Here is a 57,179-nt window from a genome sequence, read left to right on the forward strand (position 1 = left end):
GGCCCGGCGGGCGCCGGCCGACACCGCCGCGGTCGACGTGGACGAGGAGACGGCGGACGCGGCCCGGCTGATCGAGGCGGTCGCGGCCGGCCGGGTCGCCGAGGTCCGCGGCCTGGTCGCGGCCACCGCCGACACCACCTTCCTGCTCGGCGGCCTGCTCCAGGGCGTCGCCATGATGCTGCCGTTCCTGCCCGACGGCGAGGTGGCCGAGATCACCGCCGAGCTGCGCCGCCGGCACTCCGGCGCGGGCCCCGAGATCCCCGAGGCCCGCGCCGGAGGCTGAACACGCCTCCGGTGTCTGGGGGCGTGTCAGACACGCCCTACGGCATGGCGTGCAGGTGCGCGCCGACGGTGCCGGCGATCCCGCCGCCCGCCTTGGCGTCCCAGTTGGTCGACCAGGTCATCGCCCCGCCGATCCCGGGCCACTTGGTGTCGGGCCTGAAGCTCCCGCAGTTGGTCCCGGCGGCCAGGCAGTCCAGCGCGTTGTTCACCACGGCCGGGCTGACGTACCCGCCGCCCGCCGCGCTGGTGGAGGCCGGCACGCCGAGGCCGACCTGATCGGGCCGCAGCCCGCCCTTGAGCTGGATGCAGGCCAGCGCGGTGAGGAAGTTGACGGTGCCCTGGGCGTAGACCTGGCCGTCGCAGCCCAGCATGGTGCCGGAGTTGTAGTACTGCATGTTGACGATGGTGAGGATGTCCTTCACGTTCAGCGCCAGCTTGAAGTACTCCATGCCGGTCGACTGCATGTCGATCGTCTGAGGTGCCATGGTGAGCACGAAGCCGCGGCCCGCCTTCGCCGCGAGGTTGTGCAGCGCCTGCCCCAGGTAGGTGGCGTTGACGCCGTTCTCCAGGTCGATGTCGATCCCGTCGAAGCCGTAGGCCTGCATCAGCGCCCAGGCGGTGTCGGTGAAGTTGGCGGCCGAGGCGGAGCTGTTCACCGCGACCGTGCCGTTCTGCCCGCCGACCGAGAGGACGACCTTCTTCCCGGCGGCCTTCTTGGCCGCGATGTCGGCCTTGAACCGGGCCTCGGTGTAGCCGCCGAGCCGGGAGGAGAGCGTCGGGTCCAGGGTGAAGCCCAGGCCCCCGGGCGTGGCGGTGGCGTCCGCGAAGGAGACCGCGATGATGTCGTACGCGGCCGGGACGTCGCTGATCCGTTGCACCGTCGCGCCGTTGTCGAAGTTCTGCCAGTAGCCGGTGAGCAGGTGCGCGGGCAGCCCGGGGCGGTCGGTCGGGGTGGCGGTGGGCGTGGGCGTGGGCGTGGTCGTGCCGCTGTCCGTCGGGGTGGGGGAGGCTGTGGCGGTCGGCGTCGGGGTGGTGGCGGTCGGCGAGGGCTTCGGGTCGCCCGGCCCGATCAGCGAGACGTCGTCGGCCAGGAAGGCCGGCTGCCCGTACCAGCCGTGCAGGTAGACGGTGACGCTGGTGGTGGCGGGCCCGGTGGTGAAGGTGGTGCTCAGCTTCGACCAGCTTGCCGAGGTGGTCCAGGTGCTGGGATCGGTCCCGCCGGTGCCGCGGGCGCCCAGGTAGACGTACGAGCCCTGGACCCAGCCGCCGAGCGCGTAGGTCGAGGACGGCTTCACCGTCACGGTCTGGACGCACTCGCCGGTGTCGCCGGCGCCCGGGGTGGAGCGCAGCGCGAACGCGCCGGAGTGCACGGTGGCGGTCTCCGGCGCGCCCGCGGAACAGGTCCAGCCGGTGAGGTGGTTGCCGGACTCGAAGCCGCCGTTGGTGATCAGGTCGATGTCGGCGGCCTGGGCGCCGGTGCCGGTCGCCAGGGCGAGTCCGCTCAGGCCGAGGGCGATCGTCGTGGCCCCGGCGAGCAGGCTGTGGACGGCGCGCGGGCGCCGGTGTCGGGCAGGTGGCATGACTCCATCTCCTGTGGGGGAGGCCGGCGGCCCGCGTGGGGGTGGGCCGTCCGGGTGTCGATGGGTGCACGTGGGGGAGCTACCGACAACTCAAGTCCCTGTCGGGGTAGGAGACTTGCCTCACAAGGTGGAGTAGACCAATCCGGCTGTCAAGAGGACCGGCGGCCGGGGCGCCGGCACCGGGCACCGGTCGCAGGCATCGGCCCCGGCCCCGGCCGCCGGCCGCTACGCCGCGGCCAGGGCGGCGGCGGGCCGCCCGGCCAGCTGCGCGGTCAGCCGGGCGATCCGGGCCGAGGCCAGCCCGTCCCCGTACGGGCTCGGGGTGGCGGCCAGCCGGGCGAGCCGCTCGGTGCGGTCGGCGAGCCAGGCGCGGGCGAGGTCGCCGAGCTCGGCGCCGGGCCGCACCAGCGCGGCGAAGCCGGCGTCCACGGCCTCCGGGCGCTCGGTGGAGCGGCGCACCACCAGCAGTGGGCGGCCGAGCACGGTGCACTCCTCCTGCACCCCGCCGGAGTCGGAGACCAGCAGTGAGGCGTGCCGGGCGAGGCCCAGGAACTCGGCGTACCCGACGGGATCGGTGACGGCGAGTCGGTCCAGCAGGCCGTCCAGCGCGAACCGCTCGACGGCGGCCCGGGTGCGCGGGTGCATCGGGAACAGCACCGGGGTGCCGGCCCGGGCGATCCGGTCCAGCTCGGCGAGGACGGCGCCGAGCGCCTCGGCGGTGTCGGTGTTCTCCGGGCGGTGCACGGTGGCCAGCACGTAGCCGTCCGGCGTGACCGAGTGCCGGGCGAGCAGCGCAGCCCGGGCGGGCGCGTCCGGCAGCCGGCGCCGGACCACCTCGACCACGGTGTTGCCGGTGACGGCGATCCGCTGTTCGTCCAGCGACTCGGCGCGCAGGTTGGCGGCGTTCTCGGCGGTGGCGGCGCAGAGCAGGTCGGAGACGTGGTCGACCATCACCCGGTTGTGCTCCTCGGGCATCGCCCGGTCGAAGCTGCGCAGCCCGGCCTCGACGTGCACCAGCGGGATCCTGCGGGCGTTGGCGGCGAGCGCGCCGGCCAGGGTGGCGTTGGTGTCGCCCTGGACGACGACGGCGGCGGGCCGGTCCTCGGCGAAGGCGGCGTCGAGCTGGCCGAGGGACTGGGCGATCTGGCCGGCCCGCGGGCGGCCGCCGACGCCGGTCAGCAGTTCGGGGCGGGGGAGGCCGAGGTCGCGCAGGAAGCGGCCGGACATCGCCTCGTCCCAGTGCTGACCGGTGTGCACCAGCCGGGTGGCCTCGCCGAGTTCGTGGATCAGCGGGGCCAGCTTGACCAGCTCGGGGCGGGTGCCGAGGACGACGGCGACGCTGGCGGGGGGAAGGCAGGGGCTCATGGTGGCGTCTCTCCGGGGACGGGGACGGGGACGGGGACGGGGACGGGGCGGGGGCGGATCGGCGCTCGGCGGCGGCGCGAGCGGGCCGGGGCTCGACGGCGGGTCGGGCTCACCGCAGGGTGGGGCTCGACGGCGGGTGGCGGCGGCTCAGGCTTCGAGGGCGGTGGGGGCGCCGGCGGCGACCGCCTCGGCGTTGCGCCGGGTCTTTGCCCAGCCGTTGCGGCCGAGCAGCAGCCGGACGGCGGCCCGCACGGCGACCACGAACAGGTGATAGGCGTAGAGCCAGACCAGGACTCCCCAGAGCAGGCCGGTGAGCCGGCCGCGGGCGGGGTGGACGAGGCGGCGGTAGGCCGGGCCCCAGAACACCATCGGCAAAGCGGCCAGCACGAAGGCGAGCAGCATGTAGGGCCCGTACCTGAGCTGGAACGCGGCGGTCTCCGCGGGGAAGAGCACCAGTCCGGCCGCCGTGATCGCGAGCGAGAGCGGGGTCAGCAGGACGAGCAGCACGCAGACCACCGGCTGCAGGAAGGTGTACATCACCTCGGCCTTGCCGGCCGCGGTGTAGTGCGGGGAGCGCAGGACGCGGCCGGTGTAGCGCAGGCACTGCATGTTGCCCTGGGCCCAGCGGGTGCGCTGGGTGAGGAAGCGGCGCAGCGAGACCAGGCCCTCCTGGGAGACCTGACGCTCGGTGACGTGGGTGAGCCGCCAGCCGGCGAGCCGCAGGTCCAGGCCGGACTCGTAGTCCTCCAGCAGGGCGCGCTCGGGCCAGGGGCGGCCGGCCCGGCCCTCCTCGGCGGTGAGCGAGTCGAGGGCGGTGAGGCGGACGAACTGGCCGTTGCCGCCGAGTCCGACGCTGCCGGTGCGGCGGCGCAGCAGTTGCATGCCGGCGTTGTTGGCCTGGAACTCGACGTCCTGCATCCGGACCAGGGCGCGGGCGAGTGCGTTGGCGGTGCGGCCGCGGCCGGGCAGCGGGAGTTCGTCGTCGGCGTTGCGCATCCGGACGCCGATCTGGACGGCGCCGGTGTCGGGGCGGCCGAGGGCGTGGTCGCTGCAGACCTGGGCGAGGGTGCCGGGGTCGAGCTGTCCGTCGGCGTCGACGACGCCGATCACCACCCGGGAGCGGTCGGCGTCCTCGGGCAGTCGTGCGGAGATCTCGCGGTAGGCGGCGTTCAGTGCGGCGCCCTTGCCGATCCGGGCGTGCGGGCGGCGGCGCTGGACGAGGTGGATCCGGGCGTCCTGTTCGGCGGCGGCGAGGACCAGTTCGCGGGTGGCGTCCTCGCTGTCGTCGTCGATCACCCACAGGTGTGCCTCGGGGGCCGTGGCCCGGAGTCCGGCGAGGGTCTGGGAGACCACCGCCTCCTCGTCGCGGCAGGGGATCACCAGGTGCCACGTGAAGGCGGCCGGGTCGCCGGGCGCGGCGGGCCGGTCGTGGCGGAAGGCGTGCCGGGAGCCGGCCCAGTACACGAGGAATCGCCCGAAGACGAGGGCCATGTAGCCGACGAGTGCCGACGAGACGAGCCCGGCTAACTGGACGAGGGTCTCCTGGCGGGTCGTGATCCAGTCGTGCAGGGCGTCGGGCATGGCGCGGTTCTCCTCGTGATCGAAGGTCGGGCGGCTCCTGTGGGGTGCGAATCGATGCTTCGTCGCGGTTCAAACTCGCAAAATCAATAGTAAACCGGGCAAACTGGGAACACCGGGCGAAGTGGTGGTTCTCACCCCGTGGGGAGCGCCCGGCGCCGCTCCGTAGACTGTGGTCGTGAGCGACAAGGCCGATCCGAACCCGTACACCCTCCGCCCCGCCGACGGCACCGCCGACGGCAGCACCGGCGACGCCCTGCGCGACGTCGAGCTGGAGCTCTCCAAGCGCTGGCCGGAGAACAAACTGGAGCCCTCGCTCGACCGGATCGAGGCGCTGATGGACATCCTGGGCCAGCCCCAGCGGTCCTTCCCCTCCATCCACATCACCGGCACCAACGGCAAGACCTCCACCGCCCGGATGATCGAGCAGCTGCTCAACGCCTTCGAGCTGCGCACCGGCCGCTACACCAGCCCGCACGTGGAGACCGTCACCGAGCGGATCACCCTGGACGGCGCCCCGATCACCCCCGAGCGGTTCGTCGAGGTCTACCGCGACATCGAGCCGTACGTGCAGATGGTCGACGCCCAGCAGCCCGTCCCGATGTCCTTCTTCGAGGTGCTGACCGGCATGGCCTACGCCGCCTTCGCCGACGCCCCGGTGGACGTCGCGGTGGTCGAGGTCGGCATGGGCGGCTCCTGGGACGCCACCAACGTGATCGACGCGGCCGTCGCCGTGCTCACCCCGATCGGCCTGGACCACACCGACAAGCTGGGGGAGACCACCGGCGAGATCGCGGTCGAGAAGTCCGGGATCATCAAGTCCGGCGCCGTCGCGGTCGTCGCCCAGCAGCAGCTGGACGCGGCCGAGGTCGTCCTGCGGCGCGCCGTCGAGGTGGACGCCACGGTGGCCCGCGAGGGCATGGAGTTCGGCGTGATCCGCCGTGAGCTGGCCGTCGGCGGACAGCTGGTGACGCTGCGTGGGCTCGGCGGCGAGGAGTACGAGGACGTCTTCATCCCGCTGCACGGCGAGCACCAGGCGCACAACGCCGCCCTGGCGCTGGCCGCGGTCGAGGCCTTCTTCGGCGTCGGCGGCGCCCGCGGCGGGCAGCTCGACCAGGACAAGATCCGCCAGGCCTTCTCCGGCGTCTCCTCCCCGGGCCGTCTGGAGGTCGTCCGGCGCAGCCCCACGATCATCCTGGACGCCGCCCACAACCCGCACGGCGCCCGCGCCACCGTCGCCGCGATCACCGAGTCCTTCGGCTTCACCCGGCTGGTCGGCGTGATCGGCACCAGCGGCGACAAGGACGTGGCCGGCCTGCTGGAGGCCTTCGAGCCGGTCCTGGCCGAGGTCGTGATCAGTCAGAACTCCACCCACCGCGCGATGGACGTGGACGCCCTGGCCGCGCTCGCGGTCGAGATCTTCGGCGAGGACCGCGTCCAGGTCGAGCCCCGGCTCGACGACGCCATCGCCGCGGCCGTCACCCTCGCCGAGGAGGAGGGCGACCTCGGCGGCGCCGGCGTGCTGGTCACCGGTTCGGTCATCACGGTGGGCGAGGCCCGCCTGCTCCTCGGGAGGAAGTGACGATGAGGACGCTCTGCTCCTCCACCCTGATCGGCGAGGCGCTGCTGATCCTGTTCGCGGCGCTGGTCGCGACGCAGCTCTCCGACGTCTCCCCGGCCACGGTCTGGACCGTCAGCGGCATCGCGATGGTCCTCTGCATCGCGCTCTGCGGCATGATCAACCGCCCGGGCGCGGTGCCGGTCGGCTGGGCGCTGCAGATCGGCCTGATCGCCAGCGGCTTCATCCTGCCGACCATGTTCGCGCTCGGTGTGGTCTTCGCCGGCCTCTGGTGGTGCTCGGTCCACTACGGCCGCAAGGTGGACGAGTTCAAGGCCGCCCGCGCCGCCGCCGAGGCCGCCGCCCCGACGGCCTAGAGACGGTCCCGACGAGGGCCGGGACCGGGGGGCCGGGGGGTCGCTCACGCAAGGTAACCTCTGCGGGTAGCCGCACTCCGCACGCCCGAGCGCGTGCATGCCGAACCGATTCCCCAGGAGACGCACCGTGTCCCAGCGCACTCTCGTCCTGCTCAAGCCCGACGCCGTCAAGCGAGGCCTGGCCGGCGAGATCATCAGCCGCATCGAGCGCAAGGCCGGCTGGAAGCTCACCGCCCTGGAGCTGCGCACCTTCGACCGGGAGACGCTGGAGCACCACTACGCGGAGCACGTCGGCCGCCCGTTCTACGAGCCGCTGCTGGAGTTCATGACCTCCGGCCCGTCCATCGCCATGATCGTCGAGGGCGAGGAGGTCGTCCCCGGCATCCGCATGCTGGCCGGCGCCACCAACCCGCTGGAGGCCGGTGCCGGCACCATCCGCGGCGACTACGCGACCATCACCCGCGAGAACCTGATCCACGCCTCCGACTCGCCCGAGTCCGCCGAGCGCGAGATCAAGATCTTCTTCCCCGCGCACGCCTGATCCCGGCCCTCGCGACACGCCCGAGAGACGCCCGGGTGCCCCGGTCGGGACCATTGGCCCGGCCGGGGCATTCTTATCGTGAAATAGGGAACTGAGGACGCCGACACGGCGTCCCAATGCCCGGAGAAGCGATCACGCCCCGGACAATGGACGGCATGCCCCACGTCGACGTCCGTACCGGCCGGCGTGACTACGATGGACGCACTTGAGGGCCCGTTACGGCCGGTCGGCTGGTTTCCGCCCAAGCCGTGGGCGCACGTTCGTCGTCCACCCCCCGCAATGACTCCGAGCCCGGGAAGGCACCCACACCCCATGGCAACCAACCTGTCGTTCATCGGCCGCGACCTGGCGATCGACCTCGGAACCGCCAACACGCTGGTGTACGTCAGGGGCAAGGGGATCGTCCTCAACGAGCCGTCCGTGGTCGCGGTGAACACCAACACCGGCGGCATCCTGGCGGTCGGCGCCGAGGCCAAGAAGATGATCGGCCGCACCCCCGGCAACATCGTCGCCATCCGCCCGCTCAAGGACGGCGTGATCGCCGACTTCGAGATCACCGAGCGGATGCTCCGCTACTTCATCCTCAAGATCCACCGCCGCCGCTACCTGGCCCGCCCGCGGGTCGTGGTCTGCGTGCCCTCCGGCATCACCGGGGTCGAGCGCCGCGCCGTGATCGAGGCCTCCTCGCAGGCCGGCGCGCGCCAGGTGCACATCATCGAGGAGCCGATGGCCGCCGCGATCGGCGCCGGCCTGCCGGTCCACGAGGCCACCGGCAACATGGTCGTCGACATCGGCGGCGGCACCACCGAGGTCGCCGTGATCTCCCTCGGCGGCATCGTCACCGCGCAGTCCATCCGGGTCGCCGGCGACGAGCTGGACAACGCGATCGTCCAGCACATCAAGAAGGAGTACTCGCTGCTCCTCGGCGAGCGCAGCGCCGAGCAGATCAAGATGAGCATCGGCTCCGCCTTCGCCCTGGAGGGCGAGAAGGACGAGCACGCCGAGATCCGCGGCCGCGACCTGGTCAGCGGCCTGCCCAAGACCGTCGTGATCTCCGCCGCCGAGGTCCGCGAGGCCATCGACGAGCCGGTCAACTCGATCATCGACGCCGTCAAGACCACCCTCGACCAGTGCCCGCCCGAGCTCGCCGGCGACGTCATGGACCGCGGCATCGTCCTCACCGGCGGCGGCGCCCTGCTCCGCGGCCTGGACGAGCGGCTGCGCCGCGAGACCGGCATGCCGATCCACATCGCCGAGAACCCGCTCGACTCGGTGGCCCTCGGCTCCGGCAAGTGCGTCGAGGAGTTCGAGGCACTGCAGCAGGTACTCGACGCCCAGCCGCGCCGTTAGCACAACCGACAGACCGGACAGTCAAACTGAAACGGCCCCCGCCCGGGCCCCGCGGCCCGGGCGGTCGGCCAGGTACGAAGGGGCAGTACCAGCACCGTGAGGGACACACGAGAGAGCCGGCTGCTGCTCATCCTGCTGGTGGCCGTCGCCTTCGCACTGATCACCGTCGACATCAAGGGCGGTGAGGACTCCCCGCTCGGCGGCGCCCGGCGCGCCGCCGCCGGCGTCCTCGGCCCGGTCGAGCGCGGCGCCGCCACCGCCGTCGACCCGGTCGCCGACACCGTCCGGGCCTTCCGCGACGCCGCCACCCACAGCGGCCGCACCGACCAGCTGGCCCGCGAGAACACCGAGCTGCGCCAGAAGCTCGCCTCCTCCGACGCGGCCGGCGGCCGCACCAAGCAGCTCGACGACCTGCTGCGCACCGCCGGCGCCGGCGGATACACCGTCAAGGCCGCCCAGGTCATCGCGATCGGCCCGGCCCAGGGCTTCTCCTGGACCATCACCATCGACGCCGGCAGCGACGACGGCCTCACCCGCGACATGACCGTCATCAACGGCCAGGGCCTGGTCGGCCGGATCACCACCGTCGCCCCGACCACCGCCACCGTGCTGCTCGCCTCCGACCCCGGCTTCAGCGCCGGCGCCCGGCTGGAGGGCAGCGGCGAGATCGGCTTCGCCTCCGGCGGCGGCACCAGCGCCATGAAGGTCTCGCTCCTCAACGGCAAGGCCCAGGTCAAGGAGGGCGACCGGCTGGTCACCTTCGGCTCGCAGAGCGGCCGCCCGTTCGTGCCCGGCGTCCCGGTCGGCAAGGTGGTCCAGGTCGAGGCCAACCCCGGCCAGCTCACCAAGACGATCCTGGTCGAGCCCTTCGTGCAGTTCACCCGGCTCGACCTGATCGGCGTCGTCGTCGTGCCGCCGCGCACCGACCCGCGCGACGCCGTCCTGCCGCCCGCGCCCGCCGCCCAGGGCCAGGCCCCCGCCGCCCCCGCGGCACCGGCCGCCGCCGCACCGCCCGCCAAGCCCTCCGGGGGGAACTGAGCCATGCGCCTCGCCCGCGTCCCCGTCACCGCCGTGCTGATCCTGCTCGGCCTGATCCTCCAGGTCAGCGTCTTCGGCCGGCTCCAACTCCCGGGCGCCACCCCGGACATACTGCTGCTCGTGGTGGTCGGCCTGGCCATGGTCTACGGACCGACCGGCGGCTGCCTGGTCGGTTTCGCGGCCGGACTGCTGGCCGACCTCGCACCGCCGTCCGACCACGCCATCGGACGCTACGCCCTGGTGCTCTGCCTGATGGGCTACGCCGCCGGGCTGCTCCGCCCCGACCACGGCCGGCAGCGCTCGGTCTCCAGCGCGCTGCTGGTGGTGGCCGGCGCGGCGATCGCCTCCACGCTGCTGTACGCGATGGTCGGCGCCCTGGTCGGCGACACCGCCGCCCGGCACGTCGGCCTCGGCAGCCTGGTGCTCACCGCCCTGCTGTACGACCTGCTGCTGGCGCCGTTCGTGGTGCCCGTGGTGATGCTGATCGGACGCCGCTTCGGCAAGGACCCGGTCGCCGCCGCGGCCGGCGACGACGAGGGCGGCCCGGGGCTGGGCACGCTGGCCCGCTACCGCACCACCCGTGAGGCGTCGGCCGGGCCGGGCTACAAGAAGAAGCGCTCGCTCGGCTTCGCCAAGCGGCCGTAGCACCGGCCCGTTGACGCCCGTGATCCCCGTGATCGCCGTGATCCCCGTGATTCCCGGAACCCCGCACCCTGGAGCGCACGCGACGTGAGCAACATCCCCGAGACCGGCCGTACCCGGCGGGTGACGATCCGTCTGGTGGTGCTGCAGATCCTGGTGCTGTCGCTGCTCGCCACGCTCGGCGGGCGGCTCTGGTACCTGCAGATCCGCAACGCCAAGGAGTACACCGCCAAGGCGACCGGCAACCACATCCGCGAGGTGGTCGAGCCGGCCGTGCGCGGCGAGATCCTGGACGCCTCCGGGCGGATCCTGGCCGGCAACGAGACCAAGCTGGTCGTCTCGGTCAGCCGTACCTCCCTGCTGCAGCAGAAGGACGCCGGCAAGGCGGTCCTCGGCCGCCTCGCCGAGGTGCTCGGCATGCCGGCCAAGGACGTCCAGGAGAAGGTCCGGCTCTGCGACGCCAAGACCTCGCAGCCCTGCTGGAACGGCTCGCCCTACCAGCCGATCCCGGTCACCAAGGAGGCGACCACCCAGCAGGCGATGCAGATAATGGAGCGCCGCGAGGACTTCCCCGGCGTCACCGCGCAGCCCACCGCCGTGCGGCACTACACCGGCGCCGAGGGCGCCAACATGGCCCAGGTGCTCGGCTACCTCTCGCCGGTGACCGACGAGGAGGTCTCCAAGACCGCCGGCAAGGCCGGCCTGGACCGCTACCTGCCGGCCGACCAGATCGGCCGGGCCGGCCTGGAGTCGGTCTACGACCGCGACCTGCGCGGCACCGCCGGCATCACCAAGCTGGAGGTCGACAACCTCGGACGGGTGATCGGCACCGCCGGCACCGTCGCCCCGCAGACCGGCAACAACCTGGTGACCAGCATCGACGCCCGGGTGCAGAAGGCCGTCGAGGACAACCTGGCGCAGGCGATGAACGACGCCCGCAAGACCTTCGACAAGGTGACCAACCGCAACTACGAGGCCGACTCCGGCGCCGCCGTCGTGATGGACGTGCACACCGGGCGGATCGTGGCGATGGCCAGCGCCCCGACGTACGACCCGAACCTCTGGCAGGGCGGCATCGCCGGCAAGGACTACCAGGCGCTGACCAGCAAGGAATCCAACTTCCCGCTGCTGAACCGGGCCATACAGGGTCAGTCCGCCCCCGGCTCGACCTTCAAGGTCATCTCCACCACCGCCGCCGTGCAGGCCGGCTACTCGCTGGACGGCACCTACCCCTGCCCGAAGAGCCTGACCATCGGCGGCCGCGAGTTCAAGAACTTCGAGAGCGAGAACTTCGGCTCGATCACGCTGGAGAAGGCGCTGGAGGTCTCCTGCGACACCGTCTTCTACGGCCTGGCGTACGACCAGTGGATGAAGGACGGCGGCATCAAGCCGAAGAAGGACCCGGGCGACTGGTTCTACAAGACCGCCCACCAGTTCGGCCTCGGTGCCAAGACCGGGATCGACCTGCCCAGCGAGGTCACCGGCCGGGTGCCGGACCGGCAGTGGAAGCAGTCCTACTACGACAGCAACAAGGACGCCTGGTGCAAGCAGGCGGAGAAGGGCGGCACCAGCTACTCCGACCTGATCGCCAAGGAGAACTGCATCGACGGCTACCAGATGCGGGCCGGTGACTCGGTCAACTTCGCGATCGGCCAGGGCGACACGCTGGTCACCCCGATCCAGATGGCCCGGATCTACTCGGCGCTCGCCAACGGCGGCACCTTCTACCGGCCGACCATCGGCAAGGCGGTGATAAGCCCGAGCGGGGAGCTCGTCCGCGAGATCGCCCCGCACGAGGACGCCAAGTTCCCCGGCGACCAGAAGCTGCTCGGCTACATCGACCAGGCCACCGCGGGCGTCATCACCAGCGGTACCGCGGCCTGGAAGTTCGCCGGCGCCGGCTGGCCCCAGGGCAAGATCGAGCTGCACGCCAAGACCGGCACCGCCGAGGTCGAGGGCAAGCAGACCACCTCGTGGCTGACCACCTACAGCGACGACTACGCGGTCGTGATGACGATAAGCCAGGGCGGCACCGGCTCCGGCGGCTCGGGTGACGCGATCCGCCGGATCTACCAGGCGCTCTACGGCGTGGACGACAAGGGCAACGTCGACAACGGCAAGGCGCTGCTGCCCAAGCCGCAGACCGAGCTGCCGAAGTTCAACCCGGACGGCACCGCGATCATCAAGCCGGTCGCCCACCAGGGCTCCGCCGCCGGCGACCCGGGCGTGACCGGCGGCTCGCCGCTGGTCTTCCTGGACCCGGCGCAGCCGTCCGGCCCGGCGGTCCTGCTGACCGCGGCCGACGCCGCACTGGAGCCGACCCGCGGCAACGGAAGGAGCCGGGCATGACCTCGTACGGTTCGTACCGTCAGCTGCGGCTCGCCCCGCAGCAGCGCAGCGGGGTCTCCAAGGCCCTCGCCAAGGACTCCCCGCTCTGGCGGATCGACTGGATACTGCTGCTGGCCGCGCTGGTCCTCTCGCTGGGCAGCTCGCTGCTGGTCTGGTCGGCCACCCGCGGGCGGGACTCGCTGACCCACGGCGACCCGCAGTACTTCCTGTTCCGGCACCTCACCAACGTGGTCGTCGGCATGGTGCTGTGCGCGGTGGTCATAGGGATAGGGAGCCGCCGCTTCCGCACCGTGGTGCCGTTCCTGTACATCGCCGTGATCGTGCTGCTGCTGACCACGCTGAGCCCGCTCGGCTCGACCATCAACGGCCAGCACTCGTGGATCCAGCTCGGCGGCGGCTTCTCCGTCCAGCCGGCCGAGTTCGCCAAGCTGGCGATCGTGCTCGCGATGGCCGTGGTGCTGGCCGACCAGGTCGACGCGGGGGAGCGGGAGTTCCCCTCGCACCGGGCGGTGTTCCGCGGGCTGGTCTGGGCGACGCTGCCGATGGCGATCGTGATGCTGATGCCGGACGCCGGCTCGGTGATGGTGATGGCCGTCATCGTGCTGGGCATCCTGCTGGCCTCCGGCGCGGCCAACCGCTGGGTGTTCGGGCTGATCCTGGCCGGCGTCGGCGGCTGCATCGCGATCTGGAAGCTCGGGGTGCTGAGCAAGTACCAGATCGACCGCTTCGCCGCCTTCGCCAACCCGGCGCTCGACCCCTCCGGCGTCGGCTACAACACCGCGCAGGCCCGGATCGCGATCGGGTCGGGCGGACTCACCGGCAAGGGGCTGTTCCACGGCACCCAGACCACCGGCCAGTTCGTCCCCGAGCAGCAGACCGACTTCGTCTTCACGGTGGCCGGCGAGGAGCTGGGCTTCCTCGGGGCGATGGCGATCATCGTGCTGCTGGGCGTGGTGCTCTGGCGGGGCTGCCGGATCGCCCGGCAGGCGACCGACCTGTACGGGACGATCGTCGCGGCCGGGGTGGTCGCGTGGTTCGCCTTCCAGGGGTTCGAGAACATCGGGATGTGCCTGGGCATCATGCCGGTCGCCGGCATCCCGCTGCCGTTCGTCTCCTACGGCGGGTCGTCGATGTTCTCGACGTGGGTGGCGATCGGGCTGTTGCAGGCGGTGCAGAGCCAGCGGCCGATAGCGGCCTGAGCGGTGCGCGGGGCCGGTCCGGGACTCTCCCGGGCCGGCCCTTCCGCATGCCGCGGGCCTGCCGCATGCCGGCAGCGCGCCGGCCCGGCGCGCCCGCGCTACGGCAGCAGGCAGTCCGTGGCGGCCAGCACCGCCCGGGTCTGGTGCGCCACCTGGGCCTCCACCGGGACCCAGCGCGCGCCGAGCCGGCCGAGCCGCTCCAGGCTCCCGGTGACGATCCCGCGGGCCCGCTCCCGGGCGGCGTCCGCGGCCGGGCCCCCGGCGTCGCCGAGCAGCCGCAGCAGCATCGACGCCGCCCGCAGCGGGATCCGCTCGGCGACGATCCGTGCCGTGGTCACCCGGGAGACCGCGAGCGGCCGCTCGCACCAGTCGGCCAGCCACTCCCGGGCGAGCAGCGGACAGGCGCCCAGGTTGAACTCGACGGCGCGCAGCAGCGGCCCGTACGCCGCCCGGGCGTGCGCCGGGACCAGCGGCAGCAGCTCGGCCAGCTGCTCCGCCCGCTCGCGCAGGGCCACGGCCGCGGCCGCCACCGACCGCCGCACGTCGGGGTGGAGCCCGGCGTCGCCGACCGAGTCCACCGCCCACATCGGTACCTCCAGCAGGGCCGTCACCCCGCCGTAGCGGCCGGCGTACGCCCAGGTGGAGCGCGCCGGGTCGTCCGGCAACGCCCGGGGGAGCCCGCCGCGGCCGCGCCCCGGCAGCACGTAGACCCCAGGGGCCGGGCTGTCCCAGCCGACCGCGTCGTAGGAGTCGACGTCCAGCGGCACGCCGCCGCGGGCCACCGAGCGGGCGAAGCGCCCGGCCAGGCCGGGGACCGGCCGGGTCAGCTGGACGAAGGCCCCGCCGAAGTCCACGCCGTGCAGCGAGCACTGCAGGAAGGGGCGCAGCTCGTCGATCAGCCCGGTCAGCACCAGGCTCTCCGGCATCGGCCTGCGCTCGCCGCCGGCCGGCGGCAGCAGCTCCGGCTGCTCCTCGAAGGCCGGCCGGAAGAAGTGCTCGTAGTGCCGCGGTGCGGTGAGCGGGCCGGCGAGCCAGCCCTCGTTGAGCGCGGCGCCGTCCGGGTCGAGGCAGAGCAGGACGTGCCAGGCCAGGCCGGGCCTGGGCGGCCGGGCCAGCGCCAGCGAGGCGAGGCGCAGCGCGGCGGCGACGCCGACCGGCTCGTTGGGGTGGGGGCCGCCGACCACCAGGACGGCGTGCGGGCCCTCGTCGACGGAGAGCAGGACGAGCGGCCGTCCGCCCCGGGAGCGGCCCACTTCGCGCACCCGGCAGCGCTCGGGGTGGCGCAGGGCCAGCCGACGGGCGGCGGCCGCCGCCCGGGGCGCCGCGGGGTAGCGGTCGAGCGGTCCGGGAGGGCTGTCGCGGCGGGGCACCCGCCGGCCGGTGTCGGTCATCCCGCGAGGCCGGTGTCGGTGCCGTCGTGCATGGGCGCCTTCCTTGTCCGATGGCGTGCGGGGCCTCCCGGCGGAGCCCTGCCAGTACCGCACGGGCCGTCCGGGACTGTCAACAGCCGCCGCCCCGGCCGGGCGCCCCGCGGCCCGGCCGGGCCGCGGGCCGGATTCGGCTACCCTTGAGGGTCACCCCTCCCAGACGTCGCCCACCGCCCCGAACCGGGACCAGGATGCGCGCGACACCTCTCAACGTCGTAAGGGTTCCTAGTACATGACTGTCGAATCGGTCTTCCCACGCCTGGAGGCCCTCCTCCCGCACGTCCAGAAGCCGATCCAGTACGTCGGCGGCGAGCTGAACTCGACCGTCAAGGACTGGGACGCCTGCGACGTCCGCTGGGCGCTGATGTACCCCGACGCCTACGAGGTGGGCCTGCCCAACCAGGGCGTCATGATCCTCTACGAGGTGCTGAACGAGCGCGAGGGCGTGCTGGCCGAGCGGACCTACAGCGTCTGGCCCGACCTGGAGGCGCTGATGCGCGAGCACGGCGTCCCGCAGTTCACCGTGGACGCCCACCGCCCGGTGCGCGCCTTCGACGTGTTCGGCCTCTCCTTCTCCACCGAGCTCGGCTACACCAACATGCTGACCGCGCTCGACCTCGCGGGCATCCCGCTGGAGGCCCGCGACCGCACCGACGAGGACCCGATCGTCCTGGCCGGCGGCCACGCCGCGTTCAACCCCGAGCCGATCGCGGACTTCATCGACTGCGCGGTGGTCGGCGACGGCGAGCAGGCCGTGCTGGACATCACCGAGCTCGTCCGCGGCTGGAAGGCCGAGGGCCGCCCGGGCGGGCGCGACGAGCTGCTGCTGCGCCTGGCGCGCACCGGCGGGGTGTACGTGCCGAAGTTCTACGACGTGGAGTACCTGGCCGACGGCCGGATCGGCCGCGTCGTGCCGAACGCGCCGGGCGTGCCGTGGCGGGTGTCCAAGCACACCGTCATGGACCTCGACGAGTGGCCCTACCCGAAGCAGCCGCTGGTCCCGCTGGCCGAGACCGTGCACGAGCGGATGTCCGTCGAGATCTTCCGCGGCTGCACCCGCGGCTGCCGCTTCTGCCAGGCCGGCATGATCACGCGCCCCGTGCGGGAGCGAAGCATCACCGGCATCGGCGAGATGGTCGAGCGCGGCCTGAAGGCGACCGGCTTCGAGGAGGTCGGCCTGCTGTCGCTGTCCAGCGCCGACCACACCGAGATCGGCGACATCGCCAAGGGCCTGGCCGACCGTTACACCGAGGACAAGATCGGTCTGTCGCTGCCGTCCACCCGCGTCGACGCGTTCAACATCGACCTCGCCAACGAGCTGTCCCGCAACGGCCGCCGGTCCGGTCTGACCTTCGCCCCCGAGGGCGGCAGCGAGCGCATGCGCAAGGTGATCAACAAGATGGTGTCGGAGGAGGACCTCATCCGCACCGTCGCCACCGCGTACGGCAACGGCTGGCGCCAGGTGAAGCTGTACTTCATGTGCGGCCTGCCGACCGAGACCGACGAGGACGTGCTCCAGATCGGCGAGATGGCGAAGAACGTCATCCAGAAGGGCCGCGAGGTCACCGGCCAGAACGACATCCGCTGCACCGTCTCGATCGGCGGGTTCGTGCCCAAGCCGCACACCCCGTTCCAGTGGGCGCCGCAGCTGTCCGCCGAGGCCACCGACGCCCGCCTGGCGAAGCTGCGAGACTCGATCCGCGGCGACCGCAAGTACGGCAAGAACATCGGCTACCGCTACCACGACGGCAAGCCCGGCATCGTCGAGGGCCTGCTCTCCCGCGGCGACCGCCGGATCGGCGCCGTGATCCGCGCGGTCTACGAGGACGGCGGCCGCTTCGACGGCTGGCGCGAGTACTTCTCGTACGACCGCTGGATGCTCTCGGCCGAGAAGGGCCTGGCCGGCACCGGCGTCGACGTCGACTGGTACACCACCCGCGAGCGCACCTACGAGGAGGTGCTGCCCTGGGACCACCTGGACAGCGGCCTCGACAAGGACTGGCTGTGGGAGGACTGGCAGGACGCCCTCGAAGAGGTCGAGGTCGACGACTGCCGCTGGACCCCGTGCTTCGACTGCGGCGTGTGTCCTCAGATGCAGACGGAGATCCAGATCGGCCCCACCGGTAAGAAGCTGCTGCCGCTGACCGTGGTCAAGTAGCCCTTGCCCGTTTCCGATGCCCCCGCCGGAGTGTTCCGGCGGGGGCATCGGTGTGCCGGGCCCCCGGCCGGGGCGGCGGGGGTCCGAACAGGGGCGGAGCGAGCCGGGCGTGCGGGCGCGTACCCTTTGAGGTGACAGAGTCCGGACAGTGGCGCACGACCGCCGCGCCGGACGGGGACAACTGACTAAGGACTGAGCGACCCTGGCACGCCGTACGCCCGACGGTCCGCCGCCCGCGCCGACGGTGCAGCGGATCCGTCTCCGCTACACCAAGCGCGGCCGGCTCCGCTTCACCAGCCACCGCGATTTCCAGCGCGCCTTCGAGCGCGCCCTGCGCCGGTCGGCGGTGCCGATGGCCTACTCGGCCGGCTTCACCCCGCACCCGAAGGTGTCGTACGCCAACGCCGCTCCGACCGGGGTGGCGAGCGAGGCGGAGTACCTGGAGATCGGCCTCGCCGAGCTCCGCGACCCGGAGCAGCTGCGTGCGCAGCTGGATGCGTCGCTGCCGAACGGGCTGGACGTCATCGACGCGGTCGAGGTCCGGACGCCGAACTTCGTGGAGCGCCTGGAGGCCTCCGAGTGGCAGGTCCGGCTGGACGGTGTCACCCCGGAGGAGGCCGCCCGCGCGGCCGCCGTCTTCCTCGCCGAGGAGCGGGTCGAGGTCGAACGCCTGACCAAGAACGGCGTTCGGGTCTTCGACGCGCGCGGCGCCGTGGCGGCGCTGGAAATCCTCCCGTCGCAGGTCGACGCCGGTGCGGACACGGTGGGCGAAGGGGCCCGCGATGTTCGGACGGCCCGTCCCTGTGCGATACTGCGGCTGGTAGTACGACACGCCACACCCGCCGTACGACCCGACGACGTATTGTCCGGTCTCCGTGCGACGGCCGACCTGGCGCCGCCGGTCCCCGCAGAGGTGACCAGGCTGGCGCAGGGGCCGCTCGACGAGGGGACCGGCACGGTGACCGACCCGCTGGCGCTCGACCGCGCCGCGGCCCCGGCCGGCCCTGTGGCGGCCGCCGAGCCGCGCGCAACCGCGTCCGCCTAGCGGGCGGAGGCCGGGCCCAGTACCACTGGGCCCGCTGGTCCTCCAGGCCCCCGCGGCTCCCCAGGGGAGCGAGCGTCGTCGAAGCACAGGCCGGCCTCTTGCGGCCCGCCGACCCCGATGGTCGGTGGGCCCGAGGACCCCGTCCGGGAGCCACCCGGGGTTGGGGGACGGCGCAGCTTGGGAAAACCTCAGAAGACTGGTCAGACCAGAAGACTTTCGACACCCCGCCGAGCGCGGGGCGCCGAGCGAGACTACGAGCCCCTGTGCGGCCTCGCGTCCGCACGGCGGCACCGTGAAAGGGTCCGGCCCGAGCATCGTCGCGATGCCGGCCGGCCACCGGTGCCCCGCCGTGCCCGGATGCGGAGCCCGGGGGCCTGACGGGAGATCCACCCGCATGCTCGATAACACCGATCCGCAGCAGTCTGCGGCGCCGGAACAGAACGATTCCACCGCCACCGGTGGCGAGGGCGCGTCCGCCGCGCCGCCGCGCCGCCGTCGCCGTGCGGTGTCCCGCCCGGCGGGCACCCCGCAGGGTGCGGCCGCGGAGGCCGCCGAGACGGTGATCCCGGCCGAGGCGCCGGCTGTCGAGGCCGCGCCCGCCGAGGCTCCGGCCGCCGAGCCGGTGGCCGAGAAGCCGGTCCGCGCCCGCCGTACCCGTAAGCGTGCCGAGGCCCCCGCCGGGGCGCCGGAGGCCACCTCGATCGTCGTCTCCGCGCCGGAGGCCGGGCAGGCCGCCGAGGCGCCGGCTGTCGAGGCCGCGCCCGCCGAGGCTCCGGCCGCCGAGCCGGTGGCCGAGAAGCCGGTCCGCGCCCGCCGTACCCGCAAGCGCGCCGAGGCCCCCGCCGGGGCGCCCGCTGCCGAGGCTCCGGCTGCCGAGGCTCCGGCCGTCGAGGCTCCGGCCGCGCCCGCCGAGGAGGCGCCGGCTGCGCCGGCCCGCCGTGCCCGCCGCCGCCGGGTGGTCGAGGAGACGCCGGTCGTCGCGGAGGCGCCGGTCGAGGAGCCCGCCGCCGAGACGCCGGCCGAGGAGCCCGCCGCCGAGGAGGAGGCTGCCGAGGCCGCCGCGCCCGCCCCGGCCCCCGCCGCCGAGGCCGAGCCCCCGCACCGGGTGCGCCGCCGCGCGGTCCGCCCGTCCACCGCGATCTTCCAGGCCCCGGTCTTCCAGGAGCCGGCCCCCTACGTCGCCCCGCCCGCCGCGCAGTCGGCCGCCGCCGCCGAGCCCGCTCCGGCCGAGGCCGCCGCGCCCGCCGTCCAGCGCACGGAGGAGGACGAGTACGAGTACAGCGGCGTCGGCCGCCGCCGCCGTACCCGCACCCAGGTGCGGGTGCAGGCACCGGCCCGCCCGAAGCCCGTCGTCGAGGAGCCGGCCGAGGCGCCCGCCGTCGAGGCCCCCGCCGCCGGTCCGGAGACCGAGGGCGAGTGGGAGGAGGACGGCCGTCCGTCCCGCCGTCGCCGCCGGGGCGGCCGTCGCCGCCGCCGTGGCGAGGCCGAGGAGTTCGAGGCCGAGACCGCCGAGACCGCCGAGGCCGAGCAGCCCGCCGAGGAGCCGGCCGCGGCCGCCGACGAGGAGGAGATCGACGAGGACGACGAGCTGTCCGCCGGCCTCGCCTCGTCCCGTCGCCGTCGTCGCCGTCGCCGCCGCAGTGGTGAGGCCGGCGCGGTCGAGACCGCCGAGACCACCGAGGACGGCGTCCGCACGGTCGTGAAGGTGCGCGAGCCGCGCCGCCGTTCCACCGAGCCGTCGTTCGACCCGGACGAGGTGCAGTCGATCAAGGGCTCGACCCGTCTGGAGGCGAAGAAGCAGCGCCGCCGCGAGGGCCGCGAGCTGGGCCGCCGCCGGGTGCCGATCATCACCGAGGCCGAGTTCCTGGCCCGCCGCGAGTCGGTCGAGCGCGTCATGGTGGTGCGCCAGAACGGCCAGCGCACCCAGATCGGCGTGCTTGAGGACGGCGTGCTGGTCGAGCACTACGTCAACAAGGAGCAGGCCACCTCGTACGTCGGCAACGTCTACCTGGGCAAGGTCCAGAACGTGCTGCCGTCGATGGAGGCCGCCTTCGTCGACATCGGCAAGGGCCGCAACGCCGTGCTCTACGCCGGCGAGGTCAACTTCGGTGCGCTGGGCGGCCACGGCGGCCCGCGCCGGATCGAGTCGGTGCTGAAGTCCGGCCAGTCCGTGCTGGTGCAGGTCTCCAAGGACCCGATCGGCCACAAGGGCGCCCGCCTGACCAGCCAGATCTCGCTGCCCGGCCGCTACCTGGTCTACGTGCCCGAGGGCTCGATGACCGGCATCTCGCGCAAGCTGCCCGAGAACGAGCGCGCCCGGCTGAAGCAGATCCTCAAGAAGATCGTCCCGGACGACGCGGGCGTCATCGTGCGCACCGCCGCCGAGGGCGCCTCCGAGGAGGAGCTGACCCGCGACGTCCAGCGGCTGCAGCAGCAGTGGGAGGACATCCAGAAGAAGGCCGCCGGCGGCAACGCCCCGGCGCTGCTGTACGGCGAGCCGGACATGACCGTCCGGGTCGTCCGCGACATCTTCAACGAGGACTTCACCAAGGTCATCGTCTCCGGCACCGAGGCGTGGAACACCATCCACGACTACGTGTCCAACGTGGCCCCGGACCTCGCCGAGCGGCTCCAGCGGTGGACCTCCGAGGTGGACGTGTTCGCCACCTACCGGATCGACGAGCAGCTGATGAAGGCGCTGGACCGCAAGGTCTGGCTGCCCAGCGGCGGTTCGCTGGTGATCGACCGCACCGAGGCGATGGTCGTCATCGACGTCAACACCGGGAAGTTCGTCGGCCAGGGCGGCAACCTGGAGGAGACGGTCACCCGGAACAACATCGAGGCGGCCGAGGAGATCGTGCGCCAGCTGCGGCTGCGCGACCTCGGCGGCATCATCGTGATCGACTTCATCGACATGGTGCTGGAGTCCAACCGGGACCTGGTGCTGCGCCGTCTGCTGGAGTGCCTGGGCCGTGACCGGACCAAGCACCAGGTGGCCGAGGTCACCTCGCTGGGCCTGGTGCAGATGACCCGCAAGCGGGTCGGCCAGGGCCTGCTGGAGTCGTTCTCCGAGCCCTGCGTGCACTGCAACGGGCGCGGCGTGATCGTCCACATGGAGCAGCCGAGCGCCCACGTCCACGCGGCCGGCGGCCAGACCGCCGCGGCCGGCGAGGCGGGCTCGGGCGGCGGCAAGCGCCGGCGCCGGGGCAAGGGCGGTGCGGCCCACGAGGAGCCGCAGGCCGTCGCCGAGGCCGCCGTCGAGGCGATCGAGGCCGCGGAGGCGGTCGTCGAGGCCCCGGCGGAGGTCGAGGTCGTGGAGACGGTCGAGGAGCTGCCGGCCGCCGAGGCTCCGGCCGAGGTCGAGGCCGCCGCGGTCGCCGAGGTTGCGGCCCAGCCGAGCCTGGTGGAGATCCCGGCCGCCGCGGCGCCCGCCGGCCGCACCCGCCGCCGGGCGGTGCGCAAGGCGACGGCTCCGGCCGGTGCGCCGGCCGAGGCCGAGATCGTGGTGCTGCAGGCCCGCGCCGACGCGGCCCTGGAGGCGGCCTTCGCCGCCGCCGAGGCCCCGGTGGAGGCTCAGGCCGAGGCTCCGGCGGAGGTCGTCGTCGAGGCTGCTGCCGAGGCTCCGGTGGAGGCCGCCGCCGAGGCGGTCGTCGCCGAGCCGGCCGCCGAGGCCCCGGTCGAGGCTGCTTCGGAGACCGCCGACGCTGCGGAGACCGCCGAGGCCCCGGCCGAGGAGCCCGCCGAGGAGGCGCCGGCGCCGAAGAAGCGGGCCGCGCGCAAGACCGCCGCCAAGAAGACGGCCGCCAAGAAGACCACGGCGGCCGCGAAGAAGACCACCGCCCGCAAGACCGCGACCAAGCGGACCAGCGCGGCGGCCAAGAAGGCCGCGGCCGCCGAGGGTGAACCGGCAGCCGAGTAGTGCCCGTGTCCCGGGGGCGGGCGATCGCCCGCCCCCGGGGCCGTACGGTCCGGTTTGCCCCCGTGGCGGCCGGTCCGTATTCTTGACCCTCGGCGTGTCTACGCCATGCTCCCGAGCAATTTCACCTTCCCGGCCCCTCATGGAGTCGGGGGGAGGCCCCTGTGTCCGTACCCAGGCGGCTGGCATCTGGAGCTCCGACCGAGTTAGAAATGGGGTACCGCATGTACGCGATCGTTCGCGCAGGCGGCCGCCAGCACAAGGTCGCCGTCGGCGACGTGCTGGAGATCGACCGTATCGAGGCCAAGCCGGGTGACTCGGTGGAGCTCTCCACCATCCTGATCGTCGACGGTGACGCTGTCACCTCCGACCCGTGGGTGCTGGCCGGCGTGAAGGCTCACGCCGAGGTGGTCGACCAGACCAAGGGCGACAAGATCGTCATCCTGCGCTACAAGAACAAGACCGGTTACCGTCGCCGCCAGGGTCACCGCCAGCAGCACACCGCTGTGCGGATCACGAGCATCGACTCCGTCAGCAAGTAAGGGGATAGCGAGATGGCACACAAGAAGGGCGCAAGCTCTACCCGCAACGGCCGTGACTCGAACGCCCAGCGCCTCGGCGTGAAGCGCTTCGGCGGCCAGGTCGTCTCCGCCGGCGAGATCCTCGTCCGCCAGCGTGGCACCCACTTCCACCCGGGTGCCGGTGTCGGCCGCGGTGGCGACGACACCCTGTTCGCGCTGACCGCCGGTGCCGTGCAGTTCGGCACCCGCCGCGGCCGCAAGGTCGTCAACATCGTGGCCACCGAGGCCTGAGTCCGACAAGACTCACAATGAAGGGTGGGCCGGAATGTTCCGGTCCACCCTTCGGCTTTACCGCAGGAAGACCCATTGACTTCGCACTGGAGGCACTCCCCATGACCACCTTCGTGGACCGCGTCGAGCTGTACGTCGCCGCGGGTAACGGGGGCCACGGCTGCGCCTCCGTGCACCGTGAGAAGTTCAAGCCGCTGGGCGGGCCGGACGGCGGCAACGGCGGCGAGGGCGGCAGTGTCATCCTCACCGTGGACGCCCAGGTCACCACGCTGCTGGAGTACCACCACTCGCCGAAGCGCAAGGCCACCAACGGCAAGCCGGGTGCGGGCGGCAACCGCACCGGCGCCGACGGCCAGGACCTCGTGCTCGCCGTGCCGGACGGCACCGTGGTGATGGACAAGCAGGGCAACGTCCTGGCCGACCTGGTCGGCCACGGCACCAGCTTCGTCGCCGCCGCCGGCGGCCGCGGGGGCCTCGGCAACGCCGCGCTGGCCTCGGCCCGCCGCAAGGCGCCCGGCTTCGCGCTGCTCGGCGAGCCCGGCGAGGCCCGCGACATCGTCATGGAGCTCAAGTCCGTCGCCGACGTGGCCCTGGTGGGCTACCCGAGCGCCGGCAAGTCCTCGCTGATCTCGGTGCTCTCCGCCGCCAAGCCGAAGATCGCGGACTACCCGTTCACCACCCTGATCCCCAACCTCGGCGTGGTCACCGCGGGCGACACCGTCTACACCATCGCGGACGTGCCCGGCCTGATCCCGGGCGCCAGCCAGGGCCGCGGCCTCGGCCTGGAGTTCCTGCGGCACGTCGAGCGCTGCTCGGTGCTGGTGCACGTGCTGGACTGCGCGACCCTGGAGCCCGGCCGCGACCCGCTCAGCGACCTGGAGACCATCGAGGCCGAGCTGGCCCAGTACGGCGGTCTGGAGGACCGTCCGCGCCTGGTCGCGCTCAACAAGGTCGACGTGCCGGACGGCCAGGACATCGCCGACCTCACCCGCGCCTCGCTGGAGGAGCGCGGCTACCGCGTCTTCGAGGTGTCGGCGGCCTCCCGCAAGGGCCTGCGCGAGCTGAGCTTCGCGATGGCGCAGATCGTCGCCGAGGCCCGGGCCGCCAAGCCGGTCGAGGAGTCCACCCGGATCGTGCTGCGGCCCACGGCCGTGGACGACGCGGGCTTCACCATCACCGAGGAGGACGGCGCCTACCGCATCCGCGGCAGCAAGCCGGAGCGCTGGGTCCGCCAGACCGACTTCGCCAACGACGAGGCCGTGGGCTACCTCGCCGACCGGCTGGCCCGCCTCGGCGTCGAGGACCAGCTCTGGAAGAGCGGCGCCCACGAGGGCGACACCGTCATCATCGGGCCGGACGAGAACGCCGTCGTCTTCGACTGGGAGCCGACCATGGCCGCCGGTGCCGAGATGCTCGGCCGCCGCGGTGAGGACCACCGCTTCGAGAACCCGCGCCCGGCGGTCGACCGCCGCCGCGAGAAGCAGAAGGGCCGGGACGCGGCCGAGGCCGAGTTCCTCGCCTTCGAGGCGCTCTCCAGCGGCCGCCAGGCGGCCATCGAGGGCGACGACGAGGACTGATTGAGCCCGACGGGCCGTCGAGCCCGGACGCGCACGGCCCCCGCCACCTCCAGGTGGCGGGGGCCTTCGCGCGCCTCAGGGGCGACGGGCCGTCACTTGGTCCAGGCGGCCTGGAGCTTGAGCAGGTCGGTCAGGTCGGTGTAGCCGACCACGCCCGGGGTGTTCCCCTTGGACGCGATGATGGTGCAGCCCTTGACCTCGACGCCCTTCGCGAAGCCCTGGAACTTGGCGGCGGTGCACTTGGGGAGCGGGGTGGCGGCGTTCGCGTAGGAGTAGCCCTTCTGGCCGGTGCTGTCCCAGTACGAGAACTTCGAGTCCGGGGAGGTGAAGGAGAGGCTGGCGTCCCCGACGTTCTTCATCGTGTAGCTGATGTACATCGGAGTCTTGCCTTCGAGGCCGGTGGCGTCGATCTTGGCGGCGGTGAAGTCCTGGACCGAGCCGACCTCGATGCCGGTGACGGTGACCTCCAGCTTGGTGGCGACCTTGGACTGCTTGTCGGCGAAGTCGACGGTGGCCTTCTGGCCGATCTTCACGGTGGTGGCCGCCTGCGGGGCGCCGCCGCCGGCCGCGGCACCACCGGAACCGGCGGCACCCGCCGCGGCACCGGCACCTGCGGCGGCACCCGCGGAGGCACCCGCGCCGGCTGCAGCGCCGGCACCGGCGGAGGCACCGGCACCTGCGGCGGCACCCGCCGCAGCGCCTGCACCGGCGGAGGCGCCCGCGCCCGCCGCGGCACCGGCCGCGGCACCCGCGGCGGTGCCGCCGGCGGGGGAGGTGGCCGTACCGCCGGCCGCGGCGGCACCCGCACCGGCGGCACCGCCCGCCGGCGTGGTCGCGGCGGCCCCGGCGCCCGCCCCGGCACCGGCCGCGGCGTCCGCGTTGTCCGGGCCGCAGGCGGCGAGCGAGAAGGCGGTGGCGGTCGCCAGCGCGGCGACCGTGAGCTTCATGGTGTTCGAACGCATCTGTGCGCTTACTCCTGGGCACGCGCCCGCGAAACCGTTGCCGGCCTGCCCGTGCGGTGGTGCCCGTCCAAGATGATTGGAGACATGGGTACAGCGGGCAAGAAGCCGTCCCCCGATCTGGCTTGCGGTCAGGGACCATACCAGTCAGCCGGATCACCGGCCGCGCTGTGGCGGAGCCGTGACCGGCCCGGGTCCAGCCGGTGAAACGCGCTGCGGGCGCGGTGCCCCGATCGCGTAGATTGCGGGGGTGACGGCCGGGCACGCGCCCGCCGCACCCGCACCACACCGGAAGGGCGAACAGCGAGATGAGCGACGACTCACTGCGGGAGGAGGTGCTGACCGCGCGCCGGATCGTCGTCAAGGTCGGCTCCTCGTCACTCACCACGGCGGCCGGAGGCCTCGACGCCGACCGGGTCGACGCCCTCGTCGACGCGCTCGCCAAGGTGCGCAGCCGCCCGGACGCCCCGGAGGTGGTGCTGGTCTCCTCCGGCGCCATCGCGGCCGGCCTCGCCCCGCTCGGCCTGGAGAAGCGCCCCAAGGACCTCGCCCGCCAGCAGGCCGCCGCCAGCGTCGGCCAGGGCCTGCTGGTCGCCCGCTACACCGCATCCTTCGCCCGGTACGGCCTCCGGGTCGGCCAGGTGCTGCTGACCGCCGAGGACGCCAGCCGCCGCGCCCACTACCGCAACGCCTACCGGACGCTGGACCAGCTGCTGGCGATGGGCGCGATGCCGATCGTCAACGAGAACGACACCGTCGCCACCGCCGAAATCAAGTTCGGTGACAACGACCGACTCGCCGCCCTGGTCGCCCACCTGGTCCGGGCCGACCTGCTGGTGCTGCTCTCCGACGTCGACGGCCTCTACGACGGCGACCCGAGCCGGCCCGGCACCAGCCGGATCGCCGAGGTGGCCGGCCCGCACGACCTGGACGGCATCGAGATCGGCAGCGCCGGCAAGGCCGGGGTCGGCACCGGCGGCATGGTCACCAAGGTCGAGGCGGCCCGGATCGCCACCGGCGCGGGCATCCCGGTGGTGCTCACCGCCGCCAGCCACGCCGCCGACGCGCTGGCCGGCCGTCCCACCGGCACGCTGTTCCGGCGCACCGGCAGCCGCTCGTCCGACCGGCTGCTCTGGCTGGCCCACGCGAGCAGCCCGCGCGGCGCCCTGCACCTGGACGAGGGCGCTGTCACCGCGGTGGTCTCCGGGGGCGCCTCGCTGCTGCCGGCCGGGGTAACCAAGGTCGACGGCGAGTTCGCCGCGGGTGATCCGGTGGACCTTCTTGCCGAAAACGGCCACATCGTGGCGCGCGGACTGGTCAACTTTGATGCGAGGGAGTTGCCCCGCCTGCTCGGCCGGTCCACCCGCGACCTGGCCCAGGAGTTCGGCGCCGCCTACGAGCGGGAGGTCGTCCACCGCGACGACCTCGTCGTCCTGCGCGGCTGACCGGCCCGCGGGCGCCACGGACGGCTCCGCACGGGGTGGAGGCCCGGCCACGGGCGAGGAGGGGCGCAGCCGTTCGCGTCGGCCGGGGCCGGCGGGGACGACGACACGACATCGCCGAACAGGAGGCCGCCGGTGGAACGCAGGCGCGAGGCAGCGCTGACCGGAGGAACGGCGGGTCGGCGGCTGACCAGCATCGACGGCGGGCGCGCGAGCGAGGACCCCGCCGGGCCGGCCGGTCCGCCGCCGCACGGGCCGGGCGCGGTGCGCGGGGCCCGGCCGGAGCGGCGGGGCGAGGGCGAGCCGCCCGCCGCCCCCGAGCAGGCCCGGCTCTGGCACGTGGTGCTCAGCGTCTCCGGGCCGGTCACCCCGCTCTCCGAGCTGCGGGCGGGGCTGGAGCGGCTGGCGCACGACCACTCGTTCTTCCTGACCGCGCGGTACGCGGCCGACCACGCCGAGATCCGCTACTGGGAGCAGGCCCGCGACCTGCACGACGCGGCGGCGATCGCGCTGCGGCTCTGGGGCGAGCACAAGGCGACGGCGAAGCTGCCGCCGTGGGAGATCGTGGGCCTGGAGGTGGTGGACCGGGCGACGTACCACAAGCGCGTCGCCGAGGGCTTCGGCGACCCGCCGCCGCAGCTCGGCGGCGTGCACCCGTACTGACTTGTCGCGCCTCGTTTGTTTGCGCCTCGGCTCGCCGCCGGGGCGCTCCGACCCGGTGCCGACGGTCGGCGCTCCAACACCGCTCTCCCCCAGCCTCCGGCCGGGGGTGCCCCCATCTCACGGCGTCCTCGCTTCTCCCTTTCAGCACCGGCGCGCCCCTTTGGCTCGCTCGGCGGGGCCTCGGCTCGGGCAGGGGGCCTCGCTCGGCCCCGGGGAGTCTCACCGGGCGAAATGGGGCCGGGGGGCGGGGGCGCAGTCGCTACCCTTGGCGCATGACCAGCGACCTCGCCACCGCCGACAGCCCCGTCCTCGCCGTAGCGCGCCGAGCCCGGGAGGCCGCCGCCGCGCTTGCCCCGCTGCCGCGCCGGGCGAAGGACGACGCGCTGGCGGCGATCGCGGACGCCCTGGTGGCCCGCAGCGCCGAGATCACCGCCGCCAACGCCGAGGACGTCGCCCGTGCCCGCGAGGCCGGCACCGCCGAGTCGGTGATCGACCGGCTGACCCTCGACGACGAGCGGATCGCGGCGATCGCCGCCGATGTCCGCAAGGTGGCCGGCCTGCCCGACCCGGTCGGTGAGGTGCTCCGCGGCTACACCCTGCCCAACGGCCTGGACGTCCGGCAGGTCCGCGTCCCGCTCGGCGTGGTCGGCATCATCTACGAGGCCCGTCCCAACGTCACCGTGGACGCCGCCGCGCTCTGCCTGAAGTCCGGCAACGCCGTGCTGCTGCGCGGTTCGGCCTCTGCCTACCGATCCAACACCGCGCTGGTGGCCGTCCTGCGCGACGCCGTGGTGTCGGCCGGCCTGCCCGCCGACGCCGTCCAGCTCGTCCCGGGCGAGAGCCGCGACTCGGTCCAGGAGCTGATGCGCGCCCGCGGCCTGGTCGACGTGCTGATCCCGCGCGGCGGCGCCTCGCTGATCCGCACCGTGGTCGAGGGCTCGACCGTCCCGGTGATCGAGACCGGCACCGGCAACTGCCACGTGTACGTGGACGCGCAGACCGACCTGGCGATGGCCGTCGGCATCCTGCTGAACTCCAAGGCCCAGCGGGTCAGCGTCTGCAACTCGGCCGAGACCCTGCTGGTCCACCAGGACGTCGCGGACGCCTTCCTGCCGCTCGCGCTCGCCGCCCTGGCCGAGGCCGGGGTCACGGTGCACGGCGACGAGGCGGTGCTCAAGGCCGCCGAGGGCTCGCCCGCCACCGTGGTGCCGGCCACCGAGGAGGACTGGGAGGCCGAGTACCTCTCGTACGACCTTGCGGCCGCCGTGGTGCCCTCCCTGGAGGCCGCCGTCGCGCACATCCGCCGCTGGTCCTCCGGCCACACCGAGGCGATCGTCACCACCTCGCAGGCGGCTGCCCGCCGCTTCACCCAGCTGGTCGACTCGACCACGGTGGCCGTCAACGCCTCGACCCGGTTCACCGACGGAGGTGAGTTCGGCTTCGGCGCCGAGATCGGCATCTCGACCCAGAAGCTGCACGCCCGCGGCCCGATGGGCCTGCCGGAGCTGACCAGCACCAAGTACATCGTCACTGGTGACGGCCATGTCCGGGGCGAGGCGGCGCAGACCGTGGGCGGGTGGGCCGACGCCTGCTGAGCCCGGCCGCCGGGCGGTCCGTCACACGTGTGACGGACCAACTGCGAGGAGCCACAGACAAATCGCCCGCCCGGTAATACGCTGAATCCCGTGGCTGAGGATGTGGGGGGCTTGCCGTACCCCGACGGCGCCGACCACGGTGGTGCGGACGACGAGTTCGCCACCGTGGTCTTCGATGAGGCCTTCGTCCGGTCCGCCGCCGTGCACGAGCCGACGGCCAAGGAGCGGCAGCTCGCCGCCGCCGAGGCCAGGTTCGAGCCGGACACGGCGGGTGCGGGCTGGGGCTATGACGTTCCGGCCGGTGACGGGCTGCCGCTGGAGCTGCGGCCGTACCCGGGCGGGCTCGACGACGACCACCTCTACCCCGATCCGTGGTCGGGCCCCGGCCGGGCGGCCGGGCGCCGGAGCCGCAGGTGGAGCCGGGGCGGAGGTTTCGACCCGGCACGGGCCCGGCGCGGGCGCTACGTCGCCCAGCAGCGCTGGCACCGACCGGTGGCCTGGGTGCTCGCCGTGATCATGGGCGTGAGCCTGGTCGCGGTGGCGGTCGCGGCGATCTACCAGGGCGTGGGCGGGTCGGGCGGCGGTACGCCGCGGCGGCCCGAGTCCGGCAGCAGCAGCGCGGGGCTCGACCCCGCACCGCCGCCGGCCGAGCCCTCGCTGGTCGTCACGGCGCCGGCGGGCTGACCTGCCGGGGCGGTGCGCCCCGGGCCGCAGGACGGTCGTCGGGCGCCCGGGGAAAGTGCGCGAGCACCCTCGTGGCGGGGCCGGGTGCGCCTTACCCTGGTGTCATGGGTGACCCGCGCGAGCCTCCGGAGGGTGCGCCCGAAGGTGGTTCCGGAAACGAGGACGAGTACCGGTCCGTCGTCTTCGACGAATCGTTCGTCCGGGCTGCCCGGATCCAGGAGCTGTCCGCCCGGGAGCGGCTGGCCGGCCCGTTCGGCCGGGCCACCCGGCCGCGGGTGCGGCTCGGCCCGCTGGGCACCGTGCCGCGGCAGGCGCTCGCCCTGCTGCTGCTGATCCTGCTGGCCTTCGCGGCCGCCGTGTACTTCGGCGTCAGCTCGCCGAACCGGCAGTCGGCGCGGCCCGAGGGCAGCCAACTGACCGTCAGCCTGGTGGCGTTGAGCCCGGCTTCGGTGGTCCGCCCGGTCGCCGACCCGGCCGCTCCGTTCGCCTCGCTGCCGGCCGGCTACGGCGACGGCGCGATCGGCCTGGGCACGCCCACGGGGGCGGCCACCCAGCACTTCAGCCGGGTCGAGGTGACCAAGGCGCTCGACACCGTCCAGCGCTACCTGGTCGCCTCCTCGCTGGCGCCGTCGGCGCTGGTCCAGGGCGGCACCGCGGAGGTGCGGGCCTTCGTCACCCCCGGCGAGCAGGCGCACTTCGACGCGAGCGTGGCGCACCCGGTGGACGACCGCCACAACGCGGCCACCGGCTGGGTGGTCCGCTTCGACCCGGCGCAGGTCGCGCTGGCGGCCGACACCGTGAAGGTGGCCGGCGCGATGCGGATCGACGAGGCGGACAGCGGCACGCTGCAGATCACCACCGACCACACCTTCGTCTACGCGCTGAAGCAGGCCGGGGCGCCGAGCGGTGCGCCGGTGACCCTGGAGACCGTGCGGCGGCAGCTGACCTTCCAGTTCGACCGGATCGACCTGTCCGCCGCCCAGCTCCGGCTGGTGGACTCGGTGCTGCAGGCCGGTCCGGCCAACTGCGCCGGCTCGATGGCCGCGTACCTGCAGCCGGTGCTGGCCGGGCCGGACGGCACCCGGCCGCCGGCGGCGACGGCCGTCGACCCCGGCAACCACGCCCGCCCGGCCTGGCAGGTCTGCGGGGTGCTGGCCGGCTGACACCCGGGGTCCGGGGTCCGAGGTCCGGGGTCCGGGCCGGGGTCGGGGGCCGGGAGGCCCGGACGGGCCGGGAGACGCCGACGGCCCCCGGCGGGCCGGGGGCCGTCGGGACGGGGCCCGGTCAGTCCCTCGCGTCAGTCCCGGTCGCGGTCGTCCCGGCCGTCGCGGGGGCCGGGAACGTCGCCGTTGTTGTTGCCGCCGTTGCCGCGGGTGGCGTTGGCGAAGGTGTCACGGAGCTTGCCGCCGACGTTGGCCGCGCCGCCGGCCACGTCGCGGATCAGGCCCATCAGCGGGTCCTTGCTCTCCTTCACGGAGCTGCTGTAGTGCTCGGCGGCGGCCTTCCACTGCTCGCCGACCGAGGCGTCGGGGTCGTCGGTGCGGCGCGGGTAGGCGCCGGCCAGGATCGAGCGGTACTCGTCGCTCTCCGCCCACTTCTTCAGCTTGGCGACCCGCACCACCGCGAACGGGTGGCTCTGCGGCAGCACCTGCAGCAGCTTGAGCACGCCGTCGCGGAGGTCCCCGGCCTTCTCGTACTCCTCGGCCTGCTCCAGGAAGGCGTCCACGTTCATCTCGGCCGTGTTGTGGCCGCCGGCCAGCTTCATCAGGGCCCGCATGGAGGCCTGGAGGTCCTGGCCGGCGAGCAGCCCCGCGCGGTCGCTGGAGAGCTCGGCCTTGCGGAACCACTCGTTGAGCGCCGTGACGATCGCCATGATCGCGAGGTTGCCGAGCGGCACCCAGGCGATCCGGGCGGCGATGTTGGTGAGGATCATCAGCATCGTCCGGTAGACGGCGTGGCCGGACATCGCGTGGCCGACCTCGTGGCCGATGACCGAGCGCAGCTCCTCCTCGTCCAGCAGCTCGATCAGCCCGCTGGTGAGCACGATGATCGGGGAGTCGATGCCGATGCAGTACGCGTTGACCGTCGGGTCCTGGCTGACGTAGAGGTCCGGCACCTTTTCGAGGTCCAGCACGTAGGCCGCGTCCCGCACCATCTCGTGCAGCTCGGGGAACTGCCGCTCGGACGTCTTGACGGCGGTGGCCAGGAACATCAGCCGGATCGCGCGCTCGGAGACGAGCCCGGCGAGCTTCTTGAGCACGTCGTCGAAGCCGGTCAGCTTCCGCAGCGCGACCAGGGCGGAGCGGTCCGCCGGGTGCTCCCAGGCCCGGGTGGAGATCTCCGGGAAGCGCTGGCGGCGCCGGCTCGGGGCCTTCGCGGTGATGTCGGTCATGGTGTGGGTACCCTCCTGGTCGACGGCGGCCCCGGCCGGTGGCCGGCCCCCGCTGGTCTTCGCCTGCAACGACTGTCAGTGCAACGTCCGCGGTTGCGTACTCGTCCCCGGGCGGGCCCCTCCACGGCACGGACGGGGCCGGAGGGGGCAGTGGGCGGCGGGGGTGTGAGGGCGGTTTACCCTGAATGCCCTGGAGAGCCGGGACCAGCCCGGCCGCGGTACGCGTACGTCCGAGGAGCCCGCAGATGTCCACCGACGCCCTTGTCAGCCTGGCCGGACCGATCTCCGGGGAAGGCGGCCCGGGCCTGTTCCTGCGGATCATCGTGGTGGCCTCGTTCGTCGGCGTCGGCCTGCTCGCCTGGATCCTGCTGCGGGCCGGCCGCAAGAGCTGAGAAACCCCCCTCCCGCCCGGCTCCGGCCGGGCACCGCTCACGCCGGATCAGACGCGGTGGGCCGCCGAGCGGTTGCCGTGTAACCCCCCGTACGATGACGGGTGGGCCCTCACCGGCCTGCACACCCCCTGGTCCGTCACCCGAGCCGAGAAGGTCCCGCCGACCATGAGCACTGCCGCCGCACTTCCCGTCCTGAACCTGCTCGCCTCCGAGGGCGAGGGGGGCAACCACGACAGCCTCAACCCCTACCTGACCGGTGGTGGCGCGCTGTTCATCCTGCTGCTGCTGCTCTACGTGACCACCCGCTTCAACCGGGACCGCTGAGCCCGCCTCCGGGGACGGCTCGGGGAGCGTCCGGCGACCGCGCCGGCCGCTCCCTCACGCATCTGCGGGCCGGATCCGCCGGTTCCGTCCGGGCCCGCGGCCGGGCCCTGCCCGGGACTCCGGGGCCGTCACCCGGCCGTTCCCGCACCGCAACGGGCGTCGCGTATGGTGTGGCGACATGGGAGAACAGACCGGGAATCCCGGCGGACCGGCACCGGTGAAGCGGCGCCTCGGCGTGATGGGCGGCACCTTCGACCCGATCCACCACGGACACCTGGTCGCGGCCAGTGAGGTGGCGAGCGCGTTCCACCTGGACGAGGTGATCTTCGTGCCGACCGGGCAGCCGTGGCAGAAGACCGACCGCCACGTCACCCCGGCCGAGGACCGCTACCTGATGACGGTCATCGCCACCGCGGAGAACCCGCAGTTCTCGGTCAGCCGGATCGACATCGACCGCGAGGGCCCGACGTACACCGTCGACACCCTGCGCGACCTGCGCGCGCTGCACCCGGACGCCGACCTCTTCTTCATCACCGGCGCCGACGCGCTCGCCCAGATCCTCTCCTGGCGGGACTCCGACGAGCTTTTCTCGCTCGCCCACTTCATCGGCTGCACCCGGCCGGGGCACACTCTTTCGGACGCCGGGCTTCCGGTGGGCGGGGTCTCCCTGGTGGAGGTCCCGGCGCTGGCCATCTCCTCCACGGACTGCCGCAACCGGGTCGCCAAGGGCGAACCGGTCTGGTACCTCGTCCCGGACGGCGTGGTCCGCTACATCGACAAGCGGGCGCTCTACGCGCCGGACCGGACCTGAGTCCCGGAGGGGCGTGCGCATGAGTGACCGCAGGGGCGGCGGACAGCAGCCCGACGACTGGTCCACCGGGCAGTACCAGCAGCACCGGCAGCCGTACCAGGGCCGGCCGCAGCAGGGCGGCTACGACCAGCAGTCCTACGACCAGCAGCCCTACGAGCAGTACGACCAGTACGGGCAGCCGGTCCAGCACGGCTACCAGCAGCAGGGCGGCTACGGCCACCAGGAGCAGCCGTACCAGCAGCAGGGGTACCAGTCCTACGACCAGCAGTCCTACGAGCAGTACGACCAGTACGGGCAGCCGGTCCAGCCGGGGCAGTCGGCCCGGCACGGGTACCAGCAGCAGGGCGGCTACGGCTACCAGGAGCAGCCCTACCAGCAGGGCTACGACCCGTACGGGCAGCAGGCGCAGCAGTACGCGACCGCGCCGCAGCCCGTGATCGCCGAGCCCGAGCCCGCCCCGGAGCCCGCCGCCCCGGTACCGCCGCGCCCGCGCACGCCCCGGCCGGCCGCCGCCGCGACCGCCGCCGCGCCGGCCCGGCCCGAGCAGCCGTCCGAGCAGGTCGGCGGCAGCCGCGCCGCCAAGGCCAAGGACTCCTACGCCACCGGCGAGTTCACCTTCGTCGACGAGGAGGCGGGGGAGACCGAGGACGTCATCGACTGGCTGAAGTTCGCCGAGTCCCGCAGCGAGGTCCGCGCCGAACGCCGCCGCAAGCTGCGCAACCGGCTGATCGGCGTCGGCGTGGTGGTCGCCCTCGCGGCGGCCGGCACCGGCGGCTACCTCTGGTTCACCGGCGACAAGCAGACCGCGGCGACCGCGGCCGGCCCGCGCCAGGTCAACGTGGTGCACCTGCGCGACCTTCAGGGCAAGGTCTCCAGCGCGCTGCTGGTCAACGACACCGCCGGACAGAAGGGCACCGTGCTGCTGCTGCCGGACACCCTGCGGCTGCCCGGCCCCGGCGACCCGCCGGTGACCACCGTCGGCCAGGCGATGGACGCCATCGGCCCGTCCTCCACCCGCGACGGCCTGGCCACCGTGCTCGGCGCCCCGGTGGCCGGCACCTGGCGGCTGGACACCCCCTACCTGGAGCTGCTGGTCGCCCAGCTCGGCGGCGTCCGGGTGGACACCAACGCCGAGACCCACGAGGGCGGCAAGCCGGACGGCAAGCTGCTCTCCGCCGCCGGCAAGAACACCCTGCTCGGCGGGAAGGCCGCGGTCGCCTACGCCACCCTGCAGGGCCAGGGCGAGAGCCGGGACGCCCAGCTGGCCCGGTTCGGTCAGGTGATGGACGCGGTGCTGCGCACCATGCCGACCGAGTTCAAGGACGCCAAGGACGACGTGCACCGGATGAACGCCGTGCTCGACCCGTCGCTGCCCGAGGACGCCCTGGCCGGGGTGCTGGTGCAGCTCGCCCAGCAGGGCAAGGACGGCCACCTCGGGACGACCGCGCTGACCGTCAAGCCGGACGGCACGCTGGACGAGGCCACCGCCGGCAAGCAGGTCAAGGACGTCCTGGGCGGCACCGTGAAGTCCGCAAACGCCACCGACGCGCCGGCCCGGGTCTCGATCCAGGACGCCACCGGCAACGACCAGGCGGCCGCCGCCGCGCAGGTCCAGGTGGTCAACGCGGGCCTCACCTTCATCCCGGGCGGGGCCAAGAGCGCGCCGCAGGCCGCCAGTGAGATCCGCTACACCGACGACGCCCGGCAGGCCGCGGCGAAGTCGCTGGCCACCAGCCTGAACCTGCCCGAAACGGCGGTGAAGAAGGTCGCCGACGCGCAGAACGCCGACCTGGTCGTCGTCCTCGGCAAGGACTACCAGGCGCCGAAGTCGCAGTAGGCCCGGTGCCCGGCGCGGGGGGTGGTCCCGGAAATCGGTTCCGGGGCCGCCCGGGCGGCGTGAGATCCTGGAAGGCGATGCCCGGCCGTGCGCCGGGCGCGCCCCCAAGCAGCCGAGCCGGAAGTACACCGTGACCGCCACCGAGCACAGCCAGGAACTCATCACCGTCGCCGCCCAGGCGGCGGCCGACAAGCTGGCGCACAACATCATCGCGTTCGACGTCAGCGAGGTGCTGTCGATCACCGACGCCTTCCTGATCGCCTCCGCGAACAACGACCGCCAGGTCAAGTCCATCGCCGAGGAGATCGAGGACCAGCTGCGCGAGCAGCTGGACGTCAAGCCGGTGCGCCGCGAGGGCGAGCGCGAGGGCCGCTGGATCCTGCTCGACTACCTGGACATCGTGGTGCACGTCCAGCACTCCGAGGAGCGCTCCTTCTACTCGCTCGACCGGCTCTGGAAGGACTGCCCCGAGCTGCCGTTGCCGGCCGACGCGCTGGCCTCGCGCAACCGCCCCGACGCGCTCACCGACGCGGACGGCAACGCCGTCTCGCCGGCCGAGGCGGCCCCGGCGGACGACTTCGGCGCCGAGGACTACAGCTGAGCCGCGAGGCGCGGGGCCCGCGCATCGTCTTCTGGCGGCACGGTCAGACCTCCTGGAACCTCGAATCGCGGTTCCAGGGCACCACGGACATCGAGCTCACCGGCCAGGGCGTCCTGCAGGCCCAGCGGGCGGCCCGGCTGCTCTCGGGCCTGCGGCCCGACCTGCTGATCTCCTCCGACCTGAAGCGCGCCCGGCGCACCGCCGAGGAGCTGGCCGCCGTCACCGGCCTGGACGTGCAGCACCACGAGGGGCTGCGCGAGACCTACGCCGGCTCCTGGCAGGGGCTGACCAACGCCGAGATCCGCGAGCGCTTCCCCGAGGAGTACGTGGCCTGGGCGCAGGGCGAGCCGGTCCGGCGCGGTGGTGGCGAGCTCTCCACCGAGGTCGCCGACCGCGCCGTGCCGGTGGTGCTGGAGGCGGCCGCCAAGCTGCCGGAGCACGGCACCCTGGTCGTGGTCAGCCACGGCGGCACCATCCGCACCATGCTCGGGCGGCTGCTCGGCCTGGAGCCGGCGCTCTGGGAGTGCTTCGGCGGCCTGTCGAACTGCTGCTGGTCCGTGCTGGGCCGGGGCGCCCGCGGCTGGCGACTGCTGGAGCACAACGCCGGCACCCTGCCGCAGCCGGTGATCGGCGACGACACCTGAGACGACACCCGGGTGGAGCGGTCGGCGGCACCCGGGCGGGGCCGCCGGGGGCACCTGCACCGGGTGCCGAAGGCGGCTCCCGAGGGGGTCCACGGGGCGGATTTCGCAGTTCCGGGCCTGACCGGCTAGAGTCTTCCTCGTTCGCACGGAGGGAACGCAGCCCGGAAGGGAAGCGGGAGATCCGGTGAGTGCGGGGCTGTAGCTCAGTTGGTAGAGCGCTTGCATGGCATGCAAGAGGTCCGGGGTTCAATTCCCCGTAGCTCCACTCCGCACCTGCGGTCCGCGAGGACCGTGCGTGTCGCGGGGCTGTAGCTCAGTTGGTAGAGCGCTTGCATGGCATGCAAGAGGTCCGGGGTTCAATTCCCCGTAGCTCCACAGACCGTATGAAGGCCGTCACCCATCGGGTGGCGGCCTTCGGCGTTCCCGGCGCCGGGGCGGTGCTCAGGCCCCGCCGGGCCCGGCCCGGCCCGGGCCGCGGCGCTCCGGGTAGCCGCACGCGTGGCAGGGGTCCAGCCAGCCGCCGGGCGGCAGCGCGGCGAGCTGCTCGATCCGCTCCTGGTCCTGCGGGCCGTCCGGGAGGTAGACCACCACGTAGGTCTCCGGCACCCCGGGCATCGTCAGGTACGAGGCGTTCAGCCGCAGCGCCCCGACCTTCGGGTGCTTGAACACCCGCAGCCAGATCTCCGGCGGCGCCACCTCCTGGCGCTCCCACAGCTCCCGGAACAGCTCGCTGCGCGCCGACAGCCGCTGGACGTGCTCCTCCCAGACCGGCTCGCCGACGTGCTTGCCGTACGCGGACCGCAGCACCGCCACCATCCGCGGCAGCGCCTCGGCCCGGTTCACGAACGGGTTGCAGCACGGCGGGGCCAGCACCGTGCACCAGATGCTGTTGAAGCGCCCGCTGTCCGTCGTGATCCGGGCGGCGCCGAACAGCGACTCGTACGGCCGGTTGTACATCAGCACGTCGAACCGGGTGTTGGAGACCGCCGCGGGCAGCGGCGCCAGCGCGTCCAGGATGACCTGGGTCGACGGGTCCAGCGCCGGCGGGTCCGGCTCCGGGAAGTCGGGGGACAGCCCGGCGAGCCGGAACAGGTGCTCACGCTCGGTGCCGTCCAGCCGCAGCGCCCGGGCCACCGCCGCCAGCACCTGCTCGCTCGCGTTGATCGGCCGCCCCTGCTCCAGCCACGTGTACCAGGTGACGCCGACCCCGGCCAGCTGCGCCACCTCCTCGCGGCGCAGCCCCGGGGTGCGTCGGCGCAGCCCGGGCGGCAGGCCGACGTCCTCCGGGGTCACCCGGGCCCGGCAGGCCTTCAGGAAGCCGGCCAGCTCGGTCCGGCGGCGGTCCTTCTGCGCCCTGCGGCCGGGCTCGGCGTCGGCGGCGGTGCGGTGGTCCAGGACGGTCATGCCACCAGCCTGCCGCAGAGTGCGGCGCGGAAACAGGTGCTGCCAGTACCAGGATCACCAGGCTCTAACCACCAGTACCAGCCTGGGGCGAGCCTGGAGCCATGACGGACCTTCAGACCCGGCCCAGCGCGGCCGGCAGCAGTACCGCGGCCCGGGCGGTACGCCCCGGACTGCTCCTCGCCCTCGTCCTCTGCGGCCAGTTCATGGCCGTCCTGGACGTCTCCATCGTCAACGTCGCGGTGCCGACCATCCGCACCGACCTGCACGCCTCCGGCGCGGCCCTCCAACTGGTCATCGCCGGCTACACCATCGCCTACGCGGTGCTGCTCATCACCGGCGCCCGGCTTGGCGCCCGCTACGGATACAGCCGGCTCTTCAGGATCGGCCTGGCCGGCTTCACCGCCGCCTCACTGGCCTGCGGCCTCGCCCCCGCCACCGGCTGGCTGATCGCCTTCCGGCTGCTCCAGGGGGCCGGCTCGGCCCTGATGGTGCCCCAGGTGATGAGCCTGCTGCAGCGGACCTTCACCGGCGCCGCCCGGACCAGGGCGCTCGGCCTCTACTCGGCGGTGCTCGCCGGGGGCATGGCGATCGGCCAGGTGCTGGGCGGGGTCCTGGTCAGCGCCGACCTGTTCGGCACGGGCTGGCGCCCGGTGTTCCTGGTCAACGTGCCGATCGGCCTCGCCCTGCTGGCGGCCGGCGCCCGGCTGCTGCCGGACCTGCCCGGCGACCGGAACCGCGGCTTCGACGTACCCGGCCTGGTGGTGCTCGGGGCGGCCCTCGGCCTGGTGGTGGTGCCGCTGGTGCTCGGCCACGAACTGGGCTGGCCGGCCTGGGGCTGGGCGATGCTGGCGGCCGGCGCGGCCCTGTTCGCCCTGTTCGTGGTGGTCGAGCGCCGGATCGCCCGGCGCGGCGGGCAGCCGCTGATCTCCGGCCGGGTGCTGCGGGCGCCCAGCCTGCGCCCGGCGGCCCTCTCCCTCTTCATGATCATGGCGGCCTTCGCGGGCTTCCTGTTCGCCTTCGCCCTGCACCAGCAGGCCGGGCTCGGCCACGAGGCGCTGCGGGCCGGGCTCTGCTCGGCGCCGGTCGCGCTCGGCTTCGGGCTCTCCAGCCTGCACTGGCACCGGCTGCCCGCGCGGCTGCACGGAGTGCTGCCGGTGATCGCCGCCGCCCTCCTGGCCCCCGGCTACCTGCTGCTCGGTGTGCTGCTGCGGGACGGCGCGGACATCGGCGCGCAGGCGCTGACCGTGACGGCGGTGCTCGGGCTGGTCGCGGGCTGCGCGTACTCGCCGCTGTTCGCCCGGGCGCTGGCCGGGGTGGACCCGGCCGACGCTGCCGACGCCAGCGGGGTGATGGTGACGGTCGTCCAGCTCGGCCAGGTCGTCGGCGTGGCGGTACTCGGTTCGGTGTTCCTCGGCGGGGTCGACCTGCCGGCGACGGCCGGGGAGTCCGGGCACGCGCTGCTGGTGACCACCGCTGCGATCGCGGCCGCCGTCGCGGTGGCCGCGGTCGCGGCGGTGGCCGCAGGCCGGATCCGCCGGACGGCGAAGGGGTAGCGGGTGCCGTGCCGGTGCCGCCGGGAGCCCCGGCGTTACCGGCACGGTGTGCGGTGGGTGCGGTGGGGGCGGAGGGCGGCGGGCGTGGGGGCCGGCCGGTCTCCGCCGCGGGGTGGCCGGGCCGCCGCCGAGGGGCATCCGAATACGGATTCGTGGAGCACCCCTTCGACCGTGTAAAGTAGTCGATGTCGCCGAGGGAAACCGCAGGAAACCTCCGGTGACACTGCAGGTCAAGGGGCTGTAGCTCAGTTGGTAGAGCGCTTGCATGGCATGCAAGAGGTCCGGGGTTCAATTCCCCGTAGCTCCACAGGAATCGAGGGCCGCCTCCCGCTTCGGGAGGCGGCCCTCGGCGTTGTGACCGGCAGTCGGCCGGATGTGGTGGGCCGGTCGCGGTGGGCGCGTGCCGAGTGGCGACTGGCGGGTCGCAGGCGGGGCCCGATCGGCGCGCCGCGGCCACGTTCCGGCCCGGACCCGGCCCCGACCCGTTTTCCCGGACGCCCCGGCGGCCGGCCCCGGCGGACCGCTACCGTCGTTCCATGGCCGACCTGGAGCGCAGACGCAACGAGGAGCTGGCCCGGATACTGCACCAGCTCGGCTGGAGCCCGGAGCGCCTCGCCCGCGAGGTCAACCACACCCTGCCGCCCGGCCTGGCGATCAGCTCCACCGCCCCCTACAAGTGGCGTGACCGGGGCATGGTCCCGCGCAGCCCGCACGACCAGACCGTCTGCGAGGTGCTCGGCCGCACCCTCGGCATCGCCGTCACCTACGAGCAGCTCTGGGGCCGGATGGGCGGCAACCGGGGCGCCAAGATCCTCTCCCCGCACCTGCTCACCGATCCGTGGACGGCCGACACCGCCCAGACCGCGCTGCGCGATGCGGCCACCGACGCCGGTCCGGTCCGTCTGACCGACCTCTTCCGCGGCGCCGACCTCGACCGGGCCGCCGGGCGGCTGGCCACCCCGCCGCCCCCGGTCGGCGGGGGAGAGGGCGCGCTGAGGATCGCCCCGGCCCTGGTTGAGGAGCTCCGGCTCTCCCACCTGAGCAAACTGCGGCTGGAGCAGGCCTGCGGCGGCGGGCTGGTGCTCGGCCCCGCCCGGGCCGAGCTGGCCCTCGTCGCCAAGCTGCTGGAGCTCGGCGCCTACGACGAGCCGCTCGGCCGTGCGCTGTACGGCACGGCCGGCCGGTTCGCCAGGCTGGCCGGCTGGGCGGCGTACGACCTCGGGCACGACGCGGCCGCCCAGCGGGCCTTCGTCGCCGCGCTGCGGGCCGCCCACCTCAGCGGCGACCGGCGGCTGGGGGTCGGCGTGGTCGGCGGCCTGGTGGTGCTGGCCACCCAGAGCGCCGGCGGGCGGGGGTTGGACGCCGTCACCGCGCTGGCCGGCGCGCTGGAGGCGGCCGGGGACTCCCTCGACCCGGCCGACCGGGCGCTGCAGCTCGGGCGGATCGCGCGTGCGCACGGGCGGCGCGGCGAGAAGGACGCGGTGCGGGAGGCTGCGGAGCGCGCTTTCGCGGAGCTGGACGGGGGAGCGGGCGCGGAGGGCGGCGCCGGGGCCGCCGGGGCCGCCGGATCTGCCGGGGACGCCGCCACGGCCGGGGCCGGGGTCGATGCGACGGACACGGCCGGGGACCGCGGGGAAGCGCGGGCGGATCTCGCCGGCATGGTGGGGGAGGGCTACCTCTTCCTCGGCGACCACCGGCGCGCCCAGGCCCTGCTCTCCGAGGCGGTGGCCGGCCTCGGCCCCGGGCGGGCCCGGGCGCGGGCGCTGCTGATGGTCCGGCTGGCCGACTCCCAGCGCCGCACCGGCCGCGGCCGCGAGGCGGCCGCCACCGCCGACCGCGCCCGGGCGCTGGCCGCCGGCATGCAGTCCGAGCGGGTCGCCCGTGCCCTGCGCGACTTCGACGCGGCCTCCCGGACGGTATTGCCGGGAGGGGCCTGACACCCTTGCGGTACCCTGAGCCCATGCGAACCGTGCGCCTGCTCCTTAGCCGGCCGCGCTGACCAGGACCGGCCCCGCTCTCGGGCGGCTGCCGGAGTCGGCGTGGCGTCCCCTCCTGCGAGGGGCTTTTTTGTTTTCCACCGCCTTCGCCACCGCCCTCCCGGTCCGGCCGGCCGAGCGCGCGGTTCGCCCACTACACCGACGGAGCCAGAAGGACCATGAGCGAGACGACCCCTGCTTCCGGCGCGGCCGAGGCCGCAACCGAGCCGTTCCGGTACAGCGCCACCCTGGCGGCGGAGATCGAGTCCCGCTGGCAGGACATCTGGGAGAAGGAGGGCACCTTCCACGCCCCCAACCCCACCGGTGACCTGGCCGACCCGGCCGCCGGCGACGTCTCCGCGAAGCCGCACAGCTTCATCATGGACATGTTCCCGTACCCCTCGGGCGCGGGCCTGCACGTCGGCCACCCGCTGGGCTACATCGCCACCGACGTCTACGCCCGCTACCAGCGGATGACCGGCCACAACGTGCTGCACACCCTGGGCTACGACGCCTTCGGCCTGCCCGCCGAGCAGCACGCCGTCGCCACCGGCCAGCACCCCCGGATCACCACCGAGGCGGCCATCGCCAACATGCGGCGCCAGCTGCGCCGGCTGGGCCTGGGCCACGACCCGCGCCGCTCGATCTCCACGATCGACCCGGAGTACTACCGCTGGACCCAGTGGATCTTCCTGCAGATCTTCAACTCCTGGTACGACGAGGCCGCGCAGAAGGCCCGCCCGATCGACGAGCTGATCGCCCAGTTCGCCGACGGCTCGCGGCCGACCCCGGACGGCCGCGCCTGGGCGGCGCTGGACGCCGCCGAGCGCGACGAGCTGCTGGGCGAGTACCGGCTGGCCTACGCCAAGGAGGTGCCGGTCAACTGGTGCCCCGGCCTGGGCACCGTGCTGGCCAACGAGGAGGTCACCGCGGACGGCCGCTCCGAGCGCGGCAACTTCCCGGTGTTCAAGTCCAACCTGCGCCAGTGGATGATGCGGATCACCGCCTACGCGGACCGCCTGATCTCCGACCTGGACCTGCTGGACTGGCCCGAGGCCATCAAGCTGCAGCAGCGCAACTGGATCGGCCGCTCCGAGGGCGCCCGGGTCGACTTCGCCGTCGACGGCGAGAAGATCACCGTCTTCACCACCCGCCCCGACACCCTGTTCGGCGCCACCTACATGGTGCTGGCCCCCGAGCACGGCCTGGTCGACTCGATCGTCCCGGCCGCCTGGCCGGAGGGCACCCGGGCGGAGTGGACCGGCGGCGCCGCCACCCCCGGCGAGGCCGTCGCCGCGTACCGCGCCGCGGCCGCCGCCAAGTCCGACGTCGAGCGCCAGGTCGAGGCCAAGGTCAAGACCGGCGTGTTCACCGGCGCCCATGCCGTCAACCCGGTCAGCGGCGAGCCCGTGCCGGTCTTCATCGCCGACTACGTGCTGATGGGCTACGGCACCGGCGCGATCATGGCCGTCCCCGCCCACGACCACCGCGACTTCGCGTTCGCCCGCGCCTTCGAGCTGCCGATGCGCTGCGTCGTCCGCCCGACCGACGGCCGCGGCGACGACCCGGCCGCGTGGGACGACGCGTTCGACACCTACGACTCCGTCATCGTCAACTCGGCGCACGACGAGGGCACCGCCGACGGCATCTCGCTGGACGGCCTGAGCGTCGTCGACGCCAAGGCCGCCGTCACCGCCTGGCTGGCCGAGCGCGGCATCGGCGAGGGCACCGTCAACTACCGCCTGCGCGACTGGCTGTTCAGCCGTCAGCGCTACTGGGGCGAGCCCTTCCCGATCGTCTACGACGAGGACGGCGTCATGCACGCGCTGCCCGAGTCGATGCTGCCGGTGCAGGTGCCCGAGGTCGAGGACTACTCGCCGCACACCTACGACCCGTACGACTCCACCTCCTCGCCGAAGACCCCCCTGTCGCGGAACGAGGACTGGGTCAACGTCGAGCTGGACCTGGGCGACGGGCCGAAGACGTACCGCCGCGAGACCAACACCATGCCCAACTGGGCCGGTTCCTGCTGGTACGAGCTGCGCTACATCGACCCGACCAACGGCGCCGCCGTGGTCGACCCCGCCAACGAGCAGTACTGGCTGGGCCCGACGGCCGGCAAGCCGGGCGGCGGCGCCGACCTGTACGTCGGCGGTGCCGAGCACGCCGTGCTGCACCTGCTGTACGCCCGCTTCTGGCACAAGGTGCTGCACGACCTGGGCCACGTCGCCTCGGTCGAGCCGTTCCACAAGCTGTTCAACCAGGGCATGATCACCGCGGACGTCTACCGCGACGAGCGGGGCTTCCCGGTCCCGGCCGCCGAGGTCGAGGAGCGCGACGGCGGGTACGTCTGGCAGGGCGAGCCGGTCAAGCGCGAGGCCGGCAAGATGGGCAAGTCCCTGAAGAACGCCGTCGCCCCGGACGAGATCGCCGACGAGTACGGTGCCGACACGCTGCGCCTGTACGAGATGTCGATGGGCCCGCTGGACGTCTCCCGCCCCTGGGACACGCGTGCGGTGGTCGGTTCCTACCGCTTCCTGCAGCGCCTGTGGCGCAACGTCGTCTCGGAGGCCACCGGCGAGCTGGTGGTCACGGACGAGGAGCCGGACGAGGCGACGCTGCGTGCGCTGCACAAGGCCATCGACGGCATCCGCGGCGACATGGCCGGGCTGCGCTTCAACACGGCCGTCGCCAAGGCGATCGAGCTGAACAACTACCTGGTGAAGCGTGGCTCCACGCCGCGGGCGGTGGCCGAGCAGCTGGTGCTGATGGTCGCCCCGCTGGCCCCGCACGTCGCCGAGGAGCTGTGGCGCCGGCTGGGCCACGGCGACTCGCTGGCCCACACCGACTACCCGGTGGCGGACCCGGCGTACGTCGTCGACGAGGCCGTGATCTGCGTCGTGCAGATCAAGGGCAAGGTCAAGGCCCGGCTGGAGGTCGCGCCGTCGATCTCCGACGCCGAGCTGGAGGCGCTGGCGCTGGCCGACCCGGCGGTCGTCGCCGCGATCGGGGACGCGCCGGTGCGCAAGGTGATCGCGCGGGCGCCGAAGCTGGTCAACATCGTCACTGGCTGACGGTCGGCTGCTGGTGGCCGGCTGCTGACGGCTGACGGCCGGCGGTCGGTGGCTGTTGGTCGACGGTCTGCTGGGCGGGCGCTCCTCGGGGCGCCCGCCCTTCGGCGTTTCCGGGGCAGGCCGTGTGCCGGCCGGTGCGGCCGTCTCGCGGGGCCGTCCGGACCTCGGGGATTCCTCCGGGGCTCCCGGGGGGAGATCCCCGATCTGTCCCTGATCTCGGGCGCCCGAGCCCGTCTGGCGATGCCGGAGGCCCGGTGGGGCGGATACCGTGGAACCCAAGGCGGTCCGGCCCGCGTTGGGCCCGGTGGGGGCCGGTTCGGCTGGCGGAAGGTGGCTCGTGATGGACGTGCTCGGCGTGATGGTCGGCCTCGCCCTGCTCTTCGGACTCGCGATGGTGGCGCTGGTGGTGGTCGGCGTCGTCAAGGCGGCGAAGGCGGTCGGAGAGAAGGTGGAGCGCCACGAGGCCAACGCCCGGCGTGCCGTGGAGAACGCCACGCTCAAGGCGAAGACCTTCACCAAGCCCGGCCCGCAGGGCCAGATCTCATCGGTCCGGTTGGGCCTGCGCACCTCGCTCGACGGCACCCGGCAGGTCCTGGAGAGCGGCCTCGTCCAGGACGGCCAGCTCGGCGAGTCGCTCGCCCTGCTGCGCCGGCTGGACGCCCACGCGGCCGAGCTGGACGGTGAGCTGCGCATCCTGGAGCGCGAGCCGGACACCGGTCGGATCGCCGCCAAGCTGCCCGAGCTGCGGGAGCGGGCCGAGCGGATCAAGCACTCCGCCGAGACCATGCGCTGGGCCGCCCAGGACCGGATGCACCGCTTCGCCGACGACGAGCTGACCCGGCTCAGCCAGGAGTGCGAGACCGAGGCCGGGGCGCTGCGGCACTGGGACGCACCGGGCGGGGACGGTGCGTCCCGTGGTGACGGGGCCGGTGGCGGTGCTGCCGGGGGCGGGGGTGTCGGTGGCGGTGCTGCTGGTGGTTCTGCGTCCGGTGCTGCCGCCTCGGACGGGGCCGCTTCCGGCGGTGCCGCGTCCGGCCGGCCGTCGCCGCAGCGGGCCGGGCTGACCGACGGGAAGGGCGGTCGGCCGAGCGCCGAGGAGCTGCTGGGCCTGGGCGACCCGCTGGCGAAGCTGGCGGACCGGTTGCGGAAGCCGTCGGCGGGTCCGTCGGCCGGCTGAGCGGTCGGCCGAGCGGGCTGGGGCGGGTGGCTGGGCGGTGAACTGCCCGAGCGCGCAACGTCGCCGGTGGGCCCGGGGTGACGCGGTCGGTGCGCTGTCATCCGGGCCGGGTGCGGAGTAACCTCCGCCTCATGCCCGCCGACCTCGCACTCGTCACCGATTCCACGGCCTACCTGCCGCAGGAAGCCGTCGACCGCTACGGTGTCGCCGTGGTCCCGCTGAGCGTCGTGGTCGGCGACGCCGTGCTCGCCGAGGGCGTGGAGATCTCGCCCAAGGACGTCGCCGAGGCCCTGCGCGGCAAGCAGCGCGTGACGACATCCCGGCCCAACCCGGAGTCCTTCGCCGCCGCGTACCGGGCCGCCGCCGAAGCGGGTGCGCGGGGCATCGTCTCGGTGCACATCTCGGGCGAGCTCTCGGGTACGGCGGAGGCGGCCCGGCTGGCGGCCGCGGAGTCGCCCGTCCCGGTGCGAGTGGTGGACAGCAGGCTGGTCGGCATGGCCCTCGGGTACGGGGTGCTGGCGGCGGCCGAGGCGATCGCGGCCGGCGCGGAGCTCGACGAGGCTGCCGCCGCCGCCACGCGGCGGGCGGAGGCGACCACCGGGTTCTTCTACGTGGACACCCTGGAGTACCTGCGCCGGGGCGGCCGGATCGGGGCGGCCCGTGCGCTGCTCGGCTCGGCCCTGGCGGTGAAGCCGCTGCTGCACCTCGACGGGGGGCGGATCGAGCCGCTGGAGAAGGTGCGTACGGCGTCCCGGGCGATCGCGCGGCTGGAGGAGATCGCCGTCGAGGAGGCGGCCGGTCGGGAGGTCGACATCGCCGTCCACCACCTCGCGGCGGAGGAGCGGGCCGAGCCGCTCGCGGAGCGGCTGCGGGCCCGGGTGCCGGGGCTGTGTGAGCTGTACGTGGGGGAGGTCGGCGCTGTGATCGGCGCGCACGTCGGTCCGGGGCTGCTGGCGGTGGTGGTCTCGCCGCGCTGAGCGGCGCTCGCACTGCGTGGGGGTGGCGGCGTCGGTGCCGGGGGTCGTTGGTGGTGCCGGTGCCGGTGTCACGTCCGTGATGACGGATGGTCACCTTGCCGGGTGACCCGGTCAACTCCGAGTCGTTCTCCTCGCTCGTGTGAGTGACCTGAGTTATCCACAACCCCCGGGTTGTCCACAGGATTTCGGCAATTCTCCCGCCGTCCTGGACCGGCTCCTAGCGTGCTCCGCATGACGAGCACGAGATTCAGCGCGAGCAAGCGCCAGGCGGTCAGCCGCACCGCCCGGGCGCGGATGGCGGTCCTCCTTCCGGCGGCCGGGGGCCCGGGGGAGGAGCGGCCCGCGAGGCCGAACGCGGCACCTGTTCCGTCGGCTGGTCCGGCGGCTGTTTCGTCGGCGGCCGGGGAAGTGCTCGCGCCGACGGTGGCCGTTCCGGCGACGGAGGTCCCGTTGCCGCTCGCGCCGGTTCTCGGCGCGCCGGCCGACCCTCCGGCCGTCGGCGCAGGCGCGGCGGGCGAGCCGTCGGCCACCGGGCCGCCGGGGCCCGGTGGGGAGGCCGGCCACCGGCCCGGGCCCGAGCCGGCGCAGGCTTCAGCCGACCCGATGTCCGGCCATTTCGCCGAGCCGCCGCCGGGACTGCCGTCCGGCGAGGGGGACGGGGCGCCGGCCGCCGAGGATGCCGTGGTGGGGCCGCCCGGTCTCGTACGGTTCCGCATCGGACCGGCGGTGCTCCTCGACCGGCGGGCCGTGGCGGGGCTGGCCGTCCTGGTGCTGCTGGCCGTCGGCTACGGTGCGCAGCACTTCTGGCTGGCCCGCCCCCAGCCGGTCGAGGTCCCGGCCGTGGCGGTCGCGACGGCGGAGCCCGGTGCCGGCGGTCCGGCGCCGTCGGACGCCGTTCCCGGCACGCCCCGGTCGGCGGACGGCCCTGCCGAGCCGGCAGGCGCGGTCGTGGTCGACATCGGCGGCCGGGTGCACGCTCCCGGGCTCCACACGCTGCCCGGCGGGTCGCGGGTGGCCGATGCCCTCCACGCGGCCGGCGGCCCGCTGCCCGGGACGGAGACCAGGAACCTCAACCTGGCCCGGCTGCTCACCGACGGCGAGCAGATCCTGGTCGGGGAGTCCGGAGGGGCCCCGCCCGCCGGTGTCCCCGGGGCCGGCGGACCGGCGGCGGTGACGCCGAAGCAGCCGGTCAGCCTGAACCACGCCACCCTCGAACAGCTCGACACCTTGCCGGGCGTCGGCCCGACGCTCGCCCAGCGCATCATCGCCTTCCGCATGTCCCACGGCTCCTTCCGTTCCGTCGACCAGCTCCGCCAGGTCAACGGCATCGGCGAGCGCACCTACGCGGAGATCAGACCGCTGCTGACCCTCTGACCCGTCGGCCCGGCCCGGCCCGGAACCCCCCCTTGAGCCCGCCGGCTCACCCCGACCGACCGACTCGGCCGACCTGCTGCGTCGACCGCCCACCACCTGCCTGCCGCCTACCTACCGCCCGCCGTGAAGGGAGGTGCCGTCATCACCAGCCCGGCCGCGATCGCGAAGCCGACCGCTCACCCGTCCTCAACTCCTCCGACCGCCAACGATCTCCGGCTGCTGCTCCCCGCCGTCGCGGCGTGGGCCGTGACGGCAGCGGTGCTCGGCCTGGGCCCCGGCCACGGCGTGGTGCTGCTCGCCGCCGCCGGTGCAGCCGTACTCCTCGCCGTCGTTCTGCTCACCGGTCGTCCGGGTGGACGTCCCACCCGGGGAGGGGGCCGAGGCCCGGGCACCAGCGGCACCGCGGCCGCCGTGCTGCTCGTCGCTGCCGCGGCGACCGCCGTGACCCTGTTGCACACGGCCGACCTCCACCGGGGGCCGCTGCCCGCGCTCGCCCGGGCCGGGGCCACCTCGCCCGAGGTGGTCGTCGAACTGACCGTCACCGGCGACCCGAGAACGCACGCCTCCCGGACCAGGGGGACGACTGCCGGGCAGACCCTCCTCACCGTGGACGCCGTGGTGGACCGGGTCACCGTCCCCGATGCGCCGGCATCCGCGCCTCGCGCAGCCTCAACCCGAACGCACACACCGGTGACGGTGCTCGCCCGCGGGCCGGACATCGACCAGTGGCAGCGGCTGCTCCCGTCGACCCGGGTGGCCGTCGAGGCCGATGTCCGCCCGCCCGGGGAGGGCCACGAGGACGAAAGCGCCGCGTTGCTGGTCGCGCACGGCCCGCCCCGTGAGCTTGCGCCGCCGAGCCTGCTCCAGCGGATCGCCGGGCGGCTGCGCGAGGGGCTGCGGTCGGCCGCCGACGGGTTGCCGGCGGATGCGCGGGGGCTGCTGCCGGGCCTGGTGGTCGGCGACACCTCGCGCCTGCCCGATGACCTCCTGGAGGCCTTCCGGGCCACCGACATGGCCCACCTGGTCGCGGTGAGCGGCGCCAATCTGGCGATCGTCCTGGGCGTCCTGCTCGGTGCGCCGGGGCAGGCCGCCACCCCTGAACGGCGCGGCCTGGCCGGATTCCTCGGACTCTCCCTGCGCACCACGGCGCTGCTCGGCACCGGAGTCACGCTGGCCTTCGTCGCCGTCTGCCGACCCGAGCCCAGCGTGCTGCGGGCGGCCGGCACCGGGCTGATCGGGCTGCTGGCACTGGCCACCGGCCGTCCGCGCCGGGCGCTGCCGGCTCTGTCGGGGGCGGTGCTGCTCCTGGTGCTGCTCGACCCCTACCTGTCGCGGTCCTTGGGCTTCCTGCTCTCGGTGCTGGCCACCACCGGGCTGCTGGTCCTCGGTCCGCACTGGGCGGGGACGTTGCGGGCGCGGGGCTGGCCGCACCACCTGGCGGGTGCCGTCGCGGCCACGGCCGCGGCCCAGGCGCTCTGCGCGCCGGTGACGGTGTTGTTGTCCGGCCACATCAGCCTGGTCGCCGTTCCGTGCAACCTGCTGGCCGAGCTGGCGGTGGCTCCGGCGACCCTGCTCGGATTCGCAGTGCTGGTGCTGGAGCCGCTCTTCCCGACGCCGGCCCGATTGCTCGCCGAGGTGGCCGGTGTCCCGGTCGGCTGGCTGGCGGCGGTGGCCCGGCACGGGGCGGATCTGCCGGGGGCCCAACTGTCGTGGCCGGGCGGGTTGCTCGGCACGGTGACGCTCGCCCTGGGGACGGTGGCGGTCTGTTGGACGGTGCCGCAGCTGGTGCCGCGGCGGGTCGTGGCGGCCGGGCAGCGCCGCTGCGGGCGCTGGGCCAGGGCAGTGGTGGCCGGGTTGCTCTTCCTGGTGCTGCTGGCCGTGCTGCTACGGCCGCCCGTGCTCACCCGGTTGGCCACGGGCTGGCCGCCGCCGGGGTGGCGGCTGGTCATGTGCGACGTGGGGCAGGGCGACATGGTGGTGCTGCCGACGACGGGCTCGGTGGGTGATCCACCTGACAGCGCAGTCGTGGTCGATGCCGGGCCGGACCCGCACGCGGCCGATCGGTGTCTGCGGGAGCTCGGGATCACCCGGGTGCCGCTGCTGCTGGTGACGCACTTCCATGCCGACCACGTGGAGGGCGTGCCGGGGGTGCTGCGGGGCCGCGCGGTGGGGGCGATCGAGGGGACCACGGTGGACGACCCGCCGGGTGAGGCGGCCCGGGTGTCCGGGTGGGCAGCGGCATCCGGAGTACCGCTGCTGCGGGCTCGGCGGGGTGAGCGCCGGTCGGTCGGGCCGTGGCTGTCGTGGGAGGTGGTGTGGCCGGACGCTGTGCCGTCGCCGGAGGCGGCGGGCGCCAACAACGCGAGCGTGGTGCTGCTGGCGACATTGGCGGGCGGGCTGCGGCTGGCGCTGTTGGGCGATCTTGAGCCACCGGCTCAGTCGGCGTTGCTGGGGAGATCGGGAGGTGGGGTGAAGGTGGACGTGCTGAAGGTGGCACACCATGGTTCGGCGCATCAGGACTGGGACTTGGCTGCGGTGTTGGGCCCCAGGCTGGCTTTGATCTCGTGCGGTGAGGGCAATCCGTACGGGCATCCGTCGGCGCGGACGGTGGATCGTCTGCGCTCTCTCGGGGCCACCGTGCTGCGGACGGACGTGGCCGGTGACATCGCGGTGACGGGCGACAGCCCGGCCCACCTCGGAGCGTCGGTGCACCCGCACGCCGTCCACGGCCCGCACGGTGCCCGTGCGGCTCGTGGTGCGGTCGAGGCCGGCGGGCCGCGCGCCCCGCCGGCCTGAGTTCACCCGTCCGGCTCACTCGCTCACCTTCCCCACCTGGAGGAGGAGAGGAGGTGGGGAGGGAGGGCGAGGGGGTGGGGGGGCGGGGCCCAAGGAGACGACGCGCCGGCCCCGGGCAGTGCCCGGGGCCGGCGCGAGGGGAAGCGGTCCCCGGTGCTGGTGGACGGGCCGCCTCGCTCCCGGCCTGCCGGGAGCGAGGCGGCGTGGTCGGGGACGGCCAGGGACGGTCAGAGGCGGCCGGGGCGAGGGAATGCGGCCGGCGCGGGGTGCGACGAGGTGCATCTACGTCGGCCGGCACCCACGCACGAGAAGTCGGACCGGCCGACTTCTCGCGGAGGCGCCGTCAGCTCTCCTCGCGCCAGCCGTCGTACTCGGCGGCGACGGCGTCCAGGGCGCGCAGCAGGGGGGCGGTCCAGCCCTCCTCCGGGGCCTCGACGACCACGAGCCACTGGGCGTCCTCGGCGTCGTCCTCGCCCGCGAGGGCGTCCCGGACGATTTCGAGCTCGCCGAGGTCGGCGTGGTCGGCGCTGAGCTGCTCGGCGGCCTCCTCGGCGGCATCGCGGTCGGGCAGGACGAGCAGCTGCCGGGCGTTCGGGTCGAAGGCGTCCGGCTGGTTGGTGGTCTGGTCTTCGGTCACCCGGCCATTCTCCAGGGCGCGATCTTCCTCCTCACCAGAGACCCCCGGCCCCGGGCCCGGCCCCCGGCACCCCACGGGCGCCGCACCGGCCAGGGCTGTCCGTGCCGCGTGGGATGCTGGTAGGCGATGGCCAGGAAGAGTGCACCCGACGACCTGCTCGCCCCGCTGACCCTCGCGGTCGGCCAGGAGGAGCTGCTGCTGGACCGCGCGGTAGCCCAGGTGGTGGCGGCCGCGAAGGCCGCGGACCCCGACACCGACGTCCGGGACCTCGCGCCCGGCGGCCTCCAGCCGGGCAGCCTGGCCGAGCTGACCACGCCCTCACTGTTCGCCGAGCGCAAGGTGATCGTGGTCAGGGCCGCTCAGGACCTCTCCGCCGACTCCGTCAAGGAGGTCAAGGCGTACATCGAGTCCCCGGCCGAGGAAGTGATCATGGTGCTGGTCCACGCGGGCGGCGCCAAGGGCAAGGGCCTGCTGGACGCCGGACGGAAGGCCGGCGGCCGGGAGGTGGCCTGCGCCAAGCTGGCCAAGGCGTCGGAGCGGCTGGCCTTCGTCAAGGGCGAGTTCCGCACGCTCGGACGGTCCGCGACGCCGGAGGCCTGCCAGGCGCTGCTGGACGCGCTCGGCAGCGACCTGCGCGAGCTGGCGGCCGCGTGCAGCCAGCTCACCTCGGACGTCGAGGGGACCATCGACGAGACCGTGGTGGCCCGCTACTACAGCGGTCGGGCCGAGGCGACCGGCTTCGAGGTGGCGGACCTCGCCGTCACCGGCCGGGCCGCCGAGGCGCTGGAGCGGCTGCGCTGGGCGCTGGCCGTGGGGCAGCCGCCGACCGGCATCACCTATGCCCTGGCCTCGGGGGTCCGCAGCATCGGCCGGCTGGCGACCACCGGGCGGAACATGCGCCCCGCCGACCTGGCGCGCGAGCTGGGCATGCCGCCGTGGAAGGTGGACCGGGTCCGCCAGCAGATGCGTGGTTGGACGGGTGACGGTGTGGCCGCCGCGCTGACCGCGATCGCCCAGGCGGACGCTGCCGTCAAGGGCGGGTCCGACGACCCGGCCTTCGCGCTGGAGCGGGCCGTGGTCGCCGTGGCCCGGGCCGCCCGAGCGGGCTCCCGCCAGTACTGAGCTGCGGGCGGCACAGAGCTGCGGCGGTACGAAGCCCGGACCCCCGCCCCGCCCCGCTTCGCGCCGGCTACTTCCCGCCGATCGCCTTCAGGATGTCCCGGGTGTCGTCGAGCATGGCCCGGCGGACGCTGTCGCGGTCCAGGGTGTGGTCCTTGCCGACCTGGTAGTTGTCCGTCCAGTACAGCGAGTAGGTCATGCCCCCGTCGCGGACCTGGAGGTAGTAGTTGACGTCGTGGAAGCTCTTGTCGGAGCTGGTCGGCTCGTCGCCGTAGGCGTAGTAGGCCTCCTGGCCGAGGTCCGGCACGTCGGTGATCTCGTACTTCTGCTGCTCGAAGTAGTGCCGGGTCGCGGCGTACTCGGGCGACGAGTCGACGGCCTTGTGCAGCTCGACGCGGATGTCCAGGGTGGCGTAGTCCGGGGAGTCGCTCCCGCTGACGGTGCGCTTCATCAGGGCGTAGCAGCGCATCATGTCCATGGAGTCGCTGCGGCCGGTGTGCTCCAGCGGGTAGTTGTCGACCATCTTGTACTTCGCCCGGAACGCGGTGAGCTTGCCGGTGTCGCAGATCCGGTCGATGGCGTGGTACCCGTGGAGGCTCTGCGCCGAGGAGCGGCCGTGCACCAGGTCCGGGACGAGGGCCACCGCGCCGGACCAGACGATCGAGGCGAGGACGGCGCCGACGAACGCCCAGACGGCGTTCCGGCGCAGGCTTCCGCCCTTCCGGCGGGGCTCGCCCGTCCCGCGGGGCGTCCCGGTGCCGCTGCCTCCGGCCGGCGGGCGGCCCGGTGCGGGCGGCAGGCCCGGAGCGGCGGGCAGCCCGGGCGGCGGGCCGAATCCGGGGGTGTTCCCGGACGGCGGCTGTTGCTGCTGCGGAAGTCCGGCGAACCCGGATCCGCCCTGGGACGGTGGCGGTGGTGTAGCCACAGGTGGTGCCCCCCTCAGCTTTCGAACCTCAGCGACCACCGGCACGCCCACCCGCCCGGCCTACCACCGGCCCGGGCACACTGCGCTGGCGCGTCCACCGGCACGTGATCGGCGGCCGTGACCGACCATAGCGGTCCGAGCGCAGAACGCGACAGGCGCCGCAGCAGCCTCTGGGGAAGAGGTCCGCTACGGCGCCTGCCGTACTGCCTGTGCACCGCACCCGCGTGGCGAACGCAGGCCGCGTGCGGTGCGAGTCTCGATTTCGCCTCGGAAGTCCGGGTAGAGGGCCGGTTCGTCCCGAGGGGGTGGGGCCGGAGCCCCGGTGGCGTCAGGCCTGGGCGGCGTTGACGCGCTTGGTGATGGCCGACTTCTTGTTGGCGGCCTGGTTGGCGTGGATGACGCCCTTGCTCACGGCCTTGTCCAGCGCCTTGGAGGCGGCGCGGGCCAGCACGACGGCCTTCTCGGTCTCGCCGGCGGCAGCGGCCTCACGGGCCTTGCGCAGAGCGGTCTTCAGCGAGGACTTGACGGCCTTGTTGCGCAGGCGCGCCTTCTCGTTGGTCTTGTTGCGCTTGATCTGGGACTTGATGTTCGCCACGAAAGTGCCTCAGTCTGTGTCATTTGGTTGGAACGGGCTGCACCGCGCGGCCGTCGGACCAGCTGAGAGGGCATGCCGAGGCCAGGTGCAGCGCCCAACGCTACCAGGGGCGCGCCGTTCGCCCCAAACCGACCGGGCGCCGCGCACGTGCGCGGGGGCGACCGCTCAGGTGGTGAGCAGCGGCTCGCCGTAGTGCTCCACCTCGGGGAACGGCGCGTAGAAGTGGTGGAGCAGTTCGCGCCAGCGCCGGTACTCGGCGGAGCGGCGGAATCCCTCGGTGTGGTCGGCCAGGTTCTCCCACTCCACCTGGAGCAGGAACCGCGAACCGCGGCCCGCGTCCAGGCAGCGGCGCAGTTCCAGGGAACGGAATCCGCGCTGGACCGCGATCAGCGGCCGGGCCTCGGCGAAGGCGGTGAGGAACGCCTCCTCCTGACCGGGGACGACGTCGAGCAGGGCGCTTTCCAGGATCATGCAACGGCATCCTGCCCCAGCGGCGGTACCGACGGCCCGTCCGGCGGCGACAGCGAGCCCGTCCGGCGGCGACGGGACAGGCCCTCCGACGGCCACCGGAAGGACCGTCCGAGGGTCGTCCGCGGGCCGTCCGCGGACCGGCCGGGACCGCTCCGCGACCGGAGCGGAGAGCTGACCGGCGGCGCACGCCGCGCTCGTGGGAAGATGGGAGGGACTATTTCGATCGGACGACTGTCCGGTCCCCGGGAGGCCGGTCAGCGATGACCCGGACACCCCCGGCCCCCGGACCAACGGAGAATCGGACCAAGGTGCCCGCGACCCCCAGCAATGTGCCAGAGCCCAGCCGTACCGACCCGGCGCTGATCCGCAACTTCTGCATCATCGCCCACATCGACCACGGCAAGTCGACGCTCGCAGACCGGATGCTCCAGATCACCGGTGTGGTCGACCCGCGGCAGATGCGCGCCCAGTACCTCGACCGCATGGACATCGAGCGTGAGCGCGGTATCACCATCAAGTCGCAGGCCGTCCGCCTCCCGTGGGCGCCGAAGACCGGGCCGAATGCCGGTACGACGCACATCCTCAACATGATCGACACCCCGGGCCACGTGGACTTCACGTACGAGGTGTCCCGCTCCCTCGCCGCGTGCGAGGGCACCATCCTGGTGGTCGACGCGGCCCAGGGCATCGAGGCGCAGACCCTCGCCAACCTGTACCTGGCGCTGGAGAACGACCTCACGATCATCCCGGTGCTCAACAAGATCGACCTGCCGGCCGCCCAGCCGGAGAAGTACGCCGCGGAGATCGCGCACATCATCGGCTGTGACCCGTCCGACGTGCTCCAGGTCAGCGCCAAGACCGGCCTCGGCGTCGAGGACCTGCTGGACCACATCGTCAACACCATCCCGGCCCCGGTCGGCGTCAAGAACGCCCCGGCCCGCGCGATGATCTTCGACTCGGTGTACGACGCCTACCGTGGCGTGGTCACCTACGTCCGTGTCGTCGACGGCCAGCTCACCAAGCGCGAGCGGATCGCGATGATGTCCACCGGCGCGACCCACGAGCTGCTGGAGATCGGCGTCATCTCGCCGGAGCCCAAGGTCGCCGACGGCCTCGGCGTCGGCGAGGTCGGCTACATCATCACCGGCGTGAAGGACGTCCGGCAGTCCAAGGTCGGTGACACGATCACCTCGCAGCACAAGGGCGCCACCGAGCCGCTCGGCGGCTACAAGGACCCGCGCCCGATGGTGTTCTCCGGCCTCTACCCGCTGGACGGCTCGGACTACCCGCTGCTGCGCGACGCCCTCGACAAGCTCCGGCTGAACGACGCCGCGCTGGTCTACGAGCCGGAGACGTCCGTCGCGCTCGGCTTCGGCTACCGCTGCGGCTTCCTCGGCCTGCTCCACCTGGAGATCATCCGGGAGCGCCTGGAGCGCGAGTTCAACCTCGACCTGATCTCCACCGCCCCCAACGTGGTCTACCGCGTGGTGATGGAGGACGGCACCGAGCACACCGTCACCAACCCGAGCGAGTTCCCCTCCGGCAAGATCGCCGAGGTGCACGAGCCGATCGTGCGCGGCACCATCCTGGCGCCGAACGAGTTCGTCGGCGCGATCATGGAGCTCTGCCAGTCCCGCCGCGGCAACCTCCAGGGCATGGACTACCTCTCCGAGGACCGCGTCGAGCTGCGCTACACCCTGCCGCTGGCCGAGATCGTCTTCGACTTCTTCGACCAGCTGAAGTCCAAGACCCGCGGCTACGCCTCGCTGGACTACGAGCCCATCGGCGAGCAGAGCGCCAGCCTGGTCAAGGTCGACATCCTGCTGCACGGTGACGCGGTGGACGCCTTCTCCGCGATCGTCCACAAGGACAAGGCCTACAGCTACGGCGTGATGATGGCCGGCAAGCTGCAGAAGCTGATCCCGCGTCAGCAGTTCGAGGTGCCGATCCAGGCCGCCATCGG

Annotated in this window: 46 protein-coding genes and 3 tRNA genes (2 of these 49 running past the window's edge); 38 read left to right on the forward strand and 11 right to left on the reverse strand. The window is 73.7% G+C overall.

The window, feature by feature from the left end; genetic code table 11:
* Nucleotides 1-283: the final stretch of a hypothetical protein gene (locus tag ACIPSC_RS05965; RefSeq protein WP_400823452.1), read on the forward strand. The gene continues 290 nt to the left of window position 1, outside the view; the window shows 283 of its 573 coding nt (coding positions 291-573); the start codon falls outside the window, past its left edge; the stop codon is at nt 281-283.
* Nucleotides 284-320: 37 nt separating this feature from the next.
* On the opposite strand, the gene ACIPSC_RS05970 is transcribed toward ACIPSC_RS05965, so the two are convergent.
* The 3 genes from ACIPSC_RS05970 to ACIPSC_RS05980 all read right to left on the reverse strand — a co-directional run bounded on the left by ACIPSC_RS05970 (nt 321) and on the right by ACIPSC_RS05980 (nt 4,808).
* The gene (locus ACIPSC_RS05970) at nt 321-1,862 is read right to left on the reverse strand and encodes a chitinase (protein WP_400823454.1); all 1,542 of its coding nucleotides are present in this window, start codon (nt 1,860-1,862) and stop codon (nt 321-323) included.
* Between the two features lie 225 nt (nt 1,863-2,087).
* The gene (gene wecB / locus ACIPSC_RS05975) at nt 2,088-3,227 is read right to left on the reverse strand and encodes a non-hydrolyzing UDP-N-acetylglucosamine 2-epimerase (RefSeq protein ID WP_400823456.1); all 1,140 of its coding nucleotides are present in this window, start codon (nt 3,225-3,227) and stop codon (nt 2,088-2,090) included.
* A gap of 147 nt (nt 3,228-3,374) precedes the next feature.
* Nucleotides 3,375-4,808, reverse strand: a complete 1,434-nt coding sequence (locus tag ACIPSC_RS05980; protein ID WP_400823459.1) for a glycosyltransferase — start codon at nt 4,806-4,808, stop codon at nt 3,375-3,377.
* Between the two features lie 175 nt (nt 4,809-4,983).
* Here ACIPSC_RS05980 and ACIPSC_RS05985 point away from each other — a divergent pair, with 175 nt between their 5' ends.
* The 8 genes from ACIPSC_RS05985 (at nt 4,984) to rodA (ending at nt 13,859) form a co-directional block, all read left to right on the forward strand.
* Nucleotides 4,984-6,387, forward strand: coding sequence for a bifunctional folylpolyglutamate synthase/dihydrofolate synthase (locus ACIPSC_RS05985; protein WP_400823461.1), 1,404 nt, complete (start codon nt 4,984-4,986; stop codon nt 6,385-6,387).
* 2 nt (nt 6,388-6,389) lie between these two features.
* Complete coding sequence (locus ACIPSC_RS05990) at nt 6,390-6,740, forward strand: DUF4233 domain-containing protein (RefSeq protein ID WP_400823463.1); 351 nt, start codon at nt 6,390-6,392, stop codon at nt 6,738-6,740.
* Between the two features lie 127 nt (nt 6,741-6,867).
* Complete coding sequence (gene ndk / locus ACIPSC_RS05995; protein WP_400823465.1) at nt 6,868-7,281, forward strand: nucleoside-diphosphate kinase; 414 nt, start codon at nt 6,868-6,870, stop codon at nt 7,279-7,281.
* Between the two features lie 324 nt (nt 7,282-7,605).
* Nucleotides 7,606-8,631, forward strand: a complete 1,026-nt coding sequence (locus tag ACIPSC_RS06000) for a rod shape-determining protein (RefSeq protein WP_305067939.1) — start codon at nt 7,606-7,608, stop codon at nt 8,629-8,631.
* A 96-nt stretch (nt 8,632-8,727) separates the two neighbouring features.
* Nucleotides 8,728-9,669 carry a rod shape-determining protein MreC gene (gene mreC / locus ACIPSC_RS06005; RefSeq protein ID WP_400823467.1) on the forward strand — a complete coding sequence of 314 codons (942 nt, stop codon included), beginning with the start codon at nt 8,728-8,730 and terminating at the stop codon, nt 9,667-9,669.
* A gap of 3 nt (nt 9,670-9,672) precedes the next feature.
* Nucleotides 9,673-10,314, forward strand: a complete 642-nt coding sequence (gene mreD / locus ACIPSC_RS06010) for a rod shape-determining protein MreD (RefSeq protein ID WP_313763753.1) — start codon at nt 9,673-9,675, stop codon at nt 10,312-10,314.
* An 84-nt stretch (nt 10,315-10,398) separates the two neighbouring features.
* Entirely contained in the window at nt 10,399-12,660 is a 2,262-nt protein-coding gene (gene mrdA / locus ACIPSC_RS06015) for a penicillin-binding protein 2 (RefSeq protein WP_400823468.1), read from the forward strand.
* Nucleotides 12,657-13,859, forward strand: a complete 1,203-nt coding sequence (gene rodA / locus ACIPSC_RS06020; protein ID WP_400823470.1) for a rod shape-determining protein RodA — start codon at nt 12,657-12,659, stop codon at nt 13,857-13,859. The genes mrdA and rodA overlap by 4 nt, the downstream gene beginning before the upstream one ends.
* 98 nt (nt 13,860-13,957) lie before the next feature.
* Here rodA and ACIPSC_RS06025 read toward each other — a convergent pair whose 3' ends face one another.
* Entirely contained in the window at nt 13,958-15,250 is a 1,293-nt protein-coding gene (locus tag ACIPSC_RS06025) for a M14 family zinc carboxypeptidase (protein WP_400823472.1), read from the reverse strand.
* A gap of 268 nt (nt 15,251-15,518) precedes the next feature.
* Here ACIPSC_RS06025 and ACIPSC_RS06030 point away from each other — a divergent pair, with 268 nt between their 5' ends.
* The 6 genes from ACIPSC_RS06030 to obgE all read left to right on the forward strand — a co-directional run bounded on the left by ACIPSC_RS06030 (nt 15,519) and on the right by obgE (nt 24,794).
* On the forward strand, nt 15,519-17,444 hold the full coding sequence (locus ACIPSC_RS06030; RefSeq protein ID WP_400823473.1) for a TIGR03960 family B12-binding radical SAM protein: 1,926 nt from the start codon (nt 15,519-15,521) through the stop codon (nt 17,442-17,444).
* Between the two features lie 244 nt (nt 17,445-17,688).
* The gene (locus tag ACIPSC_RS06035; RefSeq protein WP_400823475.1) at nt 17,689-18,489 is read left to right on the forward strand and encodes a TIGR03936 family radical SAM-associated protein; all 801 of its coding nucleotides are present in this window, start codon (nt 17,689-17,691) and stop codon (nt 18,487-18,489) included.
* Between the two features lie 394 nt (nt 18,490-18,883).
* The gene (locus ACIPSC_RS06040; protein WP_400823477.1) at nt 18,884-22,408 is read left to right on the forward strand and encodes a ribonuclease E/G; all 3,525 of its coding nucleotides are present in this window, start codon (nt 18,884-18,886) and stop codon (nt 22,406-22,408) included.
* Between the two features lie 221 nt (nt 22,409-22,629).
* The gene (rplU, locus tag ACIPSC_RS06045; RefSeq protein ID WP_030058249.1) at nt 22,630-22,947 is read left to right on the forward strand and encodes a 50S ribosomal protein L21; all 318 of its coding nucleotides are present in this window, start codon (nt 22,630-22,632) and stop codon (nt 22,945-22,947) included.
* A 12-nt stretch (nt 22,948-22,959) separates the two neighbouring features.
* Nucleotides 22,960-23,217 carry a 50S ribosomal protein L27 gene (gene rpmA, locus ACIPSC_RS06050; protein ID WP_209416555.1) on the forward strand — a complete coding sequence of 86 codons (258 nt, stop codon included), beginning with the start codon at nt 22,960-22,962 and terminating at the stop codon, nt 23,215-23,217.
* A 101-nt stretch (nt 23,218-23,318) separates the two neighbouring features.
* Nucleotides 23,319-24,794 carry a GTPase ObgE gene (gene obgE, locus ACIPSC_RS06055; protein WP_400823479.1) on the forward strand — a complete coding sequence of 492 codons (1,476 nt, stop codon included), beginning with the start codon at nt 23,319-23,321 and terminating at the stop codon, nt 24,792-24,794.
* A gap of 92 nt (nt 24,795-24,886) precedes the next feature.
* Here obgE and ACIPSC_RS06060 read toward each other — a convergent pair whose 3' ends face one another.
* Nucleotides 24,887-25,756, reverse strand: a complete 870-nt coding sequence (locus ACIPSC_RS06060) for a hypothetical protein (RefSeq protein WP_400823481.1) — start codon at nt 25,754-25,756, stop codon at nt 24,887-24,889.
* A gap of 305 nt (nt 25,757-26,061) precedes the next feature.
* Between ACIPSC_RS06060 and proB the strand changes: the two genes are divergently transcribed.
* The 5 genes from proB (at nt 26,062) to ACIPSC_RS06085 (ending at nt 31,300) form a co-directional block, all read left to right on the forward strand.
* The gene (proB, locus tag ACIPSC_RS06065; protein ID WP_400823482.1) at nt 26,062-27,198 is read left to right on the forward strand and encodes a glutamate 5-kinase; all 1,137 of its coding nucleotides are present in this window, start codon (nt 26,062-26,064) and stop codon (nt 27,196-27,198) included.
* 132 nt (nt 27,199-27,330) lie between these two features.
* On the forward strand, nt 27,331-27,858 hold the full coding sequence (locus tag ACIPSC_RS06070; RefSeq protein ID WP_400823483.1) for a hypothetical protein: 528 nt from the start codon (nt 27,331-27,333) through the stop codon (nt 27,856-27,858).
* A 272-nt stretch (nt 27,859-28,130) separates the two neighbouring features.
* Complete coding sequence (locus tag ACIPSC_RS06075) at nt 28,131-29,453, forward strand: glutamate-5-semialdehyde dehydrogenase (RefSeq protein ID WP_400823484.1); 1,323 nt, start codon at nt 28,131-28,133, stop codon at nt 29,451-29,453.
* A gap of 90 nt (nt 29,454-29,543) precedes the next feature.
* Nucleotides 29,544-30,137, forward strand: coding sequence for a hypothetical protein (locus tag ACIPSC_RS06080; RefSeq protein ID WP_400823486.1), 594 nt, complete (start codon nt 29,544-29,546; stop codon nt 30,135-30,137).
* 104 nt (nt 30,138-30,241) lie between these two features.
* A complete protein-coding gene (locus ACIPSC_RS06085; RefSeq protein WP_400823488.1) occupies nt 30,242-31,300 on the forward strand; it encodes a hypothetical protein in 1,059 nt (352 codons plus the stop codon).
* Between the two features lie 134 nt (nt 31,301-31,434).
* Here ACIPSC_RS06085 and ACIPSC_RS06090 read toward each other — a convergent pair whose 3' ends face one another.
* Nucleotides 31,435-32,529 carry a M48 family metallopeptidase gene (locus ACIPSC_RS06090; protein ID WP_400823490.1) on the reverse strand — a complete coding sequence of 365 codons (1,095 nt, stop codon included), beginning with the start codon at nt 32,527-32,529 and terminating at the stop codon, nt 31,435-31,437.
* A 245-nt stretch (nt 32,530-32,774) separates the two neighbouring features.
* Here ACIPSC_RS06090 and ACIPSC_RS06095 point away from each other — a divergent pair, with 245 nt between their 5' ends.
* The 8 genes from ACIPSC_RS06095 to ACIPSC_RS06130 all read left to right on the forward strand — a co-directional run bounded on the left by ACIPSC_RS06095 (nt 32,775) and on the right by ACIPSC_RS06130 (nt 37,513).
* Nucleotides 32,775-32,921 carry a hypothetical protein gene (locus tag ACIPSC_RS06095; protein WP_313763738.1) on the forward strand — a complete coding sequence of 49 codons (147 nt, stop codon included), beginning with the start codon at nt 32,775-32,777 and terminating at the stop codon, nt 32,919-32,921.
* Nucleotides 32,922-33,086: 165 nt separating this feature from the next.
* A complete protein-coding gene (locus tag ACIPSC_RS06100) occupies nt 33,087-33,245 on the forward strand; it encodes a hypothetical protein (protein WP_238741139.1) in 159 nt (52 codons plus the stop codon).
* 178 nt (nt 33,246-33,423) lie between these two features.
* Nucleotides 33,424-34,056, forward strand: coding sequence for a nicotinate-nucleotide adenylyltransferase (gene nadD / locus ACIPSC_RS06105; protein ID WP_400823492.1), 633 nt, complete (start codon nt 33,424-33,426; stop codon nt 34,054-34,056).
* A 19-nt stretch (nt 34,057-34,075) separates the two neighbouring features.
* Entirely contained in the window at nt 34,076-35,893 is a 1,818-nt protein-coding gene (locus ACIPSC_RS06110) for a LytR C-terminal domain-containing protein (protein ID WP_400823494.1), read from the forward strand.
* 130 nt (nt 35,894-36,023) lie between these two features.
* Nucleotides 36,024-36,494: a ribosome silencing factor gene (rsfS, locus tag ACIPSC_RS06115; RefSeq protein ID WP_400823495.1), complete on the forward strand. Its 471-nt coding sequence runs from the start codon at nt 36,024-36,026 to the stop codon at nt 36,492-36,494.
* Nucleotides 36,491-37,138, forward strand: coding sequence for a histidine phosphatase family protein (locus ACIPSC_RS06120; RefSeq protein WP_400824090.1), 648 nt, complete (start codon nt 36,491-36,493; stop codon nt 37,136-37,138). Before rsfS ends, ACIPSC_RS06120 begins: the two co-directional genes overlap by 4 nt.
* A gap of 192 nt (nt 37,139-37,330) precedes the next feature.
* Nucleotides 37,331-37,403, forward strand: a tRNA-Ala gene (locus ACIPSC_RS06125).
* Nucleotides 37,404-37,440: 37 nt separating this feature from the next.
* Nucleotides 37,441-37,513: transfer RNA gene (locus ACIPSC_RS06130), tRNA-Ala, on the forward strand.
* A 66-nt stretch (nt 37,514-37,579) separates the two neighbouring features.
* On the opposite strand, the gene ACIPSC_RS06135 is transcribed toward ACIPSC_RS06130, so the two are convergent.
* The gene (locus tag ACIPSC_RS06135; protein ID WP_400823497.1) at nt 37,580-38,542 is read right to left on the reverse strand and encodes a helix-turn-helix transcriptional regulator; all 963 of its coding nucleotides are present in this window, start codon (nt 38,540-38,542) and stop codon (nt 37,580-37,582) included.
* Nucleotides 38,543-38,643: 101 nt separating this feature from the next.
* On the opposite strand from ACIPSC_RS06135, the gene ACIPSC_RS06140 reads away from it, so the two are divergent.
* From ACIPSC_RS06140 to ACIPSC_RS06175, 8 genes are all read left to right on the forward strand, one after another.
* Nucleotides 38,644-40,095 carry an MFS transporter gene (locus tag ACIPSC_RS06140; protein ID WP_400823499.1) on the forward strand — a complete coding sequence of 484 codons (1,452 nt, stop codon included), beginning with the start codon at nt 38,644-38,646 and terminating at the stop codon, nt 40,093-40,095.
* 234 nt (nt 40,096-40,329) lie between these two features.
* Nucleotides 40,330-40,402, forward strand: a tRNA-Ala gene (locus ACIPSC_RS06145).
* A gap of 229 nt (nt 40,403-40,631) precedes the next feature.
* A complete protein-coding gene (locus ACIPSC_RS06150; protein ID WP_400823500.1) occupies nt 40,632-42,032 on the forward strand; it encodes a hypothetical protein in 1,401 nt (466 codons plus the stop codon).
* A gap of 218 nt (nt 42,033-42,250) precedes the next feature.
* Nucleotides 42,251-45,145, forward strand: coding sequence for a leucine--tRNA ligase (leuS, locus tag ACIPSC_RS06155; RefSeq protein ID WP_400823501.1), 2,895 nt, complete (start codon nt 42,251-42,253; stop codon nt 45,143-45,145).
* A 340-nt stretch (nt 45,146-45,485) separates the two neighbouring features.
* Nucleotides 45,486-46,322: a hypothetical protein gene (locus ACIPSC_RS06160; protein WP_400823503.1), complete on the forward strand. Its 837-nt coding sequence runs from the start codon at nt 45,486-45,488 to the stop codon at nt 46,320-46,322.
* A 131-nt stretch (nt 46,323-46,453) separates the two neighbouring features.
* Nucleotides 46,454-47,299: a DegV family protein gene (locus ACIPSC_RS06165; protein WP_400823505.1), complete on the forward strand. Its 846-nt coding sequence runs from the start codon at nt 46,454-46,456 to the stop codon at nt 47,297-47,299.
* Nucleotides 47,300-47,902: 603 nt separating this feature from the next.
* Nucleotides 47,903-48,673, forward strand: coding sequence for a helix-hairpin-helix domain-containing protein (locus ACIPSC_RS06170; RefSeq protein ID WP_400823508.1), 771 nt, complete (start codon nt 47,903-47,905; stop codon nt 48,671-48,673).
* Nucleotides 48,674-48,796: 123 nt separating this feature from the next.
* The gene (locus tag ACIPSC_RS06175; RefSeq protein ID WP_400823510.1) at nt 48,797-51,469 is read left to right on the forward strand and encodes a ComEC/Rec2 family competence protein; all 2,673 of its coding nucleotides are present in this window, start codon (nt 48,797-48,799) and stop codon (nt 51,467-51,469) included.
* Between the two features lie 343 nt (nt 51,470-51,812).
* Here the strand turns inward: ACIPSC_RS06175 and ACIPSC_RS06180 are convergent, their stop codons facing one another.
* Nucleotides 51,813-52,049: a hypothetical protein gene (locus tag ACIPSC_RS06180; protein WP_400824091.1), complete on the reverse strand. Its 237-nt coding sequence runs from the start codon at nt 52,047-52,049 to the stop codon at nt 51,813-51,815.
* A 183-nt stretch (nt 52,050-52,232) separates the two neighbouring features.
* Here ACIPSC_RS06180 and holA point away from each other — a divergent pair, with 183 nt between their 5' ends.
* Nucleotides 52,233-53,228, forward strand: a complete 996-nt coding sequence (gene holA / locus ACIPSC_RS06185) for a DNA polymerase III subunit delta (RefSeq protein WP_400823512.1) — start codon at nt 52,233-52,235, stop codon at nt 53,226-53,228.
* A 67-nt stretch (nt 53,229-53,295) separates the two neighbouring features.
* Here holA and ACIPSC_RS06190 read toward each other — a convergent pair whose 3' ends face one another.
* The 3 genes from ACIPSC_RS06190 to ACIPSC_RS06200 all read right to left on the reverse strand — a co-directional run bounded on the left by ACIPSC_RS06190 (nt 53,296) and on the right by ACIPSC_RS06200 (nt 55,216).
* A complete protein-coding gene (locus ACIPSC_RS06190; protein WP_400823514.1) occupies nt 53,296-54,150 on the reverse strand; it encodes a hypothetical protein in 855 nt (284 codons plus the stop codon).
* Between the two features lie 328 nt (nt 54,151-54,478).
* Nucleotides 54,479-54,745, reverse strand: coding sequence for a 30S ribosomal protein S20 (rpsT, locus tag ACIPSC_RS06195; RefSeq protein ID WP_313763725.1), 267 nt, complete (start codon nt 54,743-54,745; stop codon nt 54,479-54,481).
* 165 nt (nt 54,746-54,910) lie between these two features.
* Entirely contained in the window at nt 54,911-55,216 is a 306-nt protein-coding gene (locus tag ACIPSC_RS06200) for an antibiotic biosynthesis monooxygenase family protein (RefSeq protein ID WP_400823517.1), read from the reverse strand.
* Nucleotides 55,217-55,524: 308 nt separating this feature from the next.
* On the opposite strand from ACIPSC_RS06200, the gene lepA reads away from it, so the two are divergent.
* A protein-coding gene (lepA, locus tag ACIPSC_RS06205; RefSeq protein WP_400823519.1) for a translation elongation factor 4 crosses the window boundary here: on the forward strand, nt 55,525-57,179 show its 5' portion. Its footprint extends 214 nt past the window's final position; 1,655 of the gene's 1,869 nt are visible here — the first part of the coding sequence; its start codon is at nt 55,525-55,527; its stop codon lies off the right edge, out of view.

The sequence above is a fragment of the Kitasatospora sp. NPDC090091 genome (genome assembly GCF_044747365.1).
Lineage (GTDB): Bacteria > Actinomycetota > Actinomycetes > Streptomycetales > Streptomycetaceae > Kitasatospora.

Bases quoted from the DNA above. Each gene is read 5' to 3' on its own strand.
- ACIPSC_RS06060 (WP_400823481.1), bottom strand. From the start codon at position 25,756: ATGCGTTCGAACACCATGAAGCTCACGGTCGCCGCGCTGGCGACCGCC.
- ACIPSC_RS06170 (WP_400823508.1), top strand. From the start codon at position 47,903: ATGTCCGGCCATTTCGCCGAGCCGCCGCCGGGACTGCCGTCCGGCGAG.
- rplU (WP_030058249.1), top strand. From the start codon at position 22,630: ATGTACGCGATCGTTCGCGCAGGCGGCCGCCAGCACAAGGTCGCCGTC.
- ACIPSC_RS05970 (WP_400823454.1), bottom strand. From the start codon at position 1,862: ATGCCACCTGCCCGACACCGGCGCCCGCGCGCCGTCCACAGCCTGCTC.
- ACIPSC_RS06085 (WP_400823488.1), top strand. From the start codon at position 30,242: ATGGGTGACCCGCGCGAGCCTCCGGAGGGTGCGCCCGAAGGTGGTTCC.
- nadD (WP_400823492.1), top strand. From the start codon at position 33,424: ATGGGAGAACAGACCGGGAATCCCGGCGGACCGGCACCGGTGAAGCGG.
- ACIPSC_RS06100 (WP_238741139.1), top strand. From the start codon at position 33,087: ATGAGCACTGCCGCCGCACTTCCCGTCCTGAACCTGCTCGCCTCCGAG.
- ACIPSC_RS06040 (WP_400823477.1), top strand. From the start codon at position 18,884: ATGCTCGATAACACCGATCCGCAGCAGTCTGCGGCGCCGGAACAGAAC.
- mreD (WP_313763753.1), top strand. From the start codon at position 9,673: ATGCGCCTCGCCCGCGTCCCCGTCACCGCCGTGCTGATCCTGCTCGGC.
- ACIPSC_RS06110 (WP_400823494.1), top strand. From the start codon at position 34,076: ATGAGTGACCGCAGGGGCGGCGGACAGCAGCCCGACGACTGGTCCACC.
- ACIPSC_RS06160 (WP_400823503.1), top strand. From the start codon at position 45,486: ATGGACGTGCTCGGCGTGATGGTCGGCCTCGCCCTGCTCTTCGGACTC.
- ACIPSC_RS06150 (WP_400823500.1), top strand. From the start codon at position 40,632: ATGGCCGACCTGGAGCGCAGACGCAACGAGGAGCTGGCCCGGATACTG.
- ACIPSC_RS06025 (WP_400823472.1), bottom strand. From the start codon at position 15,250: ATGACCGACACCGGCCGGCGGGTGCCCCGCCGCGACAGCCCTCCCGGA.
- rpmA (WP_209416555.1), top strand. From the start codon at position 22,960: ATGGCACACAAGAAGGGCGCAAGCTCTACCCGCAACGGCCGTGACTCG.
- ACIPSC_RS05980 (WP_400823459.1), bottom strand. From the start codon at position 4,808: ATGCCCGACGCCCTGCACGACTGGATCACGACCCGCCAGGAGACCCTC.
- obgE (WP_400823479.1), top strand. From the start codon at position 23,319: ATGACCACCTTCGTGGACCGCGTCGAGCTGTACGTCGCCGCGGGTAAC.
- ACIPSC_RS06135 (WP_400823497.1), bottom strand. From the start codon at position 38,542: ATGACCGTCCTGGACCACCGCACCGCCGCCGACGCCGAGCCCGGCCGC.
- wecB (WP_400823456.1), bottom strand. From the start codon at position 3,227: ATGAGCCCCTGCCTTCCCCCCGCCAGCGTCGCCGTCGTCCTCGGCACC.
- ACIPSC_RS06030 (WP_400823473.1), top strand. From the start codon at position 15,519: ATGACTGTCGAATCGGTCTTCCCACGCCTGGAGGCCCTCCTCCCGCAC.
- ACIPSC_RS06165 (WP_400823505.1), top strand. From the start codon at position 46,454: ATGCCCGCCGACCTCGCACTCGTCACCGATTCCACGGCCTACCTGCCG.
- ACIPSC_RS06090 (WP_400823490.1), bottom strand. From the start codon at position 32,529: ATGACCGACATCACCGCGAAGGCCCCGAGCCGGCGCCGCCAGCGCTTC.
- ACIPSC_RS06095 (WP_313763738.1), top strand. From the start codon at position 32,775: ATGTCCACCGACGCCCTTGTCAGCCTGGCCGGACCGATCTCCGGGGAA.
- ACIPSC_RS06140 (WP_400823499.1), top strand. From the start codon at position 38,644: ATGACGGACCTTCAGACCCGGCCCAGCGCGGCCGGCAGCAGTACCGCG.
- holA (WP_400823512.1), top strand. From the start codon at position 52,233: ATGGCCAGGAAGAGTGCACCCGACGACCTGCTCGCCCCGCTGACCCTC.
- rodA (WP_400823470.1), top strand. From the start codon at position 12,657: ATGACCTCGTACGGTTCGTACCGTCAGCTGCGGCTCGCCCCGCAGCAG.
- ACIPSC_RS06200 (WP_400823517.1), bottom strand. From the start codon at position 55,216: ATGATCCTGGAAAGCGCCCTGCTCGACGTCGTCCCCGGTCAGGAGGAG.
- ACIPSC_RS05990 (WP_400823463.1), top strand. From the start codon at position 6,390: ATGAGGACGCTCTGCTCCTCCACCCTGATCGGCGAGGCGCTGCTGATC.
- leuS (WP_400823501.1), top strand. From the start codon at position 42,251: ATGAGCGAGACGACCCCTGCTTCCGGCGCGGCCGAGGCCGCAACCGAG.
- proB (WP_400823482.1), top strand. From the start codon at position 26,062: ATGAGCGACGACTCACTGCGGGAGGAGGTGCTGACCGCGCGCCGGATC.
- ACIPSC_RS06075 (WP_400823484.1), top strand. From the start codon at position 28,131: ATGACCAGCGACCTCGCCACCGCCGACAGCCCCGTCCTCGCCGTAGCG.